This is a genomic window from Haloglomus irregulare (genome assembly GCF_007421925.1).
Lineage (GTDB): Archaea > Halobacteriota > Halobacteria > Halobacteriales > Haloarculaceae > Haloglomus > Haloglomus irregulare.
In genome coordinates, this window is the sequence record NZ_QMDX01000012.1 from 56848 (window position 1) to 106909 (window position 50062).

Here is a 50062-nt window from a genome sequence, read left to right on the forward strand (position 1 = left end):
TCGCCAGTTCGTCGGCCGTGTACGCCCGCGTCTCGTTGAGTTCCAGATACTCCAGGAGTTTCTCCTTGACGTGGCCACCCTCGGCCCCGGTCTCCGTCCGGCCGGCGGCCCACTCCTCGTCGTCGATGGGCATACGCGCCCGTACGGCGGTATGGCTAATATTTCTCGGGGCACGCGGCGCGAGCCGGGGGCAGCTACGCGTAGCGGTCCTCGGCCCACGGGTCCGCAGTGACGGAGTAGCCGCGTCGCTCCCAGTAGCCCCGTTCGGGCTCGGTGAGGAACTCGATGCCGGTCACCCACTTGGCGCCCTTGTAGGCGTAGCGATGGGGCGTGACGACCCGGAGCGGACCGCCGTGGTCGGCGGGCAGCGGCTCGCCGCCGAACGCCCAGGCGCACAGCGTCTCGCGGCGGTCGCAGGCGTCCAGCGGCAGGTCCGTCGTGTAGCCGTCCGCGGCGTGGAACATGACGTGGACCGCGTCCTCACACGCGCCGACGGCCTCGGCCAGCGTCGGGAAGGTGACGCCCGTGAACTCGCAGTCGAACTTCGACCAGCCGGTGACACAGTGGAAGTCCTGTCGCTGTGTCTCGCTCGGCAGCGCCCGGAACTCGTCGAGCGAGAACGTCGTCTGCTCCTCGACGGCCCCCCAGACCTCCACGGTCGGCTCCTCGACGGACGGTGTTCCGGACTTCGACAGCACCGGGAAGTCACTCGTCTCCCGCTGTCCCGGGGGGAGCCGCTCCTCGCCGAACTCCCGGTAGAGGTCGGTAACGTCCACGATTTCGCTCATGCTGGCTACTCGGGACGGACCGACGTAGGCCTGACGCTCGACGCCGAACCTATCGGAAATGGTCAACTTCCTTTGTATAACAGCAAAACGAGTCGGCCGTTCGATAAGGAAGGTTCGCCCTTCACCGCTCGGGATTGTCAGAACCGGTACACGCCCCGCCAGGTTTAAATATCGGTCTGTCGAATCGGTATCTACTCAGATGCCGAAGGTAGAAATCACTGTTCCGGAACACCTCGAGATGCAGATCGCCCAGTTGGTGGAGCAGGGCGAGTTCGTCAATCGCGAGGAGGCCATCGAGGACGTCCTCTCGACGGGCATCCGGGCGTACAAGACCAGTGGCCCGATGGAGGACGAGGAAGCCGGCTTCGAGGACGACGGTATGATGGGCCACGAGGACGAGTACGTCTTCTGAGCCCGCACGCTCGCCGCGGCGCCCGGCGCCGCGTGTGATGTCACACCGCACAACCCTTATCTCGCGCTGACAGTTAGAGCGTCCATGCACAAGGACGAACTCCTGGAGCTACACGAGCAGATGGTCTCCATCATGGAGACCTTCGACGACATGGACGACGTCGACTCGGGCATCTTCGAGAAGTACAAGGGGCTCGACGTGACCCCGAACGACGTCCACAAGTCCAAGTCCGAGCACAAACACGCCGTGTTCGTGCTCGGGAACGGGCTGGCGAAGGTCATGAGCGAGGACGAGTTCTCCGACGCCGGCCGCATCGGCAAGCGGATGGAGGAGCTCGCCGACGACGCCGAACGGAAGCTCTGAGGCGGGTACCGACGCGAGGATGTCTCCGAAATCTGAGCGTATACCCGGCCCTTTCGTCGGCTGTTCCCCGACTTCCCGAGGTAATCTACCAGCAAGGACGGTATCCTGGCTATTTTTCGAACATCCGCCGCGGCGGTATCGGGGGGTGGAGGTCCATCCCCATCACCCGCGCCCACCACGACCGCTCGCCGTCTGGGGATTTAACACCGCTCCGGGCGAGGTGGGGACATGGGTTCGAAGACCACCCACGCCGGCCACGGGACCGACCGGCCGGGTGATGGACCGTGAGCGACCGTTTCAGGGGACTCGGCCGTGCCGGCATCATCCTCGTGGCGGCGCTGGTCGCCGCCGTCGTGGGGTACGTGCTGTTCGTCCGGTTCCCCGCGGACCTGGCGGACCTGCTCGGCGTCCTGTTGCTCCTGGCCATCACGGCCGCCGGGCTCAGGTTCGGCGGGAGGATCGCCGGGTCGGTGTTCCCCTCGTACAACGTCGCCGAGGTGACTGTCGGGGGAGCCATCTCCCGTGACGGCGGCGGGCCGGTTCCCTCGGGGCCGACCTCGCCGGGGGCGGACGACATCGTCGACCAGATCGAACGCGCGGACGGTGACGGCGCGGTCGACGCGCTGCTGTTGAAGCTCAACACGCCCGGCGGCGCGGTCGTCCCCAGCGACGATATCCGGCTCGCAGCCGAGCGGTTCGACGGCCCGACCGTCGCCTACGCCACCGACACCTGTGCCAGCGGCGGCTACTGGATCGCCTCGGGCTGTGACGAGCTGTGGGCCCGCGAGGGGTCCGTGGTCGGCTCCATCGGCGTTCGGAGCCCCCGCTTCACCGCGACCGGCCTGCTGGAGAAGCTCGGCGTCGAGTACCAGCAGTTCGCCGCCGGCGAGTACAAGGAGGCCGGCTCCCCGTTCACCGAGCTGGACGACGACCAGCGGGACTACCTCCAGGGCATCACCGACGAGTTCTACGAGACGTTCGTGGAGACGGTGGCCGAGGGCCGAGACCTGGACCCGGAGTTCGTCCGCGAGACGGAGGCCCGGGTGTATCTGGGCGCGGAGGCCCACGAACTCGGGCTGGTCGACGAGCTGGGCACACGCGAGGCCGTCGAGGAGCGGCTGGAGTCGCTCACCGGCGAGCCGGCGCAGGTACGGGAGTTCGAGCCCCAGCGCGGCTTGGGCACCCGGCTCCGCGGCGGCGCAAGCGGGGTCGCCTACGCCGTCGGCCGGGGGGCCGCCGACGCCGTCACGCCGGACGAGGGGGTCGACCTGCGGGTCGAGCGCTGAGGGCCCCAGGCCCGTTCCCGGCCGTGACCGCGCGGCGGCCGTCCGCCTGAACGCTTTTGTCCGGCGGTGCCAACTGTCGCCCGTGAGCACGCTCGTCCTCTGTGTCGACCGCAGTGGCGGTCCTACCGGCGACCCCATCGTCGGTCGCGACGCCATCGAGGCGCTGGTGATGGAGGTCGGCGTCGCGGACCCGGAGGACTCGCGTGTCAACTGCCTGCTGGAGTCGCTCCGGGTCGCCGACGACGTGGCCGCCGAGGGCGGCGACCCGGTCGTCGCTGTCGTCTCCGGCGGCGGCGACGGGGTGGACGCCGACCGGGCGGTGGCGAGGCAGGCCGACCGCCTGGTCGAGGAGTACGCGCCGGAGTCGGCGGTCGTCGTCACGGACAGCGCCGAGGACGAGCGGCTCGTCCCCATCGTCGAGAGCCGCATCCGCGTGGACGCGGTCGACCGCGTCGTCGTGCGGCAGAGCCACGACATCGAGTCGACCTACTACGTGCTGAAGCAGTTCCTGGCCGACGAGGAGCTCCGGGCGACGGTGCTCGTCCCCATCGGAGCGGCGCTGCTGGCGTTCCCGGTGCTCCTCCTGCTGGCGAACTCGTTGACCGTCGCCGTCTCGGCCATCGCCGCCGTCATCGGCGTCTTCCTCCTCTACAAGGGCCTGGGCATCGACGACTGGCTGGCGGGCCTGCCCGGCGCGGTCCGGGACGCGTTCTACTCCGGGCAGGTGTCGCTCGTCACCTACGTCGTCGGCGCGGGGCTGGCGCTGGTTGGGCTGTTCGCCGGCGCCATCGCCGTCTCCGGCTCCGGGGGGTCGGGCAGGTCGGTCATCCGGGTGATGCGGTTCGTCTTCGTCGCGGTCCCGTGGCTGGCACTGGCGGCACTCACGGCCTCCACCGGCCGCCTGCTCGACGAGTTCCTCTCCGACGAGCGGGTCCGGAACGCCTTCCTCAATCTCCCGTTCGGCGTCCTGGCGGTCGGCCTGGTCGTCCGAGGGTTCTCCGCCTACTTCCTCGAGCGTGCCGGTGAGATCCCCCCGCTGTCCGCCCCGGCGACCGCGTTCGGGCCGGTCTCCGTCGAGGGGTTCGTCGTCAGCGTCTGGACCCGGCTGGCCGTCTACGTGCTGCTCGGCATCACGGTGAGTCTCGGCGGCGTGCGGTTCGCCGCCTACGTGGCCGGCGGCGAGGAGGTCGAGGAGGTCCCGGAGTCCTGAGAGCGACGGCGCTAAGCCGCCCGGCCCGCTACGCGCGGTATGACCGACACGGACGCCGACGCGACCCCGCACGCGACAGCGCCGTGGGTCGCCCTCTTCTCCGGCGGCAAGGACTCCTCGTGGGCGCTCTACCGGGCGCTAGAGCGCGGGCTGCCCGTCGAGCGGCTCGTGACCGTCCACGCGGAGGGGGACTCGTACATGTACCACACGCCAGCGACGGACCTGACCGCGCTGGCCGCCGAGAGCATCGGTATCGACCTCGTCGACGTGTACCCGGACGACCTCGCGGCCGACGAGGCGACCGACTCCGGCACGCAGGGCGACCGCGAGCTGGAGCCGCTGGAGGCCGCCCTCGGCGACCTCGGCGACGACCTGGGCGGTCTCGGGGGCGTCACCGCCGGCGCCGTCGAGAGCGAGTATCAGACCTCGCGCATCCGCGGCATGGCCGACCGTCTCGGCTGCGAGCTGTTCGCGCCGCTCTGGCAGGAGGACCCCCGCGACCTCGCGGACGCGATGCTGGCGGCCGGCTTCGAGATCCGCATCGTCCAGGTCGCCGCCGCGGGGCTGGACGAGTCCTGGCTCGGCCGCCGCCTTGACCACGACGCACTCGCCGACCTCGAACGGCTCAACGAGGCGTACGGCGTCCACCTCCTCGGCGAGGGCGGCGAGTTCGAGACGTTCGTCGTCGACGGGCCGCACATGGACCGGCGGCTCTCGCTCTCGCTCGAACCGGTCTGGAAGGGGAACCGCGGCCACGTCCGGGTGGTGGACGCGAGCCTGGCGTAGTCGGGTCAGTCCTCGCCGTTCGAGATGCGGGTGTGGGCGCCGACCAGCGCGCCCGCGAGGTCGATGTTCTCGAGATGTGTCTCCTCGTCGATGATGGAGTCGTGGAGTTCACAGTCCGTGACGCGGGCCCCCGGGAAGACCAGGGAGCGCTCGACGGTCGAGTCGGTGACGTGTGCCCCGGACATGATGTGGACGTTCTCGCCGACATCGGAGTCGACCACGGTCGCGTCGTCGGCGACGTAACTCCCCCCGTCGAGGTACCAGGCCACCGTCTCCAGGTATGACTCGGGGGTGCCGATGTCGAACCAGGCGCCGTCGAAGACGAAGGCGTGGACAGCCGTGCGGGCCTGGAGCCACTGGAGGTACCAGCCCGGCTCGTCCGGGTTGTTCCCGCCCTCGAGGTACTCGCCGAACCGGAGCTGGTCGCGGGGGAACGCGTAGCAGGCGATGGAGACGAGCGTGCTCTTCGGGTCGTCGGGCTTCTCCTGGAAGTCGACGACCCGGTCGCCGTCGAGCTCGACCAGGCCGTACGATCCGGCCTTCCGTCGGGAGCCGACGTCGTACGCCGCCAGCGCCGGGCTCGCCTTCCGCTGGGAGAAGTCGACGAACTCGCTCAGGTCGAAATCGACGAGGTTGTCGCCGGCCACGACCAGCAGGTCGTCGTCGATGCCCTCGCGGTCGACCAGCTGGGCGAGCGCGCCGACGACGCCGAACTTCTCGTCCTCCGCGGTCGTCTCCTCGACCGAGACGACAGGTTTCTCGAACGCGCTCTCGGCGAGGTGGTCGCGGAACTCGTCGGCGAACCGCTCGTTGGTCGAGACGTAGACATCCTCGATGCGGTCGTCCGTCTCCAGCTCGCGGAAGATGCGGTCGACGACGGTCGTCTCGCCGACCGGAAGGAACATCTTCGGCCGGTGGCGCGTGATGGGCCACAGGCGCGTGGCGTACCCCCCGGCAAGGACGACAGCGTGCATACCGCAGGTCGTCGGAACGGCCGGGCAAGTCAGTTTCCATTCGCTGCATGGGGAAGCGATTTGCCGTGGGGCGCCCAAACGTGACGTATGCAGGGCGTCGACGAGGGGACCACGCGGCAGCGAATCGCCGACCGCCTCCGCGAACGGGCGCTGCAGGCCGGCACCATCGCCAACGAGTTCGATGTCACGACGAGCGACGCGCTCGCTCACGTCGAGCATATCGCCCGGTCGCTGGAGACCGCCGACGAGCGGCTGCTCGTCGCCCCCCCGGAGTGCCGTGACTGCGGGTTCTCGGCCTTCGACGACCCGGTGAACCGGCCCTCGCGCTGCCCGGAGTGCAAGTCCGAGTCGGTCGAGGAGCCGGCGTTCCGTATCGACTAGCGGCCGGGCGAGGGTTCGGTTGTCGACCCCGTCCCGAGCGCCCGCTCGAACTCCTTGCGCAGTGTCGACACCCGCTGGTCGGTCACCTCGACGGTCGCGAACCGCTCGAAGCCACCCGTCCGGCCGTGGACGGCGTCCGGGTCGACATCGGCCGACGCGTAGCACGTCAGGCCCCCCGGTGCCGGCGCCGCGACGAGCGTCAGCCGCCGGATGCGGCCGACGTAGGGGCCGCCCCGGGGGTGGCAGTCGAACCGCTGGACGATGGGAAGCTCGCGGTCGGCGGCCGGGGCGGTGGCTTCGCGGGCGGCGGTCGTCGCGTCCACGGGTTGGGCGCGGTTCACGGCGATGCCGAGGTCGACCAGCGCCGCCAGCGCGCGGTCCAGCCGCGGGCCCACGTCCACCTCGACCGCGGTCCGGCCGGTCGGCGCGCGCGCCCAGTCCATCGCCAGCGTCGCGGCCAACACGACCTCCGTCCCCTCGCGGGTGGCCGGCGCCCAGACCGGGACCGCCAGCTCGCCGTCGAACGCCCGCCGTGCCCCGGCCTCGACGGTCAGGTCCGTGGCGAGCGTCGCCGTCGCCAGCGTCACCTCTCGCATCCCGTCGTCCGTCCCGGCCACCGTCGCCAGCCGGACGGTCAGCGCGTCGGCACACTGACCGTCCGACCCTCCTTCGACTGTCACCCGGACCGGGACGGTCTCCCCGGCGGTCACCCGCGGCGCGCGCAGCACCGGCTCCACGCTGGCGGCACCGATGCCGAGCCGCGAGAGCAGCCCCATGCGTGAGTCTTGATATCGCGGCACAAAGAGCGTTGGGCCGGGGCTGGGGCCCCCGAGCCGGTCAGCTGCCGGTGAAGTCGATGCGGCCGCCCGGCGACCCCGTCGAGAGGTCCCGGTCCCCGTCCGGCCCGAGCCCGTCGAACTCGTAGCGGTCATCGGTGAGGTAGACCCCCTCGTCGTGGACCGTCACCTCGACCTCGTCGAGGACGGCGCCCTCGCAGGGGCCGTACGTGCAGACGCCGTCGTCGGGCCGGAAGGTCGCGGCGTGCTTGTTGCACCACAGCTCGCCGTCGCGGACCCGCGCGCCGTCGCCCTTGTCGAGGCGGACGTCGGTCCAGTGCTGGCAGTAGTTCTTCCAGCAGGCGATTCCCGCCTCGTCATCGCCACCGCCGAGCCTGACCAGAAGCGCCTCCTCGACGTCGAAGCCGTCCCGGTAGGTGAACAGGAACGTCCCGGCCTCGGGGACGTCCTCGGCGTCGCAGATACGCTGGTCGTCGCTGACCTCCATCCTTGCCTCCGGTTGGCCCCCCGCGGGTTCAATGCTTGCGGTGCGGAGCGGGCAGCGCGGATGGCGGGCCCGGCGAGGACGTTCGACGTCGCGGCCCGGCTACCGATAGCACTGCTTCTCGACGCGTTCGTCGTAGAGCCGCCGGAGGAGCGAGGTGATCGGCCCGCTCCCCACGTCGATGCCGTCGACGGTTGCGACCGGACGCAGTTCCCAGGTCCGGTTCGTGAGGAACGCCTCGTCGGCCTCGCGGACGTCGTCCAGGTCGTACCGGTCACGCTCGACCGGGAACGACTCGGCCGCGGCCAGCTCCAGCACCACCTCGCGGGTGATGCCCGGCAGCAGGTCCCCCACCTCGGGAGTTTTCAGGGCGCCGTCGTCGACGAAGAAGAGGTTGCTCGTGGCGCCCTCGGCGACGTTACCGTCGAGGTCGCGCATGAGCGCCTCGTCGGGGTCGTACGCCTCGTTCGCGGCCTGCCGGAGCTCCAGCCGCGCGAGCACCCCGTTCAGGTAGTTGTGGGTCTTGGCGTCGGCCGGCAGCGCGGCGTCGGGCATCCGGCGCGTCCCCACCGTCTGCACGACCGCCGGGTCGTCCCAGACCGGCTCCCCGCCCGCGTCGGGGAGTCCCCCGCGGGGGAGCGGCTTCGTCACGACCACGACGGTCGGGTCGAGGTCGGCCGCCGGCGCGGGCGTGAGCTTCCCCGACTGCGGGCCGCGCGAGACCGTGACCCGGACGTAGGCGTCCGCGAGGTCGTTCTCGTCGAGGGTGTCGGCGACCCGGAGCGCGAGGTCGTCGGGGACGGCGGCGGCCATCCCGAGCGTCTCGCAGGTCCGCCGCAGGCGCGCGAGGTGGCGCTCCCAGTCGAGGACCTGGCCGCCGTAGGCCCGCATCGTCTCGAACGCGGCGTCGCCGTAGCGGAAGCCGCGGTCCTCCACGGAGACCCGGGCGGAGCCGCGCGGCACGAGCCGGCCGTTGACGTGGTAGACGCGGTCGCCGGCGCCGGCGTCGCTCTGGCCGTCGGTCGGCGGCTGGTTCGACATCGGACGCCAGTAGTTCCGGCGCCGGTTTGCCTCTTTCCGTCCGCCCCGGTGGCGTCGGCACGAACGGGCGGCTCCCGTGCCGACCACGCCAACACTCATGCCGTCCGCCCTCCTGGGACCTGGCATGGAAATCGAGCTTCGGTTCTTCGCCACGTTCCGGGCCGCCGTGGGGTCGAAGACCATCAGTCGGAGCTTCGACGACGGTGCGGACGTCGGGACCGTGCTCCGGGCCCTCGAGACGGAGTTCGACGGCCTCGAGGGCGAGATACTGGACGACGCCGGCGAGCTCCGGCCACAGCTCTCCGTGCTGAAGAACGGCCGCGAGGTCGTCCACATGGACGGGCTGACGACGACCCTGGCCGACGGTGACGCCGTCTCCGTCTTCCCGCCGGTGGCGGGCGGGAACGGCGACGCGGGCACGAGCGGTAGGGGTGAGGCAGGCGCCGGGGCCGACGGGACTGTCCGCCGTGAGAAGGCGTTCCGCGGCATCTCCGAACGCCTCGCCCGGGAGTATCTCGTCAACCTCGGCGGCGAGAAGGTCGGCGACCACGTCGTCGAGGGGCCGGACTGGCGGACCGAGACGAGCGCGGAGAAGGTCGACGTCGCGGGGTCGATGCAGTTGACCGAGGTGACGCTCGTCTTCGAGGGGCCGCCGGAGACGCTGGAACCGCTGATGGAGAAGTTCGGCCGGAAGGCGATGCGCGCCGGGGGCTGATGGGCGGGGACCACATCGACGGCCAGGTCCTGCTGCTGGCGGCGGCGAAGGCCAGCGTGGGCCCCCAGCGGCTGCCGGACCTCGTCGAGGTCGTCCAGTCGTCCCTGGGCGACCGCCTCCCGGAGTACCGCCGCGAGTACGAGGTCGCGTTCGAGGACCCGGACCGGCTGGGCTTCTTCGTCGAGGCCGACCACTGGGCCGAGCTCGGGCGCCAGCTCGGGCTCGGGGAGCGCGAGCGCGACGCCGTCGAGCGGGTCCACACGGAGCAGCTCCGGCGCGTGGGCCGGAACACCGACCGCGAGGACGAGTTCGAGACGGCGCTCGACATCCGCGAGGCCGTCGTCATCGGCCGGGACTGAGTCGGGGGGAGCCGGCGGCTGAGGAACACGCGTTTCAGCCCGCCTGCGTGGAAACGCCACGCCGGCCGGCAGCCGACCCGCGGGGTTTTTGCACCTATGGAGCGCACGTGATTGGTATGCATCTCTCGGTCGTCATCCCGACACTGAACGGTCGGGAACGACTGGCGACCTGTCTGGACGCTCTCACCGAACGGGCGCCGGACGTCGAGGTCGTCGTCGCTAACGGGCCCTCCGCCGACGGCACCAGCGGGATGGTCCGCGACCGGGACGACGTCGATGTCCTCGTCGAACTCGACGCGCGGAACGTGAACGTGGCGCGCAACGCCGGCGCCGCGCGCGCCAGTGGCGATATCATCGCCTTCCTCGGCGACGAGCTGGTCGTGGAGGAGAGCTGGCTCGACACCCTGCGTGGGGCCGACCCCGACGACCTCGGCGCGGCGGGGACGGACCCGAAGGCCACCGAGGGGGGGACGGACGACGACCGGCCGCTGGGGGCCATCACCGGGCCGACGAACCGGGAGCTCCGGGCCGGCCTGGCCACCGAGGAGGTCGAGACCCGCCGCGTCGGCGGCCGGTCGATAACCTACGTGAACCCGCTGAACGTGGCGTTCACCCAGCGAGCGCTCAACGAACTCGACGGGTTCGACGAGTACCTGGAGGTCGGGGGCGCCCGGGACGCAGCCCACCGCCTCGCGGGAACCGGCTTCGGCGTCGACTGGCGGCCCGCGATGTCCGTCCGGTACGACCCGGACCGAGCCGCGACGCCCCGGCCCGACGGCGGCCGGGAGACCGACTGGGCCTGGCGCTACCGGTCGCTGGCCTACCGGCTGGTGAAGAACTACGGTCCCCGGCCGACGGTCGGCTACCGGGTCGCTCGGCACGCCGTCAGTGACGCCTGGACCACCTTCCGCGAGGTCGTCAGCGGGGAGGGCCGCCCGTCGGCCTGGCTCGGGAACGGCCGGGACGTCTCCCTGGGCACCGGTCGTGGGCTCGTCGACGGGCTGCGGACGCGATACCGGGACCGGAGTTCGCGCCGGAACCCCAACGGCCTCTCGGCGCGAACGGACCGTGCGGTCACGGTGTTCGACCGCCGCTGACCGGGCGGATCCCGGCCGTCACCGGGGAGCGCTGTTATACCCCCAGCCGATTACAGTCCCTGATACGCTGCCCGGTCCCTTGTGCACGTTGTGCCAACCCGTTCCCATGTTGTCCGCGTTCAGGGACCGATACGCGGTGAAACTGCTCTTCGGGTACGTGATGACCGGCGCGTTCATCACGGTCGTCGGAGTGACTACGGATAGCGCGCTGGCGACCGTCCTCGCCGGAGTGACGGGGCTGCTGGCGCTCGGCTCGGTGGTCGGAACCGGGACGCTGGCCGCCGCGAAGGGACTGGAGCGGCAGACCAGGCGGGTCGCGAACGGCGAACTCGACCGGCGGGTCACCTCCCCCCGCGACGACGAGATCGGTCAGGCGTACGAGGCGGTCGAGGCGATGCGCCGGTCGATGTCGGAGAAGATCGCGGAGCTGGAGCGGGCTCAGGAGCGCGCCGAGGGGGCGACCCGGACGGCGACCGAGCAGGCGGACGCCTATCGGGCCATCGCCGAACGGTACGCGGAGACGATGCAGGCGGCGGCGGACGGCGACCTCACGAGCCGAGTGGACGTGGCGACGGAGTACGAGGCGATGGCGACGATCGGCCGGGAGTTCAACGCCACCATGGCCGACCTGGCGGCGGCACTCGAGGAGGTGGACAGCTTCGCCTCGACGGTTCGGACGGAGATCGACGAGGTCCGAACGGACGGGGCATCGATCGCCGAGACCGTCGAGGCGGCCACCGGCCTCACCGACGAGATCACCGACCGGACGCAGTCACAGCGGACCCGCCTGGAGACCGTCGAGAGCGATATCAACGAGCTGTCGGCCACCGCCGAGGAGGTCGCCGCGACGGTCGACGGGCTGGCCGACCGGAGCGCGGGGGCGACCGCCGCCAGCGACGGGGCGCGCGAGGCCGCCACCGAGGCGATCGACGAGATGGAAGGGATACAGGAGGAGATACAGGACGCGGTCACCCAGGTGGAGTCGCTGTCGGAGAGCGCCGACGAGATCACTGAGATCGTCGACATCATCGGCGACATCGCGGACCAGACGAACATCCTGGCGCTGAACGCCTCCATCGAGGCGGCTCGTGCGGGGGAGGGGTCGGCCGACGCCACCGCCGGCGACGGGTTCGCGGTCGTGGCCGACGAGGTGAAACAGCTCGCAGAGGAGACCAGAGAGCGCGCCGAGGAGGTCGCCGCGATGGTGGCGGAGGTGCAGTCGGAGACGGCGGAGGCGGCGGACTCCATCCGCAGCACGCGAGAGCGAGCCGTCGCCGGCACGGAGACGGTGGAGTCGGGGTTGAGCGAGATCGAGCGGATCGCCGACGCCGTCGACGGGATCGACGACGGAATCGCGGAGATCCAGAACGCGACCGCCACGCAGGCCGAAACCGTCCAGGCGACGGCGACGGCGGTCGAGGAGACGGTGACGCTCAGCCGGGAGGCCGAGGCCTCCGCGGAGGACGTCGCCGACAACGTCAGCCGGCAGCAGGCACACGTAGACGGCATCGGCGACGCGGTCGACGGCTTCGAGGCCAGCGCCCGGGAGTTGACCGCGCGGCTGGAGCGGTTCGACACCGGGGCGGAGGAGCCGGTCGCCGAACCGGGCGGCTCTGCCGCCATCGCCGACGGGGGTGAGGACCCATGACCGCGGCCGCGATGACCTTCGTGTTCGGCGCCGTCTCGCTGGTCGTCGGGGTCGCGATAGCACTCCGACTCGTCACCGGGGATTCGGAGATCGCCGACGCCGGCCGCGTCCGGCCGCTCGTCCTCATTCCGGGTGTCGCCGCCGTCGCCTACGTCGTCATGGCACTCGGCATCGGCACGGTGACGATCGGGTCGGAAACCATCGTCGTGCCGCGGTACGTCGACTGGTTGCTCACGACCCCGATCATGATCGGCTACGTCGGCTACGTGGCGGGCGCGCCCCGGCGCTGGATCGCCGCGGCTGCCGGCGGGATCGCCGCCGTCATCGTCGTCGGCGCCGCGGCGACGGTCACCACCGGGCTCGCGAAATGGGGGCTGTTCGGGCTCTCCTCGCTCGTCCAGCTCGGCGTCTTCGGGGTGCTCTATCTGGTGTACCCCAGACACGCGGCCGAACGGCCAGGGCGCCGGGAGCTGTTCTGGCTGCTCCAGACCCACGTCGGACTGCTGTGGCTGGCCTACCCCGTGATCTAGCTGTTCAGCCCGGCGGGTATCGGCGCGGTCACCGCGGACGCGGCGAACATGGTCATCGTGTACATGGACGTGGTGGCCAAGACGCCGTACGTCTACTTCGTCTGGACCCACCGCGACGCGTTCGCCGAGGGGACGAGCGCGCCGGAAGCGCCGGCCGAGTCCGGCGCCGCCGCCGGGGACTGACCCGCGACCACCGGCCGTCGCGTTCGCCGCGGGTCGGGCGGGGGTCAGGGAGTCAGGCGGCCAGCGCCGACACCACGCGCGAGGGGTTGTCGTCGAGCGCGCGCTTCATCGCGTCCTGGGGGACCGAGCAGGTCAGCAGCGTCATCAGCGCCACGTTCGGGTGGGCCTCGCCGGCGCGGCTGGCGAACAGCACTCGGTCGGGATGCTCGCGGAGGGCGCGTTCGAGCAGCGCGCGCGAGCGCACCGTCCCGGTGTCGAGGTAGAGGTCGTCGTAGTCATCCAGCAGGTCGACCGCCGTGGCGAACAGCTCGCGCGTCCCCGGGTCCCCGCCCACACCGCCGAGGACGACGGGGAAGCCGCGGTCACAGAGGTCAGCGACCCGGGAGGGTGGGAACGACCGGCCGCCGGTCACCAGCGTCGGCAGGCCGACCTCAGCGAGGGCGCCGAGCGTCGCCTCCGTCGGGAGCCCGTCGCGGGTGGGGTCGAGCGCGAACCCGTGGAACCGGTCGTCGTAGCCGTACTGTGCCACCGAATCCGGACCGGGGTGGTCGCCCGTCCGCGGCCGGTCCGGGGCCGAGGGGTCGGGCGGCCGGGGGCCGGAGAGCCGCGCGAACGGGACGAACGGGCGGTCGACCGACCGCCGCGCGACGGCGTTGTTGGCCGTCAGGTAGCCCCCGTCGTCGGCACGGGCGGGCGGCGTGACGACGGCCCGGACGACGCCGGCCTGCCGGAGCTCCCGCTCCAGCCGGTCCGGCGCGACGGCGCGGCCCCGGGAGGCCTTTCGTTCGTCGACCAGCATCGCCCCGACGTCGACGACCCGGAACCCGTGCTCCAGTTCGAGCATACCGGACGGAGGGCACCGTAGCGCAAAACCGTTCCCCCGACCGCGTCCCCACGGACGGAGCCCGCGGTGGCACGCCGAACGTGTCAGGGGCGAACTACGTGCCGCCGATCCGATCTGCATGACCGCCGCTGCTGTGCGAGCGGGCCCCGGCTGTGGGCCGGAGCGGGGTCCTATCGGTTCCGGCAACTTCTGTCACCCGCGTTTGTATAACGACCCTTAATCACATAGCAGTGTACCAATTGTTTTGTCACACATATAGCGAGGTTTTACGGATGGTTCCCGGCGACTGTGGGTCATGAGCACGACCCCGGAGGAGGCCGCAGCCGAGTCACCCCTGACGAACCCCGAGTTCCGCGAACAGCTGCGCGAACTCCCACCGAGCGCGAAGCTCGTCGCCAAGGTGCTCGAGGGGGCCTCCCCGCTCTCGCAGGGCCAGCTCGCCGAGGAGTCGCTCCTCCCCGACCGGACCGTCCGGTACGCCCTGAACCGGCTGGAGGAGGAGGAGCTCGTCGGGTCGCGCTACTCCTTCCACGACGCCCGCAAGCAGGTCTACTACCTCACGGAGTAACCCGTCGCCGCAACCGCCCACGCTTTTGCCCTCCACGCCGCACCTCCGGGTATGAACCCCACCCGCGTCCCGCTGGAGGTGACCACCCGCGCCCCGACCGGCCGGACGGCCGCCTACCTGCTCGGGGACGACGACGCCCTCCTCGTCGACCCCGCCGCCGAACGCGAGGACCTGGACGCCGCGCTCGCCGACCGCTCCGTCGCCCACGTCGCCGTTACCCACCACCACCCGGACCACGTCGCCGCCGTCGCCTCGTACGCGCGTGCCCATGATGCGACCGTCTGGGCCCGGTACGGTCGTGGGGACGCCTTCGAGGCCGCGACCGGTATCACGCCAGACCGGACGTTCGTCGACGGCACGACCATCCCCACCGGCGACGGGCCGGTTCACGTCGTGGACCTGCCGGGGCACGCGCCCGAACACGTCGGCTTCCGGTTCCCGGAGGACGACGCGACGGCGTACCTCGTCGGCGACCTCGCGGTGGCGGCCGGGAGCGTCGTCGTCGGCTCACCGGAGGGGGACATGCGCGCCTACGTCGCCTCGCTCCGTCGGCTCTGGGCCAGGGACCCCGAAACGCTCTACCCCTCGCACGGCCCCGTCATCGACGACACGCGGGAGACGTGCGCCCGTCTCATCGCCCACCGCCGGGACCGCGAGGAGCGCGTCCTCGCTGCGGTCCGGGACGGCGCCCGCACCCCGAGCGAGGTCACCGACGCCGCCTACGAGAAGGACCTCTCCGGGGTCCGCGACCTCGCCGAGGCGACCGTCGTCGCCCACCTGGAGAAACTCTCCGTCGAGGGGCAGCTCGTCTGGGACGGCACCGAGGTAACTCCGTAATCGCGTCGGTAACTCCGCGGAGGCGCCGCTACGGAGCCAATCGAACGGATAGGCCCGGTATCGCCCCGGTACGCACTGTGTAACGGGTTCTCACCACACAACCGTTATCCTGTTGCCGCCGATAGCCGGCGGCGTGTCGACGTTCGTCTCGCTGGTCGCCGGCATCGCCTTCGGCCTGGCGCTGGCGGCGCCGCCCGGGCCGATGAACGCGGTCATCGCCGAGGAGTCGGTGCTCCGGGGGTGGGGTGCGGGCTTCCGGGCCGGCCTGGGGGCCGCGACCGCCGACGCCTGCTTCCTCGTCCTCGCGGTCGTCGGCGCCGTGGCGTTCGTCCGGCGCTCGGCGCTCGTGACCGGCCTGATGGTCGGGGTCGGCGGGATACTGATGCTCTACTTCGCCTACGGGGCCGTCGACGGCGCCCGCGAGCAGTTCACCGACGTCGAGGCCGCCCTCGACGAGTCGAGCCGCGGGTTCCGCAAGGCGTTCGTCCTCGCGCTCACCAACCCCTACCAGATCGTCTTCTGGCTCACGGTCGGCGTGGGCCTCCTCGAACCGGGGACCCTCGACGCGCTCGAACCGCTCTCGGCGGGGCTGGCCGGACTGCTGGTCGTCGAGACCGGGTCGCCGGCGCTGCTCGTGGGGCTCTTCGCGGGCATCGGCGTCTGGATCACCGGGTTCCCGGCCGCACTGGTGGGCGCTCGGCGGCGGATGGACCGCCTCGCTCCGGCGGTCGCCGGCATCAGCGCGGTCGTGCTGGCCGGCTTCGGCGTCTTCTATCTCGTCCGCGCGTTCCGGACGCTCTCGGGGCTGTGAGCGGTTCTGCCCGACCTCACGGCGAGGGTCACCCGTGACGTCGCCGGACTACCAGCCAGCCGACCAGCACCGCACCCGCGACCAGCGCCCCCGTCACGCCGAACCCGGGACCGTCCTCGAACGCGGCGCCCTCCGTCCCGTTACCCCCGCCGTCGAGGCGGCCGGACTCGGGCGTCGCCGTCGAACTGTCGGCGTCGTACGGGTCACTCCCCTGGGCCGACTCGTCGGCGTTGGTCACCCCGTCGCCGTCCACGTCGTCGCTCGTCGGGACCATCACCGTGGTCCCGTTGCGGCCGTAGAACGTCTCGACGCGGAGTGTGGCCTCCCCGGCTGGCAGGCGGACCGTCGCCGGGTCGCCGCCGGGGCCGCTCACGGCCGTCGTCGCCCCTGCGGGCCGGACCACCACCCCGACCTCGGGGTGGCGGACCGCCACCGGAATCCCGGCCGGGAGCGGCGTCGTCGCGAGCGGCACCCACTCGTCGCCACGGCGCCATTCGGCCGCCGCCGGGCCGGCGGTCGTGCCCGGCGCGGGGTAGGCGTCGGGGACCGGCCCCTGTGCGAGTTCGACCCCGGCGACGTGCCGGTCCAGCCAGGCGTCGTGGGACTCCCCCGCCGTCGCCGCGACCATCGACCGGAAGACCGCGTACGTGACGTTCCCCTCGGCCTCGTTCATCCGCCGGAAGACGTCCTGGAGCGTCCGCGACCCGTTCGTCGAGGCCCGGATGCGGCGGTCGAGCGCCGCCAGCGTCCGCGGCCCCTTCGTCGCCCGGACCCGGTACTGCGCGTCCGTCGTCCCCGTCAGCGTCGCGTCGCGGAACGACTCCGCCACCCGGAACCGCTCCCCGAACCGCTCGCGGGGGATAGTGCCCCGCTGGTACGGCGCCAGCGACATGTAGTAGAACGCGCTGGCCTCCGTGAACCAGGTCGTGTCCGCGGCCAGCGTGTAGTTCTGTCGGGTGTGGACGTACTCGTGGACGAAGATGGGTTCGTTCACCCGGACCCCGTCGGCGTCGCTCCGGGTCGCCTCGTCGGCTGCGACCCAGAGGTCGGCGCCCGTCGCCAGCCCGCCAACGCCGCCCTCGCCGCCGTTCGCGCCCACGGGCGGCGGCGCGATGAACGCCGTCACGGCAGGGTCCCGCGCGCCCACGGAGAGCCCCTCGGCAACCCCGGCGAGCGTCCCCGCGTAGGTGGCCGGCTCGACCGGTGTCCCGACGACGGTCGGGTGGACGACGGTGAACCGCTGGCCCGCGGCCGACGCGTTCGCGACCCGGTAGTCGCCGAGGTACGCCATCGCCGCCCCGGCGTAGCCGTTCGGGACGGCGAACCGCCGCTCGTAGCTCGTCCCCCCGCGGCTCCGCCACGAGAACGCCGTATCGACGTCGGTCATGTCGACCAGCGCCCAGTCGTCGGTCGCCGCGAAGCGGACGCTGTTCCCGACCGTCCGGTTGACCGGGGCGCGATACGTCAGCCCCGGCGCCGCCGTTCGCCCGTCCCACTCGTACGTCGTCCCCTCGGCCCGGTCGAACCCGTCCGTCCCGGTCACCTCGACCGCCGCCGGCAGCGTGACGCGGAACGCCGTCGTCGCCGTCGTCACGCCGACCTCGAGCGCGACCCGGACCCGCCCGGGGTCGGCGCGGGTGAGTTCGTGATGGACGACACCGTCGGGCGCGGGCGCCGTCGAACCCTCACGCGTGGTGTGGTCGGTCGCATCGCTGGGCGAGGTCACGGCGACCCCGTCGTCCGCGGGTACTGCGGCCGCCGTCGCCGGGCCGACGGCGGTTGCCGCGAGGAGCAGCAGGACGAGCGTCACGGCCGGCGCGCGTCGCATACCCACCCCTGACGAGCACGGAGTATGGCGCTTCTGGCCGCCGGCTGCGGCGCTGCCGGTCGACTGGAGCTGATGCGGGGGCAGACCGCTCCGAGACGGTCTTCCGCACGTTGGACGTGCGGGGGACGGGATTCGAACCCGTGGACCACCGGAAGACGTTCCTGCTCGGTCGCTCCGCTCCCTGTGCGGGCTGCGACTTCCGAGGTCTCGTTCGGTCGCCTCCGGCGACACTCACGAGACCTCTACAGGAGCTGATCTCGAGTCCGCCGCCGTTTCCGGAACTAATCGGGTGGCCTCGTCAGGATGATGCGGGGGAAGACCGCTCCGAGACGGTCTTCCGCACGTTGGACGTGCGGGGGACGGGATTCGAACCCGTGGACCTCTACAGGAGCGGATCTTGAGTCCGCCGCCGTTTCCAGGCTTGGCTACCCCCGCGCGCACCTTTGAGTCCGGCGCTGTCGGTCAAAACGGTTGTGGACCGGACGGGGCGGACCCGACCGCACCGCTGAAGCGGGCCCCGCCCGTACTGGTGGTATGACGAAGCCGCCACACCTCTACCGGGACCCGGAGCCCGAGAACCGCGACGACCTCCGGCTGGACATCGCGGTCGGGAGCGGTCGCCGGCGGCTGGAGCTCTCGGACCGGGTCGTGTCGCTGCTCGTCGACGACCTCGAGTACGAGCCGCCGGAGGTCGTTCCCTTCCTGCTGGCGCGGGCGTTCGTGCTGGCGGGCGGCGCGACGCTCGGCGAGCGCGACGGCAACGGCGAGCGGGACCTCTCATGGCGCCTGGGCGGTGCCGACGGCGGCCGGGAGCCCACGACCACCGACCTCGAGCGGTTGGCCTCGTATCTCGAGGCCGTGGAGGTGCCGAGCCGGTCCCTGAAGCCGCTTCGCGAGCTGGTCCGGTCGACGCGGCTGTCCGAGGCCTGTGACCCCGAGGACCTGCAGGACCGCTCCGAGCGCGTCAACCGGCTCCGCGACATCGCGACGGACCTCTGAGTCGCGGGCGGACGGTCTCAGGCGACGAGGCGGACCTCGCAGCCCGGGCACTCCGGCTCGTCGAGCAGTTGCTGGCTCGCCAGGTCGTCGACGCAGATGCGGCAGTAGTAGGCTCCACAGTCGGGGCACCGCTCGCCCCCTGGGACCCCGACCTCGACCGCGTCCCCACACCGCTCGCACTCGACCGTATCGGTCGCCGCATCGACGTCCATGCGCCGTGGTTGCACGGCCCACGGCAAGAAGCTTCGGCCACCCGAGTCGGGACCGATCGGCCGGAGGACATAGACGGGCACGGCGGGGTCGCGACGACACCCGGAGGCGATATCGGCCGGCGTCCGGAGTGCAGTCGCAAGCCGAACCGGAGCGTGAGCGGGCGGCGATGCCCCACTGCTGACGCGGGGGACTCAAGCGGTCGTCGGCCGCGGCCACCGACGGCGTTACGTCGGTCGCGCCGGAAACCGGGGTATGGACGACCACACCCGCGATACGAGCGTCGGGCCGCCGCCACGGGGCGACCCTGCGGGTTGGTCGGCGACCCGCGGTGCCTCGAACGGCTGGGAGCACGGCACCCTCCGCCGCGCGACCGTCCACGGCGTCCGCCTCTACAACGCCGGCGAGTTCCACGAGTCGCACGACTGCTTCGAGGACGAGTGGTATAACTACGGCCGTGGGTCAGTCGAGAGCAAGTTCCTGCACGGGATGGTCCAGGTCGCCGCCGGCGCGTACAAGCACTTCGACTTCGACGATGACGACGGGATGCGCTCGCTGTTCCGCACCGCCCTCCAGTACTTCCAGGGCGTCCCGCGTGACTACTACGGCGTCGACGTGCTGGACGTCCGGACGGTCCTGACGAACGCGCTGGAGGACCCGGCGGCGCTACACGGCTGGCGGATCACGTTGGACGACGGAACGCCAGAGGCGACGGACGCTGACCACAGGTACGCCGAGTCACTGGAGTGAGCGGGACGGGGCCTCCGCGGCGGGGACGCAGGCTCCCCGAACCGTTATTCGGCTTCCGCACGGTAATTTCGTATGCGCATACACGTCGCGATCGTCGGCGCGTACGGGAGTGCCGGCGTTGCGGTAGCCGACCGGTTGGCCGGTGACTCCGACGTACGGGTGACGCTCGTGGATGACGGGCAGCCGGGCGGCGGGCTCTGCATCCTCCGCGGTTGTATGCCCTCGAAGGAGGTCCTGTCGGCCGCGGAGCATCGGTTCGCCGCTCGTCACGACGACCGGCTCTCGGGACCGCTTCCGGACGTCGACCTCGAGGCCACCGTCGAGCGAAAGAACGAGCACACCGAGAGCTTCGCCTCCCACCGTCGGGCGGCCGTCGAGCGGCTCGCGAAGCGGGAGAACGTCGAGTTCATTCAGGAGACGGCCCGGTTCCTCGACGACCGTCGACTGGCCGTCGGCGACCGGACGCTCGACCCGGATTACGTCGTCGTTGCCACCGGGTCGTCGGTCAACGTCCCCGACCTGCCGGGCATCGACGAGGTACCGGTGGAGACGAGTGCCGACGTGCTGGACGCGACCGCGTTCGGCGGTTCGGGTGTCGTGATGGGCTTTGGCTACGTCGGGATGGAACTCGCACCGTATCTCAGCGAGGCCGCCGGGATGGACCTCACGGTCATCGAACACGACGCCCGCCCGCTGGACGAGGCGGACGCTCCCTTCGGGGACGCCGTGATGGAGTACTACCGGGACGCGTTCGGCATCGATATACGAACACACACACACGAGAAGCGGGTCGAACCGACCGAGGACGGCGGCGTCCGGCTGTACGTCGATGCGGACGGGACCCGGGAGGTCATCGAGGCCGACCAGCTGTTCGCGTTCACCGGCCGCCGCCCGACCCTCGGCCGGTTGGGGCTCGAGGAGACGGCACTCGACCCCGGGCCCGGCTGGGTCGAGGATACGATGCAGGCGCGGGACGACCCCCGGGTGTTCGTCGCCGGCGACGCCAACGGCAAGGAGCCGATCCTCCACGTCGCGAAGGAGCAAGGCTTCCACACCGCCGAGAACATCAGGCGCCACCGCGACGGCGAGTCGCTTCGCGAGTACGAGAACGTCCACCATCACGTCGCCTTCTCCGGGCTCGGCGTCCTCCCCTTCGCCCGCGTCGGCCACTCCGCGACGACGGCCGATGACGCGGGGCTGGACCACGTCGTCGCCACGCGCGAGGCCGCCAGCGACGGCGTGTTCAGGACGAAGAACGTCCCCGAGGGACTGGCCCGCCTCGTCGTCGGGACCGACGGAACCGTCCTCGGCTATCAGGGCCTGCATTACCACGCCGACGCGATGGCCAAGACGATGCAGTTGGCCGTCGAGATGGAACTGGACGTCCGGGAGATCCCGGACCGGGCCTACCATCCGACGACACCCGAACTCCTCGACGGACTCGTTCGGGAAGGGGCCGCGGCGCTCGAGTGACCGGTACCGGCGTGCCGCGAGCGAGGGCTTGATAACGATTGACAGACAAGCCGGCGCATGGACGATAGTACGGGACGCGACGACAACGTCTGCGAAGCCTGTGAGCGGACCTTCGAATCGGCGGCGGAACTGGAACGGCACGTCCACGAGGTCGGACTCGTCGACTAGAGCGGGTCGCACGGTCGAACCGTGAGTCCGGTCCGGGAACGTCCACGGTCGGCCCCGCCGTACCGGAAGGTGGGCCGTGTCGGGCACCCGAGGGAACGCGCTGCCCTCGGCGGCGACCCTGCCGGAACCGGCGGAGCAGGTTCGCTCGCGCGCGGATTTTATCCGGCTGTCGCCCGTCGATACGAGCGATGCCCGAGTCCAATCACGCGCTGCAGGCGACGCTGCAAGCGAAGCCCGAGAAGGTCGACGAGGTCGCCGAGTTCCTCGAGTCCGCACTCCCGCTCGCCGAGGAGGAGGCGTACACGACGACGTGGTTCGCACTCCGCCTCGACGAGACCACGTTCGGCATCTTCGACACCTTCGCCGACGAGGACGGCCCGGAGAAGCACCTCAACGACGAGATCGCGACACAACTGATGGAGCGCGCCGACGACCTGCTCGTCGAGGACCCGGAGATCGAGGAGATCGAGGTCCTCGCCGCGAAGCATTCGTAGACGCCGGGCGTTCCGATAACTCACCCGAGCCGCCCACTGTTCACTACCCGTTCGTATTACCCGGGAATCCGCATAGTATCCCGACAATCCGAACGCTGCGAGGGGGGTCGCACAGTACACGTCTACGCTCCGCGCGAGCGGAGCGAGCTTTTGAGGCGTTTCCGCGCCGAGTGGACTGCCGGCTCCGCCGGCGGCCGACTGGCTGACGGCGAGGCCGCCGACCGGTTCCGACGGCGGCGCCCAGGGCGCCGCGGGGAGGTCCGGGGCCGAAAGAAGCTTCTTCAGAACGAGTTACACACCGGGATCCCGACCGTGTCGTAGTCGCCCATGGAGGCGATGGTGCCGGGCACCTCCTCCAGCGAGATGGTCTCGGAGACGATGGCGCCGGGGTCGATCTTGCCGTGGTCCATCATCCGGAAGATCTCGTCGTACTCGTGGGCGGGCATCCCGTAGGAGCCGATGAACTCGCGTTCGTCGGTGACGATGTTGTCGACGGGGATGGAGACCTCGCCCTCCTCCTCGGAGGTGGTGAGGCCGATCTGGAGGTGCTGGCCGCCCTTCCCGAGCGAGTTGACGGAGTTGCGGCAGGTCTGGGCGATACCCAGCGCGTCGACGGAGACCTCGGCGCCGCGGCTCTTGGGTGTCTTCTTCTTGACCGCCTGCGGGACGTCCTGCACGTCGTCGACCTTGATCGTCTCGTCGGCACCGAGTTCCTCGGCCTTGTCGAGGGCTTCCTGGTTGAGGTCGACGCCGATGACGTTCGCGCCGAGCGCGTCGGCGGTGTGGACCGCCGAAAGGCCGACGCCGCCGCAGCCGTGGACGGCGACCCAGTCGCCGGGGTCGACGTCGACGCGGTGGGCGACGCCGTGGAAGGCGGTCGCGAAGCGGCAGCCCAGCCCGGCGACGTCGACGGAGTCGACGCCCTCGGGCAGTTTGATGAGGTTGGTGTCGGCCGCCCGGACGGGGTACTCCTCGGCGAAGGCGCCGGTGGAGAAGTTGACGAACCCCATCGGGATGGAGCGCTCACAGCGGTTCTGGTGGCCCTCCTTGCAGTGGACGCAGGAGCCGTCGGCGAGATTGAACGGGTTGGTGACGCGGTCCCCCTCGCGGAAGTTCTCGACCTCGTCACCGGTCTCGGCCACGACGCCGACGGGTTCGTGGCCGAACACGAGTCCCTCGGTCATCATCATCCCGATCCACGACCAGTCCCCCTGCCAGGCGTGCCAGTCCGAGCGGCAGACCCCACAGGCCTCCGTCTCGATGACGACGCCGTCCGGGGGGCAGTCCGGCCGGTCGACCTCCTCGACCTCCATCGGCTCCTCCGGTCCCTGGAATACTACGGCTCTCATTGCGTGCACGGCAGACGACATACGTCATAATAAATGATTGGCACCTGTTGGCAGGCGGGGTTTTACCTGGGTCGGCGGCGTGGCAGGGCTGGGGGTCGTGGCGCGTCCCCGCGCTCCGCGGCGGGAGGGGTCGCGATTATGCAGGAAAGTTAAACGCCGGGGCGCCGAACCGGAGGGTATGAGCGATGACGACGGCGGCCGGAAGAACCTCCGCATGCCGGACGAGGACGAGGTGTTCGCGGTCGTCACGGAGATGCTCGGCGCGAATCGGGTCACGGTCAGGTGTATGGACGGCACGGAGCGGACAGCCCGCATCCCGGGCCGGATGCAGAAGCGCATCTGGATCCGCGAGGACGACGTGGTCCTCGTCGAGCCGTGGGACTGGCAGGACGAGAAGGGTGACATCACCTGGCGGTACGAGAAGCAGGACGCCGACCAGCTCCGGGAAGAGGGGCATATCTCGGCCTGATGTCGGACCGAGACGTCACCGGTGAGCTGCTCGAACCGGCCGAGTCCGACGGGTTCGGCGACGAGTGGGAGGAACTGGATGTCTCGGACACCGAGGCCGACCGCATCGCCCGGCGGCGCGACCGCGAGTTCCTCGAGTTCCGCAAGCGCATCAAGGACGCCGACCAGTTCAAGGTTGAGGCGTCGGTGTTCGACGATGCCACCCTGGGCGCGCTGTACAAACTCGTCCAAGACGGCTACATCGACGCGTTCGGCGGCCCGCTCTCGACCGGGAAGGAGGCCAACGTCTACCTCGCGGCCGCCCCGGACACCGAGGTCGCGGTGAAGATCTACCGCATCAACGCCTCCGACTTCCGCTCGATGCGTGACTATCTCGAGGGCGACCCCCGCTTCGAGGGCATCGGCTCGGACAAGAAGAAGGTCGTCACCGCGTGGACGAAGAAGGAGTACGCCAACCTCAAGCGCGCCATCGCGGCCGGGGTCCGGGTCCCCGAGCCGGTCGCCGTGCAGCGGAACGTCCTCGTGATGGAGTTCCTCGGCACCGACGGCCGGCGGGCCCACCGCCTCAACGAGGTGGACGTGGAGAACCCGGAGACCGCCTACGAGGTGGTCCGGGAGTACACCCGTCGGCTCTACGACGCCGGCCTCGTCCACGGGGACCTCTCGGAGTACAACATCGTCGTCCACGAGGGGGAACTGGCGCTGCTGGACCTCGGCCAGGCGGTCACGGTGCATCACCCCCACGCCACCGAGTTCTTAGAGCGGGACTGCCGGAACGTGGCGAACTTCTTCGCCCGGACCGGCGCCGACACCGACGCCGATGCGCTCTTCGACGACGTCACCCGTGCCCGCGACGGCGACGAGGCACCGGAGGACGCCCCCGCCGTCCCCGGCTCCGAGGCGGACGTCGCGGACGAGAGGGCCGACCCGTCGTGAGGCTCCGCGAGGCCACGCCCGACGACGCGGATGCCGTCGCCGCGGTCGCTGCGGACGCGTGGTGGGCGGCCTGCTCGGCCGCGCTGTCGGCCGAGGCCGTCCGGACCGCGCTGGCGGACCTCTACGACGAGGCGTTCCTCGGCGAGGTCGCCGCCGAGGCGGCCGACCAGCCGGACTTCCGGTTCCTCGTTGCCGTGGAGACGGAGGCCGGCGGTGAGAGCCCGGGGGACGGCGAGACGGTCGTCGGCTTCGCCAGCGCGGCGCGCGAGTGGGCCGACGAGGTCGAGCTGTTCACGCTGTACGTCGACCCCGACCGGTGGGGCGAGGGGGTCGGGAGCGAGCTGCTGGCGGCGCTCGAGGCGTGGGCGGCCGACCGCGGTGCCGAGCGGATGGTCTGCTCGGCGCTCGCGGACAACGCTGTCGCCGTCGGCTTCCTCGAATCGCGGGGGTTCGAGCGGACCCGCGAGGTCGAGGCGGCGGTCGGCGGCGAGACGACGGCCGAGTACGAGTTCGAGAAGTCCCTCGACGGCTGAGGCCGGCGCTACTCGCGGGGGTTGTTCTCGTCCAGGCTCGCGAGGATCTCCGGGTCCGTTCGGAACTTCAGCACGTTGTGGATGACGGAGTTGCGGATGTTCTCGACGACGGGCCCGTGCGTCTTGTAGAACTCGTGGATCCACTTGGACTCGGCCTGCCGGGAGGCGAACATCATCACCGACTTCCACTGGTACTCCCCGTCGGAGAGGAAGTAGAACAGCGTGTTCGGCGAGTCGCGGATGTACTCCATGGCGTCGCGCCAGCCGTCGTCGAAGTTCTCCGGGTTGAGCTTGAACTCGAACAGCCCGAAAATGAAGTACTCCTCGTTGGGGATGACGGCCTCGCGGAAGACGCCGTGCTCGCGCATCCCCCGGATGGACTCGCTGACCGTGACGTGCGAGACGTCGATGTCGTACTTCTCCTCCAGGATGCGGGCCAGGTCCCGCGAGGAGAGCTGTGGGTCGCGCGACAGCTCGCGGAGGACGTACACGTCCCGGGGCTTGAACTCCCAGTCGGGGGCGTCACCTGTCATGTATAGGGCCTCACATTGCGGGTACCTGCCTCTTTCGGACACACAGCCGGGGGGCGGGTCGTCACGGGCTCAGACACCGAGGAACGCGGCCAGTTCCCGTCGGTACTCGGCGGCGGCGTCCTCGGGCACCCAGTGGTAGGCGTCCGAGAGCCGAACGACCTCGCCGCCGACGTCGTCGGCCAGCCGCTCGCCGTACTCGACGGGCTGCATGACGTCGTCCTCGGCCCAGAGGCAGAGGAGCTGGGCCTCGATGTCCCCGTAGGGGATCTCCATCGTGTGGTTGGTGTTGGTCGAGACGGCCGCCCGGGCGAGGGCGCGCTGGCCGTCCTCGCGGAGCCACGGCGCCTTCATCCCCTCGACGAACCCGGGGTCGGCCTCGCCGTAGGCGCCCTCGGCGAAGGCGAAGTCGAGCTTGCCGACGAACTCCTCGCGGTCCATCCCCTCGGTGCGGGGGAGGCCGAAGCTCGAGATGAACTCGACGGGGAAGGAGTCGTAGCAGACGAGGTTCGAGGCGACGAACCGCTCGACGCGGCCGGGCTGGTGGGCGGCGAGTCGCAGCGCGGCCCCGCCGCCGATGTCGTGCGCGACGACGCTGAACGACTCCACGCCCAGGTCCGCGAGCAGTCCGTCGAGGGCCTGCTCCTGGGCGCGGATGGAGCGGTCGAACCCCTCACGGGCCGAGGAGTTGCCGTAGCCGACCAGATCCGGGACGACCACGCGGAACTCGTCCTCGAAGGCGGGCGCCACGCGCCGCCAGAGGTAGCCCCACGTCGGGATGCCGTGGACGAACACGAGCGTATCCCGGGGCTCCTCGCGGTCGGTCGGGCCGGCGTCGCGGTACGCCATCCTGACGCTGTGGCCGTCCACGGTCACGGTCGTCGCCGCCTGCTCGTCACTCCACGTCTCGTGGTCGATGGGGTCCGCGGCTCGCATATCGGGGCCGCGGCCGCCGGGGGTATGTATCCACCGGCATTGGCCGGGCGGCGGCTGCGAGCGGCCCGGGCGAGGCGTTTCCGTGACTTTTTCACACACGGGCGAAACCCGACGGACATGGAAATCGAGGAAGCGCAGGAGTCACTCGGCGAGGTCGGACGGAAGGGCGCGCTGGCGCTCGTGCTGGGACTGCTCGTGGTCGCCCGGGAGAACAAGGTCGCCGCCGTCGGCGTCGCGCTGGTGGCCGTCGGGATGGGGATGGTCGCCCGCGGCCTCGTCGAATCCGCGATGGAGGAGATGGGCATGGGCGGGATGCTCTGAGTCCGGCACCGAACCCTCGTCGGGACCGACACTGCCACGACGCGACCCGTGACCGGCGCGGCCGTCAGTCGCTCTCCGAGGGCCGGTCGGCCCGGTGCTCGCTGATGATCTGGTCGACCATCTCCGCGTTCTGGTCCCTCCGCCGGTCGTCCGCACGGCGCTCCCAGTCCTCGATGACCGCCTCGATCTCGCGCTCGCGCGCCACCGCGAGCTCGTCCACCTCCTGTATCGTCACCCCGTCGGCCGGGCCCTCGGGGATCTCGTGCTCGAACAGCACCCGGTCGGCCTGCTCGGAGAGGTTGCCGTGGCGGAGCACGACCCTGGGCTCGACCTCGGCGAGCAGCTCGGCGGTGCGCCGGCCGGCACCGGAGGCGTCGCGCAGGAGGATGACGTCGTCCTCCGCGAGGCCGAACCGTTCCTGGGCGTCCTCGATTGCGGTCGTGGTGAACTGTTCGACGGGCTTGACGGGGACCAGCCCGGACTGCTCGTCGGCCACGTCGGCGAAATCGGAGTGGTCGAGCCGCCAGAGCGCCTTCAGCCGCTCCAGCTTGTCCTCCAGCTCGTCGACGGCCTCGCGCTCCTCCGTGAGTTCGCGTTCGAGACGGTCGTTCTCGCGCTGGAGGCGGGCGACCTCGCGGCGCTCGCGCGCCTCCTGGCGCTCCTCGCGGCGGGCCTCGCTCAGCTCCTCCTCGTACTCCGCGATGCGCTCGTCCTTGCGCTGGACGGTGTCGCGGAGCTCCTCGACGTGGTCCTCCAGCCGGTCGACGCGTGCCTCCAGCCGCTTGATCTCCTTCTCCTCGGCGGTCAGCTCCCGGGGGTCGTGGCTGGTGGACTCGTCGTCCCCCTCCGGGTCGTCCGTCAGGTCCGTGATGACGGCCTCGACGGACTCCTCGTCGGCGACGACGCGCTTGGTGACCTCGCCGCGGTCGAAGCCCGCGGGAATCTTCCGGGCGATGCGCTCGAACTGGTCCTCGTGGCCGTCGAACGCGTGAAGCGCGGCCGCCATCGCGTCGCGCTCGTGGTCGTTGTCGTAGGCCTCCTCGCGGGTCCGGTGCTGCTTGCTGTCGACCGGCAGGTCCGTCTCGGGAACCCAGCCGGCGGCGTCGAACGACCGGCGGATCTTCTCGACGGTCTCTGGCATCGGCGTCACGTCCGCCGCCACGAGGACCGGCCGGCCGCGGTCGATGATCCACTCGATGACGTCGGCCGTGTCGGCCGTGCGGGTCGACAGCGTCTCCAGTACCTCGCCGTCCAGGCCGACCACGGCGACGGCGGTCGTCGTCCCGGGGTCGATACCGACGAGGACGTGGTCGCGGCGCTGGACCAGCGGCGCGTACTCGATGCCGTCCTTGCGCTCGCGGTCGATCTCGATGCGGGTGTCGCCGGCCCGTTCCCGGGAGACCGGGAGCTCCGCGGGCGTCGCCTCGACGTGGAACAGCGCCCGTGAGTAGCCGCCGTACTTCTCGGTCACCTCCTGGTCGTAGTCGAGGCCGGCCTCGTCAAGCTGGCGCTCCACGTCCCTGGTCTTCGTCTTCACGCTGCCGTGGATGCGGCGGGTGAAGCGGTCCTCGGACCAGCCCCCGCCACCGCCGGTCGAGCGCCCTCGGGCGATCTTCACGGTCGTGCGGTCGGCGAACGCGGTAACCGCCTGGCCGACGTTGCGCGCCGCCAGCCGGGCGGCGGCCTCGGCCTCCTTCATCGGCTTCTTCCCGTACGGCACCCCGTGCCGGCGCGCGACCCGCGAGAGCGGCTCGGGCTGCTCGGCGCCCGTCACCTGCACCAGCGTCGTCTCCGAGGGGAGCTCCCGGAGGAACCGCACCAGATCGTCCTTGTCCGTCGCGAGCTCGTAGGTGTTGTCCGTCGCGACGATGGCGGGCTCCTCCCGGTCGATGAGGCGCATCAGTTTCCGGTAGGAGACCACGTCCCGGTCGACGTTCTCCCCGTCGAACGCGACGACGGCGTAGGAGGGCGACTCGCCGCGCACGTCGCCGCTCTGGATGTCGACCCCGAACACGACTGCGTCAAGGGCACTCGTTCGGGTGCTCACACATGATGTGGGCAGCGGACCCGAATAAATCCCGCGCCGGCCCACTCCCAGCCGCATCCGGGCGGCGCGACGCCGGGGGAGAAAGGTTGAAATGGGTGTAAAGTATACGTTACACTGTAAAGGAAGTTTTACACCATGACCGATACCGCTCTCCGCCCCCCGCTCGAATCGACCCGCTCGCTGTACGTGGCCTGCTGGGCCGTCGGCAGCGTGCTGTACGGCGCCCTCATCGCGGCCGGCTACCCGCTCGTCGGGGTCGCCGCGTTCGGCATCGGCGCGGTCACGGCCGTCGCCATCGGCCGCCGGAGCGGTCGCCCCACCTTCGACGAGCGGGACCGCGCCGTCCTCGACGAGGCGGGCCGACACACCGTCGCCGCCGTGGGGATGACGTCGGCAGTCGTCTTCCCCGCGATGGTCGCGGCCCGCGCGCTGGGGCACGTGACCTGGCCCGACTGGTTCTACTACGCGGCCCTCTTCATCGCCGGCCTGTTCGTCGTCTGGGGGGTCTTCGTGGCCCTCGCACGGGTCCGTCGTCGGTGATGGAGTCGGACCTCCGCGAACACCGGGAGCGCGAGGGGCTCAGCCAGGGCGACCTCGCGGCGGCCGTCGACGTCACCCGGCAGACCATCAACGCCGTCGAGCGGGGCCGGTACGATCCGTCGCTCGAACTGGCGCTGAAACTCGCGGCCCACTTCGACTGCGCCGTCGAGGACCTGTTCCGGCTCGAGACACCCCCATGACCGCCCCGGGGCGCCGGCCCCGCGACCGTGATGGATGGCCGGGTGGATAGATACCCGCCTCGCGGGCCCGAACAAAAACCTCAGGCCATACACGGCAGAGCGCTGAGCATCCGTTCGGTGGACTCCGGTGACGTATGGTACGTGACCCCCCGATCTCTCGACGTGCAACACTCGGACTACTCGGCGGTGCCGGTGCGGCGGCGACCACTGACCTCGCGAGCGCAGCGGACGGCGACGGCCGGCGGCGCTACAACGTGGGCTACGACCGGCCCGGCGGCGCCCGGGCGGCCCGGAACCGTGCCAGCTCGGTGGTCCACGAGTTCGCGTTCGACACGCTCACCATCGAAGCCGACCCGAACGCGGCGCGGGGGCTCCGGCGCCGCGGCGACGTCCGCTACGTCGAGCGTGACGGGGAGATGGAGGCACTCGGCGAGAGCGTCCCCTGGGGCATCGACCGGACGGACGCGGAGGTGGCCCACGCGAACGGCGACACCGGTGACGGCGTCGACGTGGCCATCGTCGACACCGGCGTCGACCACGACCACCCTGACCTGGCCGACAACCTCGGCGACGGCAAGGCCTTCGTCACGACCTCGGAGCTGTCCGGGCCGGCCTGGGAGGACGACAACGGTCACGGCACCCACTGTGCCGGCACCGCGAACGCGGTGGACGACGGGGAGGGGGTCATCGGCGTCTCCACGACGGCTGTCCTGCACGCGGTGAAGGTACTCGGGGCGCTGGGGAGCGGCTCCACCTCCGACGTGGCGAAGGGGATCGAGTACACCGCCGACCGGGGCTGGGCGGTCGCCAGCCTGTCGGTCGGTGGCGGGGCCTCGAGCACGCTGCAGGAGGCCTGCGAGTACGCCGCCGACCGGGGCGTCACGCTGGTCGCCGCGGCCGGCAACGACGGCCCCTGCACGGACTGCGTCGGCTACTCGGCGGCGTATCCCGAGTGCATCGCCGTCAGTGCGACGAACGACGACGACCGGCTCGCGGACTTCTCCTCGACCGGACCGGAGGTCGGGATCGCCGCGCCGGGCGCCGACGTCTACTCGACGTACGACGGGGATTCCTACGAGACCCTCTCGGGGACCAGCACGGCCTGCCCACACGTCTCCGGGGCCGCCGCACAGGCTGTCGCGGACGGTGCGAGCAGCCGGAGCGAGGTCCGGGACGCGCTGAAGACGAACACGGAGGACCTCGGCCTCGGCGAGAACGAGAGCGGCGCGGGCTTTCTCGACGTGGCCGCGATGCTGGGTCACGACTCGGGCGACGACGGCACCGGCGAGCGCAACGACGGCGGCGGCAGCGGGCTCCTGGGCTGACGACGTACGGACGACGGGCAGGGGGCCCCGCCGTCAGGCGTCCGGGTAGGGAACGTCCAGTTCGTCGCCGTCGTCGGGGAGGCACACCTCGTCGAAGCGCTCGCGGGCCTCCTCGGCGAGGACGTCCGATCTGCCGGCATAGCGCGAGGAGACGTGGACCAGCGCGAGCCGCGCCACGCCGGCGCTGGCGGCGAGTTCGGCCGCCTCGCGGGCGGTCGAGTGGCCCGTCTGCGGGGCGCGCTCGGCGTCGGCCTCGGCGAACGTGGCGTCGTGGACGAGGAGGTCGGCACCGGCGGCGACCTGCTCGGTCGCCTCGGTCGGCCGCGTGTCGCCGGTGTAGACCACCGTCCGTCCCGGTCGGGGCTCCCCGACGACCTGCTCGGGCCGGACGACGGTGCCGTCGTCCAGTTCGACGGCCTCGCCGTCGTGGAGCGTGGAGAACTTCGGCCCGACGGGGACGCCGAGCTCCTGCGCCCGGTCGCGGTCGAAGCGGCCCTTCCGGGCGGCCTCGACGAGTGCGTACCCGACCGACCGCGTCCGGTGTTCCGTCTCGAAGGCCCGCACCTCGTACTCCTCGTGCTCCAGGGCCACGTCGCCCGCGCCCACCTCGTTGATGCGGACCGGGAACCCGGTGTCCGTCCCGGTGCCGTCGAGCAGACGCCGCATCGCCCGGCGCTCCCCGCTCGGAACGTGGACCGCCAGCGACGCCTCGCGGTCGTTGAAATCCCAGGTCTGGAGCAGGCCGGGGATGCCGAGCGTGTGGTCCCCGTGCATGTGGGTGACGAAGAGGTGGGAGACGTCGAAGCCAGTGCCGTAGCGCATCATCTGGCGCTGTGTCCCCTCGCCGCAGTCGAACAGGAGACGGTCGCCCTCGCGGCGCAGCATGAGCGCCGACGTGTTCCGCCGGACCGACGGGACCGCCCCGCCGGTGCCGAGGAACGTCACGTGAAGGGACATACCGTTCCCGTCGGGGGCGCCACGTGAAACCCGTGTCGGATGGGCGGCGCGACGCGAGGGTGTCGGGTCCGCGCCGTTCAGTCCGTTCAGTCGCCGGACGACGGGCGAACGGGAACGGTTCGGGTGGCGTGCCCGCGGGCACCGACGCGACCGAGGTAGCGTTCGGGTACGAGGGAACGACGGTGCACCTCGCGCGGGGTCCCCCCGAGTCCTGACGCGGCTCCGGACCCCCGACAGATATCACCAGCAGCGGGCCGCTACGGGCGCTCCTGCCGAAATCGGCCATAAGCCTTCTACGTTCACGTCGACTGCCCTCCGGTGGACATGAAACGGCAGTTCGCAGCCGCTCTGGTGGCGCTCATGCTCGTGACCGCCGGCTGTTCGTTCGGCGGCACGGGCCCCGGCGATAGCGGCGAACCGAGCGACGGGACATCGGGCGATGCGGTCGGGACGATCAACTTCTACATCAGCGACCAGCCGGGTGCCATCGAGGACTTCGAGCACCTGAACGTCACCGTCTCCCAGGTCGAGTTCCGGAGGGCCGGGAGCGAGGACGACGACGAGGACGGATCCACACCCACGGACAACACCGCCACCACCAGCGCCGGCGCCACCGACGAGGAGATGGACGACAGTGGCGTACAGCGCTTCGACATCGACGACCGCACGGTCGACCTCACCCGTCTCAAGGGCGACAACGCGACCCTGCTGGAGGAGTTCGAGGTGGAGAACGGCACGTACACGCAGGTTCGGATCAGTGTGAGCGAGATCAACGGGACGCTGACCGACGGCAGCAGCGCCGATGTGAAACTCCCCTCGGAGAAGCTCCGCATCAACCAGCAGTTCGTCGTCGGTACCAACGAGTCGGTCGACTTCGTCTACGACATCACCGTCATCAAGCGGGGCCAGTCCGGGTCGTACAACATCCAGCCGGTCGCGAGCGAATCCGGTACCGAGGTCCCCATCGACCGCGTCGACGACGATGACGAGGAGATGGACGACGAGGAGATGACCGCGACGCCCACGGACGACGGGTCGGCGGGCGACCAGGCGAAGATGAACTTCTACGTCAGCGACCAGCAGAACGCCATCGACGACTTCCGCCACCTGAACGTCACCATCGAGGCAGTTGGCTTCCAGCGCGGCGGCGAGTCCGGCAACTGGACGGAGTACGACGTGGACGACCGGACGGTGGACCTCACCCGACTGCAGGGTGACAACGCCACCCTCCTGAACTCGTTCGGCATCCCCGCGGGGAACTACACGAAGGTCTTCATCCACGTGAACGAGGTGAACGGGACGCTCACGGACGGCAGCAGTACGGACGTGAAGCTCCCCTCCGAGGAGATCCAGCTCAACGAGAACTTCGAGGCCGCCCCGGACAGCGAGATCGACTTCGTCTACGACATCACGATCATCAAGCGGGGCCGGTCCGGCTCGTACAACATCAAGCCGGTCGCGAGCGAATCCGGCACGGACGTGCCCATCGACCGCGTCGATGACGATGAGGACGCGGACGAGGAGCGCGGCCAGGACGAGCGCGACGACCCGGACCGCGGCGACGAGATGGCCGACGACGAGACGGCCGAGTTCGACGCCGAGTTCGTCGGCAACGTCACCGCCGGCGAGAACGCGACCGTCTACGTCTCCCAGAACGGGACCGCCGTTGAGAACGCGACGGTCACCTATGAGGGTGATGAGTACCTGACGAACGCCGGCGGCAACGTTACCCTCGCGGTTCCGAGTGACGCCGAGGAGGTCGAGGTCGAGGTCGAGTACGAGGACGGGACGGTGACGCTGAAGGAGGAGGTCGAGTCGAGCGACGAGGAGACCGTCACGGCCACGGAAGAGGAGAACACCGAGACGGAGACCACGACGGCGACCCCGACGCCCACGTTGACGGGGACATCGACCGACACCGCGAACGGCTGACGATCGAAACCGTTTCCATCATATCTCTCTTCTGGCCACGTTATCCCCGTATCTATCCACGTAATCATCGGATACGGCACATATCCGATATTCTCCGGATATCGATACGAAACAGGGAGAACGTCGACCCGCGTACAGTGCGTCGAGTGCGGGGCGGACCGTCACCCGCCGCAGACGGCCGGCCGACGGGACAGTCCGCAGCGCGAGGACGCTCGTGTCAGTCGTCGGCGCTGCTCGTCTCGCCGGTCTCGACCGGGGGCGCGGCGGCGTCGGCGTTGTGCTCGCGGGCTCGCTCGCGCATCCGCCCGCTGATGCCGGGCACCTGATCGGTCGTCACCTCGCCCTCGCTCTCGATCTCGTCGAGCGGGCGCGGGTACTCCCGGAGGCGGTAGTGGATACCGATCCCGGCCTTTGCGCCCTGGCCCATCGCGACGGGGATCTGGTTGTGGCCGGGGACGACGTCGCCGACGGCGGAGACGCCCTCGACGCTGGTGTGGCCGTGGTCGTCGACCGCGACGGTGCCGTCGTCGTTGAGCTCGACGCCGAGCTGCTCGGCGAGGTCCGTGTTGTAGTCGCTGCCGTACATCGGGAAGCCGCCGCGGTAGGCCCGGCGACGGCCGTCCTCGAAGACGAGCGCCTCGAGCCAACCGTCCTCACCCTTCTCGATCTCGGCGACGTCCTCGTGGATGATGTCGACGGGGTGGGCGGCGAGCTGGCGGTCGGTCTCCTCGGACCACTCGGGCTCGTCGCCGCGGGTGAGCAGGTCCACCTCGTCGGTGAAGTTGAGCATGATCATGGCCACCTTCGCGGCGGCCTCGCCGGTTCCCATCACCCAGACTGGCTGGTCGACGAACATGTAGGCGTCGCAGTGGAGACACCAGTGGAGGCCACGCCCCGTCCGCGGGAGCGGCGGGTCCGGCTTCACATCGGAGAACCCTGTCGCCAGGACGACGTGGTCGACGACGACCTCGGCGTCGCTGGCGCCCAGCCGGATGCGGCCGTCCTCGAGCCGCTCGGCGTCGCTCACGAAGTCGCGGTGGTAGTCCGCGCCGTAGGCCTGGACCTGCTGCTGGGCCGTCCGGAGGAACTCGTTGCCCGACACGTCCTCGGTGACGCCGATGACGTTGTGGGTGTCGAGCATCATCGCCGCGCGGCCGCCGCCCCGGTTGATGACGACGGTGTCGTGTCCCAGCCGGGTCGTGTAGAGGGCCGCCGTCAGCCCCGCCGGGCCGCCGCCGACGACTGCCACCTCGTACTCGCTTTCGAGTTCGCTATCGGTCATCGGGTGCAGATACGTGCGGGTTACAGTTAACTGGTCGGTAGCCGGACGGTAACCACCCTTCGAGCAGGTGACCGACGGCCCCCGGAAGGGATATGAGCCATCGCGCACGACCATGTGATATGACGTTCGACCCCGAGAGCAGTCTGCCACAGGAGGAGGTCGAGGAACAGGTCGCGACCACCATCGCCGACAGCGAGGTGGTGCTGTTCATGAAGGGGACACCGCTGATGCCCCAGTGTGGCTACTCCGACCGGGCACTGAACCTGATCAAGCAGCACCGCGAGGAGTTCGAGACCGTCGACGTCCTGGAGTCGTTGGACGAGTACCGCGCAGCGCTGGAGGGCGAGAGCGGCTGGGAGACGATCCCCCAGACGTTCGTCGACGGCGAGTTCGTCGGCGGGAGTGACGTGCTGGCCGAACTGGACGAGCGTGGCGACCTCGGCGAGACGCTTCGGGTCTGAGACGGCCGCACGCGGGTGATCTCCGGCACGGACGGCCACTCCTCCCCCGAGAGACAGGAATATAAGTGAGAAATCCCTAAATCCTGGTGACCACCCAGATGCGGGGGTCGGCCGTTCCCCAGGGACAGGGATATCATGAAAAGCAGTGTATTCAGACTCCACTCGACACTCGAACTGCCACTCGAAGACGTCCACGACTTCTTCGAGGACCCCGAACTCCCGGTTGAGATCGACGATATCGAGATCAAGCGTCGTAACAATACGCTCATCATCTCCTCGATCGCCGCCGAGGAGAACCTCTCGAAGTACACCCCGACCGCGCAGTTGAAGGCCAGCGTCACGGAGAACCGCGTCTACGAGAACGAGGACGGCGAGTGGCAGGAGACCCCGCCGGACGACGAACCCGGCGGCGCGGTCGCCTCCAGCGGCAGTGGTGGCGGCCCGTCCTGGTCCAGCCTCGGCGGCGAGCAGGAGGCCGAGGAGGAGGTCCGCTCGAAGCTCATGGAGTACGCCTGTTTCAAGGGCGACCGCGAGACCGTGCTCCAGAACACCGAGCTGCAGTACCCCATGTTCGAGGTGCTCTGCAACCTCGCCCGCACGGCCGATAAGGGTTCGCTCGAGGCGATCGTCGCCGTCAGTGGCGACCTGGAGGCCGTCCGCGTCGTCGACGGCGAGGACCGCCCGGCGCGCGTGAAGATCGTCGAGGACCCCCGCGAGCAGGAGAACGGCGGCGTCGACTGGCGCGACAACGAGTTCATCAACTGAGTCGCCGGCCACTTCTACGGGCTCAGAACCCCTGTCCTGTCTGGGGTTCCGCGAGCGCGCCCGCGAGCGCGCGGATCGGATACTCCCTGTGTGACCATCACTCCCTGTGTGATCATCCCTCCCTGTGTGACCATCACTCCCTGTGTGACCATCACTCCCTGTGTGACCATCCCTCCCTGTGTGACCATCCCTCAGGGGCGTCGAGTGCCGAAAAGCACTTACAACTCGCTAATTACATCTCATTACAGAATGAGCGACGCGTTCCCCGACTACCTTGACGTCGACTACACCGACGGTGAAGGCGAGAACCCCGAGGACCACCCGACCATCGAGGACAAGATCGAGAAGGCCCTCGAGGTCGTGGAGACCGGCCTGCGCGAGTACGAGAACCCGGCCATCATGTGGACCGGGGGGAAGGACTCGACCCTGACGCTGTACTTCGTCAAGGAGGTCATCGAGCAGTTCGACCTCGAGATGCCGCCGACGGTCTTCATCGACCACTACCAGCATTTCGACGAGCTGATGGAGTTCGTCGAGCGCTGGGCCGACGAGTGGGACCTCGAAGTCGAGTACGCCCGGAACACGGACGTCGGCGACTACGTCGACGAGAACGGCCTGGAGCCGGGCGACGACATCCCCATCGACGCCCTCTCCGAGCACAACCAGCACCACGTCCGGGACATCCTGGAGTACGAGGAGGACACGTTCCCGTTCCTGCTCGACACCTACGTCGGCAACCACCTGCTGAAGACGGTCGCGCTGAACGACGCGCTCGAGGAGCACGACATCGACGGCATCATCTCGGGCATCCGCTGGGACGAGCAGGAGGCCCGCGCTGACGAGACGTTCTTCTCGCCGCGCCACGACCCCGACATCTACCCGCCCCACGACCGGGTTCAGCCCATCCTCCAGTTCATGGAGTCCGACGTCTGGGACGCCTTCTGGTACTTCGTCGTCCCGGAGACCGTCGAGGGCTACCCGGACGAGGGCTACGTTCCGCAGGACTTCGACGACCTGCCGAACGGTCTGACCCACGAGGACATCCCGGTCTCGCCGAAGTACTTCGAGGGCTTCCGCTCGCTCGGCTCCGAGGTCTCGACGGGCAAGTCCTCCAGCGAACCGGCGTGGCTGCAGGACATGGCGAACACCTCCGAGCGCGGCGAGCGCGCCCAGGACAAGGAGGACCTGATGAAGCGGCTACGCGACCTCGGCTACATGTGAGCTTTTTTCGGCGGCGGGTTCGCTTGTCGGCCGGCCTCGCCGGCCGCCTTCGCGAACCGCTTGCTGAAAAAACGTTCAGAAAAAGGCCGCTGCTCCGCTCGCTCACGCCGGCTCCGCCGGCGTGAGACTCGCTTCGGGCCGGTGAAACGCGCGCCTTCGGCGCGCGTATGCAGTTCTCAGTTCCTGTGTCACGGGCGCGGTGCTTGTTAACAGTTTCACAGATGCGGGCCTGTTGCTGGTGTCGGGAGCACACTCCTACTGCCTGATTCCAGGGCGCGGTGCCTGTTGCTAGTGTCACGAGCGCGGCCCCGAATCGTGCGAGATCCACGCCGGCTCGGCCCCTCCGAACGTACGCTACTCGACGGCACTACTATCGGGAACGGCCCTCACACTCCGGCATGGAGGTCATCGAGAACACGCTGGACGCGGACGTAGAGACGTTCCTCCAGCGCCCGCTGTTCTGCTTCCTGGCGACCACGGACGAGGGGGCGCCCCGCGTCTCGCCGCTGTGGTTCCGCTGGGAGGACGGCGCCGTCTGAATCATCGGGGATACGCGGAAGACGTACCCACGGCGCATCGAACGGCAGCCCGAGACGGCACTCGCCATCGTCGACTTCGACCGGTCGACCGGGCGGGTACAGCACGTCGGGATGCGGGGCCGGGCATCCGTGGAGCCACACGACCCCGAGCGGGCCGAACGGCTCCTCACGGGGTATCTCGGGTCCGACAGGGAGAAGTGGGACGAGGCACGCTTCGGCGACCCGCACGAGTGGGGCGAGGAGATGGTGCTGCTCCGGTTCGTTCCCGGAACGGTCGTCGCCCGGGACCAGTCGTACGCTCCCGCGCCGGGCATCGGGGACCGCTGACGGGTGATATCCTTCGGAAAAGGCAGGTTCCATCCAAAAGCGGAGTATTGGAGGGGAACACGGCGTTCGGGATGCGAACCTTTCGAACTACTCGGTTACAGCCTTCCGGACGACCCGGCTCGGTGCTCCCCGTGTTTCACGCCGATGCCGAGGCAGATGAGGCCGAAGGCGAGCATCGAGGGGAGGACCATCATCAGGATCGTGTTCGTCGGCATCACGTTCGAGCCGATGAGCCCTCCAACGGCGACAGCGATGATGAGCACGAAGATACCACCGGTGACGGTCGTGTCGAACTCCATACCGGCCCCAGGCACGACCGACTAATCAGCGTTGGTGCCGCGGGGGCGTCTGCCGCGTTCAGTCGTCGGTCGCCTCGGCGCCGCCCGTGTTCGGACCCCCGCCCTCTTCGTCCTCGTCGGTCGGTCGAGTGAGGTTCGCCAGCGAGACCAGCAGGCCGAGCAGCCAGCCGACCGGGACCGCGATGGCGAACCACATGATGACGAAGGCGATGCCCTGGAGCTGGAAGGTGCTGGTGAGGAGGTCCCGCAGACCGATGGGCTGGAACAGCCGGTTCAGCAGGACGATGGCGATCTGCCGGCTCTGCGTGAACACGATGGCGCCGACGGTCTCGGAGTAGAAGGCGGCCACGACCGGCGGGAGGACGAGCGCCGTCACGCCGAACGGGTAGGCGGCGAGGATAGTAGCGGCCCGGCCGCCCTTGGCCCAGAACAGGAAGGCCAACCCCGACGAGACCACCGCGGTGACGCTCGCCACGAGCACGGCCACGAACCCGGGAGTGCCGTAGCCACCGTACACCCTGACGAGGGCGGTCAATGCGCCCCAGATGACCGTCATCACGAGGACGGTGCCACCGAGCCCGATGCGGGTGGCGAGGCTGTCGAAGCGCTGCGAGTAGAAGCGGACGAGCAGACCGACCAGCATCAGGGGATAGAGCACCAGGACCAGCGGCGTCCCGATGGCGGCCCAGAGGTTGTACTTGACCTTGTCCCCGGTGGTGGAGGGCTTCCACTTCCCGAGCACCGAGTGCTGGGCGCCACGCTGACGGGGGAACAGCAGCTCCATCCACGTCTCGTGTAGCCGTCTGACGTCGAGACGGATGCCGTCGATGACGCCGTCGGGTTCCTCGGTCGCCATGTCGCCCCGGTTGCGGCCGGCCCACGTCAACCTTCCGCCCGAGACGGGGAGAGGATGGGCCGGGGCCGTCGGAGTGCGGGACCGTTACTCGTCCCAGGCGTCGGGTCCAAAGCCCGGGTGGACGCGCCGGTCCGTCCGGTCGATACCATCGATGGTCGCGATCTCCTCGTCGCGCAGCTCGAGGTCGAGCGAGGCCCAGTTGTCGGTGATGTGGTCCTCGCCGGTCGCCTTCGGGATGGTGGTGACGCCCTTCTCCCGGAGCCAGGCCAGCGACACCTGCGCCTCGCTGACACCGTGTTCCGCGGCGATATCGTTCAGTTCGGGGGCGTTGAACACCTCGCCGCGGGCCAGCGGGGAGTACGCGACCAGTTCGATGCCGTCGGCCTCGCAGTAGCGCCGGAGGTCGTCCTGCTGGAGCAGCGGGTGCAGTTCGACCTGATTGGCGAAGGGCTGCGCCCCCAGTGCCTCCGTCGCGCGGTCGAGGTGTTCGGGTTCGAAGTTGGAGACGCCGATGCGCTCGACTACCCCCTCGTCGCGGAGCTCCTGGAACGCTGCCAGCGTCCGCTCGGGGTCGTACGCCTGGGCCGGCCAGTGGACGTACAGCAGGTCGACGTAGTCGACGCCGAGCCGGTCGAGGCTCTCCCGGGTCGACGCGAGCACGTCGTCGTACCCCAGCTTGTCGATCCACACCTTCGTCGCCAGGAACACGTCCTCCCGGGGCACGTCGGCGCGGGCGATGCCGTCGCCGACCGCGTCCTCGTTGCCGTAGATCTGGGCGGTGTCGATATGTCGGTAGCCAGTCTCCAGGGCCGTGGCGACGCTCTCGGCACACTGCTCGGGGTCCTCGTTCTCCCAGGTCCCCAGGCCGAGCATCGGCATCTCGCCAGCCATCGGGCCACCGACCTGTTGCTGCCGCTGATTGCTCATAACGGCTCGGTGTTCAGCCGCCCGCCGAATAGCCGTTGTGGAATCGGTCGCTTGTACCACGGCCGCCGGCCGGCTGCAGCTGGTCACTCGTCCGGTCGGCGGTCCGTGATATAAACCTCGGTAGATAACAGGCGGAACGGCTACCCCCGCCGGTCGGCGTCACACGCCGGTCGAGTACCGCAGGATGCCGGCGACGCCGCCGAAGGCGGTCATCAGCTGCTCGCCCTTCTCGAAGTCGGTGGAGATGAACTTCGTCTCGGTGCCGCGCTGTTCGGCGATCCCGATGAGGTGGTCGATGGCGTCCTCGCGCTCCTGGACCTCGGCCCCGGCGCCGTTCTCGCACTCGTGGTCGGGGGTCTCGGCGCGGCGGCTGACGGTCTCGAACTCCTCCGTCCCGTTGCAGTCGTAGACGACCACGTCCTGCCGGAGGTCCTCGGAGATGAGCAGCCGATCGACGGAGCCCATCATGAGGTTCCGTCGGGTCTGCTGGAACCCGTAGGTCGCCCGCTCGCCGTCGTGGAGCTCCTCGAAGAACTCCTCCATCTCCCGCTTGTCCTTCATCACCTCGTGGTCTGCCAGCACGTCGCCGGCCGCGTCGACGAGGTCGTTCAGCCCGGACTCGTCCGTGTAGGAGACGTCGAACTTCCCGAGGACGAGATCGCCGAGTTCGTGGTGGAGATAGTCGCCGTCGAGGAACTCGTCCTTCGTCGGCGAGGGGCCGCCCACGAGGATACCGTCCATCTCGTGGCGCTTCTTCACCATCAGGTCGTTGGCCATCCCCGCGACCTCCTGATAGAAGTTGTCGATGGCCTCCAGCCGCAGTCGGGCGAACCGCTGGGCGGACTGGCCACCCTTCCGCTGCTTGCCGGGGACCAGCGAGGACGCCGACTTGACTGCCTCGACGCGCTTGCCCCGCAGCCAGCCGACGTTCGCCTCGCGCCGGTCGAGGACGATGAGGCCGAAGAGGCCCTGATCCTCGAGCATGTGCTCCAGCGGTTCCGTGAGGAAGTCCGAATCGCAGTGGTAGCGGAACGACTCGATGGGCTGGGGCGGCGACTCCAGGGTGCGGGTGATCATCTCCGTGCGGCCGCCGCCGCTGTCGATGGCGCCCGAGAAGAGGACCATCCCGTTCTCCGGCGGGTAGGTGTCGTAGTACTTCAGCCGGTCCTTGATGCTGGTCAGGGCGTCCTGCACCGCGGTCCGGGTCTGCTTCGACTTGATGTTCGAGGCCTCGGAGTGCTCCTGGGTGACGTGCTGGGCGACGCTGCTGATCTGGCGGTCCTCCGGGACGTAGATACTCACCAGCTGCGTGCCCGACCCCTCGAACTCCTTCAGCTCCTCGATGACCTTCTTGAACTCGTACTTCTGTTTGTCCGACTGTTCGGCTCCCTGATTACTCATTGCCGGGAGTAGGCCGAAGCGCCCTAAGTAACTGTTGACAGGGGCGGGCCGAGGCGGGCGGTTCCGGGGCCCGGGGACCGTTCCGCGGCCGGGCCGGCCGGACCTCCCGCGAGCCCTCGTTCCCACTGGAACCGGAAGTGCGGGGACAGTTTATTAACCGGGTGGCAGCCTACATGCGGTATGGACATCTACGCGGTCGCCGGGGGGGACGGCTCCGGCAAGACGACGACGGCGCTGAACGCCGCCGTCGCCTTCCGCGCCGACGGGCAGTACGCGGCCGTTCTCGACGCCGACACCAGCGGGAACGTGACCGAACTGCTCGGCCTCGACCACGAGGCGATGCTGGCGGACGTCATCGACGGCGACGCGGACGTCCGGGCGGCGACGACCGAACACGAGCTCTCGCCCGCCAGCGTGCCGGAGTCGGACCTGCTGGCGTACCGCGAGTCGCTCACGGAGGACCGCACCACCTTCCGGTCCGGCGACGCCGAGACGGCCGGCGTCGAGGGGACCGACTTCCCCGACGTGGACGCCGTGCCGGTCATCGCTGGCTGGCCGTCCGAGCGCGGACTCGCGTCCGTGGGCACGGAGGTCCTGGCCGACGTGCTGCAGGGACTGGCGATGGCGTACGACGCCATCGTCGTCGACACGGGCGGCGAGTCGGTCGCCGCGACGGCGCCGGTTGGCGTCGCCGACGGCGTGGTCATCACCACGACGCCGGACGAGACCCACGTCCGGACGGCCAACGGGACGGCCATCGAGTGCCAGCGGAACGGGGCCCCGCTCATCGGGACGGTCCTCAACCGGGCGACCGACCGGACGGATATCGGCGGTATCGCGGAGGAGGTCGGCATGGAGGCCGCCGGGGTGGTGCCGGTGGACGACCGCATGGCGTCGCTGGAGCCGGTCCGCTACAGCGTCCCCGACGCCCCGGCGGCGAAGGCCTACGACCGGCTCGTCGACGGGTTCGGCGACTGGAGTCGCGCGGTGGCGGCCGAGGCGAGGGGCGCGGCCGACGGCGGCGGGCCGAGCGCTTCGGCGAGCGGCGACGGGGGCCCGGCGGACGACGGCGTCGCCGGGACGGCGGCAGCCGACGAGGGCGACGACGGGGGCGACGATGCCGATGACGACGACGAGGGCGGACTGCTCGGTCGCTTCATCGGCGACTGACCACCGACCGGAAGGGAGTGTATTTTAAGTTAGCGTCGGGTAACTAGCGGACATGCCAGCCGAGACGTACGACGTCCTCGTAGTCGGTGGCGGGACCGCCGGCGCGTTCGCCGCGGCCACGGCCGCCCGAGAGGGTGTGGACGTCGCCATCCTCGAGCGCAAGTCCGAGGAGGAGGCGGGTCATATCGCCTGCGGTGACGCCGTCAAGGGGGCCTCCACGTTCCCCGACGTGATCGACCGGGAGCGGCTCCGCCGGGAGTCGTTCACCAACGACGAGATCCAGCGGGCGGTGTTCGAGAACCCGCAGGGCGGGATGCTCGACATCGAGATGAAGGGGGACGGCGGGGCCGTTCTCGATCGCAAGCGGTACGGCGAAATCCTCCTCGAGGAGGCAGAGTCCGCGGGCGCCGACATCCACTACGACACCGTCGTTCAGGACGTCATCCAGAACGGCCAGGTCGAGGGCGTCAAGACCGCCTCGAACGGCTCGGTGACGACCTACGAGGCCGACGTGACCATCGACGCCGCGGGCGCACTCTCCATCCTCCAGGACAGGACCGATCTCGGGAGTCCGACGTTCGACACCAACGTCAGCTACTCGCAGTTCTGCTCGGCCTACCGAGAGGTCATCGAGGTCGACGAGCCGGTCGACTACCACGACTCGCTCGTCTTCAAGCCGACCGATGAACTGGGGTACCTCTGGTACTTCCCGCGCACCGAGACGGAGATCAACGTCGGGCTGGGCTTCCAGATGAACAAGGACCCCATGAAGCTCGTGAGCGTCCTCCGGGACGACGTCCGGAACCGACCGGAGTTCCGGAACGCCACCGTCAAGGACAAGCTCGGGGCCGCGCTCCCGACCCGGCGGCCGTACGACTCGGCCACCGCGCCGGGCTTCATCGCCGTGGGCGACGCCGCGGCCCACGTCAACCCCACCACCGGCGGCGGCATCCCCGGCGCCGCCAAGGCCGGCCACTGGGCTGCTCTCGACGCAGTCGAGGCCGTCTCCGAGGGGACCGCCGACGACGAGGCCGCCTTCTGGGACTACAACCGCAAGGTGATGACCGACTTCGGCAAGCGGTTCGCCGCGATGGACCTCTACAACATCTGGGGCGGCACCTACGAGATGGACGAACTCGTCTCCGTCATCTCGGCGCTACCCGGCCAGCAGATCGCCGACGTGATGGCCCGCGACGGCACCGCCTCGATGGGCCTGGGTCTCAAGCTGAAGACCCTCGTCAGGACGTTCGGCCACTGGAGTACCCTCCTCGAACTCCGGAAGGTGAACGGCATCGCCGCCGACCTCCGGGACATCTATGACGATTACCCCACCTCACCCGACGGCTTCGACGCCTGGCGCGACCGCCGGGACGGCCTGATGGAGGACCTCTACGAGATCACCGGCGCCGAGCCGAAGTACTGAGTGCCGGGCGGGATCCGGACGGTAGCTGTCCGCTCTGCAGCCACCCGACTCCCTCGGAGATGTCAGCGCCCGGTGTTTCTGGATAACCGACCCCGAAACCTCCAAGTATGTCGTATGATTCCCGAGACAGCATTCGAGAGTTCTTATCTTCGGTTCCACCCAGAAATGGAGGAATCGTATCGTTTCATCCGCGCGAGCGCAGTTCCCCGGCACGAGGGCGCCGCAGGCGCCCCGAGGAGGTCCGGGGCGTCAAAGCCCGTTCAGTACTCCTCGTACGCCAGCGTCATGATGTACTGGGAGAACTGGTCGCTGTTGGTGTTGATCTCCTCGTCGCCGATGAACGGGCTGAGCATGTCACCGGCCATCAGCAGGGAGAAGTCCAGATCGCGGGGGTCGTAGATGGGCTCGATGAGGTAGGTGTTGTGGCCGTCGTAGACGGTCTCCTCGCGTTCGATATACCCCTTCTCCTCGAGCGATTCGAGGATGCGGCTCCCCTTCCGGGAGTCGACCTCGAGCTCCTTCCAGAAGTCGCTCTGGTGGATGTCCCCGACCGCCTGGATGAGCTCCAGGCCGGCCTGCTCGTCCTCGGAGAGGTCCGTTTCGTCGACGGTGCTCATACCGGAAACCGACGAGACGGCACGGTATAAGACTGTTCCACCGGGCGCGAGCGCGGGGGCAGTAGCGGGGGTCCGACGGGGGCGTGCCGTGGGTCAGAGCGCCTCGTCGAGGCCGTACACGCCGCGGTCGAGCAACTCACGCGTGGCCCGGCGGACGGCGTCGTCGCTGGAGCCGCCGGCCGCCCAGCCGAGGCCGGCGAGCTTCTCGACGGAGAGGCGCATCCGGGGGACGTCGCCGGTCCAGCCGCGGTCGCCGCCGGTGAACTCGTACGCGGGGTCAAGCCCCATCTCGTCGGCCACGATGTCGGCGACGGTCCGGACGGCGGTGGTGGTCCGGGTGCCCAGGTTGTAGGTGTTGACCGGACGGTCGGCGCGTCCGACGACGTGGCACATCGCGTCGACGCAGTCGGTGACGTGGAGGTAGGACTTCTCCTGACGGCCGTCACCGAGGATCTCCAGCCGGGTGGGGTCCTCGCGGAGCTTGCCGATGAAGTCCGGGATCACGGCGCCCAGCTGGAGCCGCGGGCCGACGATGTTGGCGAAGCGGAACGACCAGACCCGGAAGTCGTGGCTGTGGGCGTAGACCGAGAGCAGCGACTCCTCGGCCAGCTTGGCGGCGCCGTAGACGCTGATGGGTTCGAGCGGGGCGTAGTCCTCGGGGGTGGGCCGGGGGGCCTCGCCGTACACCGTCGAGGAGGAGGTGAAGGCGACGTTCCGGACGTCGACGGCGTCCATGCGCTCGACGACGCGGCGGGTCAGCTCCGTGTTGGCCCGGAACTGCGCGGTGTCGTCCGCGGCGGCGTCCTTGTCGGCCGCGAGATGGAAGACGATGTCACGGTCCGGAGTGATGCCCTCGGCGAGCGTGTCGGGGTCGGTCAGGTCACCCTCGACCACGGCCGCGTCGTCAGGTATCCAGTCGGGCGAGGCGTTGGAGAACCGGTCGACGACCCGCACGTCCGCGTCGAACTCGCCGAGGAGGTGCTCGGCCAGGTGCGAGCCGACGAAGCCCGCACCGCCCGTGATGCAGACGCGTGCGTTCCGGAGGTCCATTATCGGCCCGTGGCCGCTGCGGGGCAAGTGGTTTCCGGTCGTGGCGTCGTCCGCGGGAGCCTCGCGGGCGGGTCAGCCATCGGGGAAGAACGGGGCGGGGTCCTCGTGGGTGAACGTGACGACGGGGCCGTCGCCCAGCCCGCGAACCTGGGTGTGGAGCCGGTCGTACTCGCGGAGGTCGGTGAACTCGGCGAGGTCGTAGTACGTGGGTACGAGCACCACGGCGTCGTCGACGCCGGCCCTCGTCGGAAGCGAGTCGCTGGGCGGCGTCTCGACCGGACGAACGTCTGTGCTCCCCGTTCACGGCACCGTAGCTTTTGTTCCGGGCTACATACGTGAATATATGCCATCGATGAGTGAGACGGACCGGCGGGTGTCGCGGCGACGGACGCTGGCGGCGCTGGGGGGTGGGGCGCTGGTCGGCCTGGCGGGCTGTTCGGGGGTGACCGAGCAGTCCTTCGAGGCCACGCCGGTCGTCCTACCCGAGGGTCCCCGCGAGGAGCTGGTGCTGGCCGAGACCGCCAGCGAGTCCGAGACCATCGAACGGGAGGGCCCGAGCGGCAACGTGGAGGTGTCGATCACCAGCCACGCCGCGGTCTACCAGCGCGGGCCGGCCCGCGAGACGCCCACGCTGGTGGAACGGTTCGCCAGCAGTGTCAACGAGACCCCCGGGTCGGGGTCGGCCATCAACGCGCTGGCGAGCGAGGTCGGCATCGACGAGGCGGAGCTGTCGTTCATCAAAGGGGGAGTGCAGGTCGCCGGCGACCGGTTCAGCCTGCTCATCCCGGAGGGGGTCCGCGGCGGTGACGGGATCACCCCCCAACAGCTGCTGGGGCTGGTGCCCGGCGCGGCCGTCGGGGGCGATACGGTGACCTACGACGGCGACGGTCCCGGGGCGGTCGTCTCCGGCGAGACGTTCTTCCCGAGTTGTTGTTACTCCCCGAGTGATGACTACTTCCCGACCCGTACCTACTTCCGGGGTGACGCTTACTCCCCGGACTCCCCCGACGGCTTCCGGGTGTTCGTGCCGAACAGCCGGACGTCGCCCGACCGACGTGGACCGCTCAGGATGCCGGACGAGGCCCAGCCTGTCGAATCCGGCGAGACCGTCGAGACGGCGAACACGGTGTTCGTCTTCGCGGGGGACGTGATCGTCACCGCGGGGGACGTCATCGATGTCCCCGCCGAGCGAGCGTTCGACGCGGGCGTCCCGGTTCCGCTCGCGGGCCAGCCGTTCGGGGTGGGGGTGCTGGCGACGCCGAACGCGGAGGTCGCCGGGCAGTCGGCCAACCCGCTGGTTGAGATGGAGACGACGGAGCTCCTCCAGCAGGACGCCACCAGGCGGGTGCTGGCCGAGACCGGTCTCACCGACGGGGACACGGTGGAGTGGCTCGGGGGGCCACAGGCGGTCGTCCTCGGCGAGGGCGGTCCCCCGGAGACGACCCTGCTGGGCAGCGACACCGAGGTCGGGTCGTTCGGCGGCGTCGTCAGCGGCGTTGACGGCCCGTGGGCGGTGGTGCTCGGCGTGGCCCGGGTCACCGACGACGACCACGTGATCGCGGTGAGCGGCGTCACCCGGCCGATCTCGACGCCGGACCGGGCGATGGAGACGTTCTCCGAGGCCGCGGCGTCCGACGGGTCCCCGCTGTTCGCGCTCACGCCCGGCGTCGGTCCGGTGTTCCCGTTCGGCCCGTTCCGGATGTTCGTCCCCGAGGTGATGGGGAGTCTGGAGCGCCAGTGAGGGCGGGCCGGTCCGTCGTGTGGATGTGACGGTTCGTCACGGACCGCCCCCGGGTCACACGACCGGGGCGTGGTCCGGGGCCCGGCCCCGACCAGGCGCGATGCGACGATGGAGGCGGTCGCGTACGGATTCGGCCGGAGGTCGTAGCCGACTGCGGCCGTGTCGAGCCGTTCGGGACCCCGTTCCGGAGGCGTGTGGATCGTGACGGCGACGGCGTTCCGATGCGGGTCCCCCCCGCGTCAGTCCTCCTCGGTCGTGATATCCGCGGAGAGTCCCTGTGCCATCTCGATATCGGTGGCGTTGTTGACCGTGAAGGCGGTCCGTTCGGTGACGGCCTCGATGACCTCCCGGGCGGAGGGGTAGCCGTTGCCGGACTTCTTGACGCCGCCGAAGGGGAGCTGGACCTCCGCGCCGATACACGGGAGGTTGGCGTAGGCCAGCCCGACCTCCGCGTGGTCGCGGTAGTGGTTGATCTCGCGGTAGTCCTCGCTGATGATGGCGCCCGCGAGCCCGTAGTCCGAGTCGTTCTGGATGGCGACCGCCTCCTCGATGGGCCCGTCGTACTCGACGAGCGCGACGTGCGGGCCGAACACCTCCTCCCGGAGGACCCGCTTGGGCTCCTCGGGGTCGTGGTCGATCTCGTAGACGAACGGGCCGACCCAGTGGCCGGCCTCGGCACCGTCGGGGATCTCGTCGGCGCCCAGCGCCTCGCGGTCGACGAGCACGGTGGCGCCCTCCTCGCGGGCGAGGTCGTTGTAGCGGCCGAACTTCTCGACCTGGCTCTCGTCGACCAGCGGGCCCATGAACGTCCCCTCGTCCAGCGGGTCGCCGACGGCGACCGATTCGGCCAGGTCGACGAAGCGGCGTCTGAACTCGTCGTAGACGTCAGTATGGACGATGAGCCGCTCGGCGGAGACACAGCGCTGGCCGGTCGTCTTGAACGAACTCATCACCGCCGAGTGGACCGCGATGTCCATGTCCGCTTCGTCCGTGATGACGATGGCGTTCTTCCCGCCCATCTCGCAGGCCGCCAGCTTGCCGGGCTCGCCGCCGACACGGGAGGCGATCTCGTGGCCGACGGCGGCAGAGCCGGTGAACAGGACCGTGTCGACGCGGGGGTCGTCGACGATGGCGCCGCCGGCGTCGCCGAACCCCTGGACCATGTTGAACACGCCATCCGGGACGCCGGCGTCCGCAAGCAGCTCCGCGACGACCTCGCCACACCAGGGCGTCTGCTCGGCGGGCTTCCAGACGACGGTGTTGCCCTCGACGAGCGCGACCGCCATGTGCCAGAACGGGATGGCGACCGGGAAGTTCCACGGCGTGATGCAGCCGACGACGCCGCGGGGCTTGCGCCGCATGAACGAGTCCTTGCTCGCGATCTCGCTCGGGACGACCTCCCCGTGCGGGTGGCGGGCGTTGCCGGCGGCCCACTCCACCATGTGCGCGGCCTCGACCACGTCAGCCCGGCCCTCGGAGATCTCCTTGCCGCACTCCCGGGTGACGATCTCCCCGAGTTCGTCCGTGCGGTCCCGGAGTTCGTGGTAGACGTCCCAGAGTACCTCCGCGCGGTCGATGTGGGATCGCTCGCGCCACGAGTCGAACGCCCCGTCGGCGGCCGCGAGCGCGCGGTCCACGCCGGCGTCGGTACCGCTGGGGTACTCCCCGAGCGACTCGCCCGTGGCCGGGTCGATGCTCTCGAAGGTCTCGTCGCTCGCGCCGGCGACCCACTCGCCGTCGATGTAGTGACCGGAACTGTCCCCGTGCATATCCGGCAATATCTGCCCCCGGTTGATAAAGCTGCGCCCGGGATGAGTCGGCGGTGTTAACTTAGAGAATGAGGCGTTCGAGTTCGAAGTGCTTATGAACGAAT

57 protein-coding genes, 1 tRNA gene and 1 pseudogene (1 of these 59 cut by a window edge) are annotated in these 50062 nt (G+C 69.9%); 35 read left to right on the forward strand and 24 right to left on the reverse strand.

The features are described 5' to 3' along the window. Together DP107_RS15395 and DP107_RS15400 are read right to left on the reverse strand one after the other, a co-directional pair. Positions 1–133, reverse strand: partial view of a hypothetical protein gene (locus tag DP107_RS15395; RefSeq protein ID WP_144263026.1) — the 5' end (the start) only. Its footprint begins 248 nt before the window's first position; the window shows 133 of its 381 coding nt (coding positions 1–133); its start codon is at positions 131–133; the stop codon falls past the left edge of the window. A gap of 61 nt (positions 134–194) precedes the next feature. Beyond that, entirely contained in the window at positions 195–788 is a 594-nt protein-coding gene (locus tag DP107_RS15400) for a molybdopterin-dependent oxidoreductase (protein WP_144263027.1), read from the reverse strand. A 199-nt stretch (positions 789–987) separates the two neighbouring features. Between DP107_RS15400 and DP107_RS15405 the strand changes: the two genes are divergently transcribed. The 5 genes from DP107_RS15405 (at position 988) to DP107_RS15425 (ending at position 4845) form a co-directional block, all read left to right on the forward strand. Beyond that, positions 988–1200 (forward strand): ribbon-helix-helix domain-containing protein, encoded by a 213-nt coding sequence (locus DP107_RS15405; protein ID WP_144263028.1) that lies wholly within the window; start codon positions 988–990, stop codon positions 1198–1200. Between the two features lie 84 nt (positions 1201–1284). Further along, positions 1285–1563: a UPF0058 family protein gene (locus DP107_RS15410; protein WP_144263029.1), complete on the forward strand. Its 279-nt coding sequence runs from the start codon at positions 1285–1287 to the stop codon at positions 1561–1563. Positions 1564–1847: 284 nt separating this feature from the next. Then, positions 1848–2849, forward strand: coding sequence for a signal peptide peptidase SppA (sppA, locus tag DP107_RS15415; RefSeq protein WP_185977346.1), 1002 nt, complete (start codon positions 1848–1850; stop codon positions 2847–2849). A gap of 82 nt (positions 2850–2931) precedes the next feature. Further along, on the forward strand, positions 2932–4059 hold the full coding sequence (locus DP107_RS15420; RefSeq protein WP_144263030.1) for a DUF373 family protein: 1128 nt from the start codon (positions 2932–2934) through the stop codon (positions 4057–4059). A 39-nt stretch (positions 4060–4098) separates the two neighbouring features. Beyond that, on the forward strand, positions 4099–4845 hold the full coding sequence (locus tag DP107_RS15425; RefSeq protein WP_144263031.1) for a diphthine--ammonia ligase: 747 nt from the start codon (positions 4099–4101) through the stop codon (positions 4843–4845). 5 nt (positions 4846–4850) lie between these two features. Here DP107_RS15425 and DP107_RS15430 read toward each other — a convergent pair whose 3' ends face one another. Next, the gene (locus DP107_RS15430) at positions 4851–5819 is read right to left on the reverse strand and encodes a sugar phosphate nucleotidyltransferase (protein ID WP_144263032.1); all 969 of its coding nucleotides are present in this window, start codon (positions 5817–5819) and stop codon (positions 4851–4853) included. An 87-nt stretch (positions 5820–5906) separates the two neighbouring features. Here DP107_RS15430 and DP107_RS15435 point away from each other — a divergent pair, with 87 nt between their 5' ends. Next, the gene (locus DP107_RS15435) at positions 5907–6200 is read left to right on the forward strand and encodes a transcriptional regulator (protein ID WP_144263033.1); all 294 of its coding nucleotides are present in this window, start codon (positions 5907–5909) and stop codon (positions 6198–6200) included. On the opposite strand, the gene DP107_RS15440 is transcribed toward DP107_RS15435, so the two are convergent. The 3 genes from DP107_RS15440 to DP107_RS15450 all read right to left on the reverse strand — a co-directional run bounded on the left by DP107_RS15440 (position 6197) and on the right by DP107_RS15450 (position 8522). After that, the gene (locus DP107_RS15440) at positions 6197–6976 is read right to left on the reverse strand and encodes a sporulation protein (RefSeq protein ID WP_185977347.1); all 780 of its coding nucleotides are present in this window, start codon (positions 6974–6976) and stop codon (positions 6197–6199) included. The two genes, DP107_RS15435 and DP107_RS15440, sit on opposite strands and share 4 nt — an antisense overlap. Positions 6977–7037: 61 nt before the next feature. After that, on the reverse strand, positions 7038–7484 hold the full coding sequence (locus DP107_RS15445) for a Rieske (2Fe-2S) protein (RefSeq protein WP_144263035.1): 447 nt from the start codon (positions 7482–7484) through the stop codon (positions 7038–7040). A 99-nt stretch (positions 7485–7583) separates the two neighbouring features. After that, positions 7584–8522, reverse strand: coding sequence for an aminotransferase class IV (locus DP107_RS15450; protein WP_144263036.1), 939 nt, complete (start codon positions 8520–8522; stop codon positions 7584–7586). A 124-nt stretch (positions 8523–8646) separates the two neighbouring features. Between DP107_RS15450 and DP107_RS21490 the strand changes: the two are divergent. From DP107_RS21490 to DP107_RS21165, 6 genes and pseudogenes are all read left to right on the forward strand, one after another. After that, positions 8647–8925 (forward strand): annotated as a pseudogene (locus tag DP107_RS21490) (ubiquitin-like small modifier protein 1); the annotation flags it as partial. Between the two features lie 311 nt (positions 8926–9236). Beyond that, positions 9237–9596 carry a hypothetical protein gene (locus tag DP107_RS15460; protein WP_144263038.1) on the forward strand — a complete coding sequence of 120 codons (360 nt, stop codon included), beginning with the start codon at positions 9237–9239 and terminating at the stop codon, positions 9594–9596. 116 nt (positions 9597–9712) lie between these two features. Next, positions 9713–10693, forward strand: a complete 981-nt coding sequence (locus DP107_RS15465; protein ID WP_144263039.1) for a glycosyltransferase family 2 protein — start codon at positions 9713–9715, stop codon at positions 10691–10693. A 136-nt stretch (positions 10694–10829) separates the two neighbouring features. Next, positions 10830–12341, forward strand: a complete 1512-nt coding sequence (locus DP107_RS15470) for a methyl-accepting chemotaxis protein (protein ID WP_185977348.1) — start codon at positions 10830–10832, stop codon at positions 12339–12341. Continuing rightward, entirely contained in the window at positions 12338–12871 is a 534-nt protein-coding gene (locus tag DP107_RS15475) for a bacteriorhodopsin (protein ID WP_144263041.1), read from the forward strand. The genes DP107_RS15470 and DP107_RS15475 overlap by 4 nt, the downstream gene beginning before the upstream one ends. Positions 12872–12919: 48 nt before the next feature. Continuing rightward, a complete protein-coding gene (locus DP107_RS21165) occupies positions 12920–13054 on the forward strand; it encodes a hypothetical protein (RefSeq protein WP_272949853.1) in 135 nt (44 codons plus the stop codon). 52 nt (positions 13055–13106) lie between these two features. On the opposite strand, the gene DP107_RS15480 is transcribed toward DP107_RS21165, so the two are convergent. Continuing rightward, on the reverse strand, positions 13107–13898 hold the full coding sequence (locus DP107_RS15480; protein ID WP_144263042.1) for an amidohydrolase: 792 nt from the start codon (positions 13896–13898) through the stop codon (positions 13107–13109). Positions 13899–14193: 295 nt separating this feature from the next. On the opposite strand from DP107_RS15480, the gene DP107_RS15485 reads away from it, so the two are divergent. The 3 genes from DP107_RS15485 to DP107_RS15495 all read left to right on the forward strand — a co-directional run bounded on the left by DP107_RS15485 (position 14194) and on the right by DP107_RS15495 (position 16114). Beyond that, positions 14194–14466 (forward strand): MarR family transcriptional regulator, encoded by a 273-nt coding sequence (locus tag DP107_RS15485; RefSeq protein ID WP_144263043.1) that lies wholly within the window; start codon positions 14194–14196, stop codon positions 14464–14466. 51 nt (positions 14467–14517) lie between these two features. Then, the gene (locus DP107_RS15490) at positions 14518–15303 is read left to right on the forward strand and encodes an MBL fold metallo-hydrolase (protein WP_144263044.1); all 786 of its coding nucleotides are present in this window, start codon (positions 14518–14520) and stop codon (positions 15301–15303) included. Between the two features lie 133 nt (positions 15304–15436). Continuing rightward, a complete protein-coding gene (locus DP107_RS15495; RefSeq protein WP_144263045.1) occupies positions 15437–16114 on the forward strand; it encodes a LysE family translocator in 678 nt (225 codons plus the stop codon). 28 nt (positions 16115–16142) lie between these two features. Here the strand turns inward: DP107_RS15495 and DP107_RS15500 are convergent, their stop codons facing one another. Continuing rightward, entirely contained in the window at positions 16143–17942 is a 1800-nt protein-coding gene (locus DP107_RS15500; protein ID WP_144263046.1) for a hypothetical protein, read from the reverse strand. A 351-nt stretch (positions 17943–18293) separates the two neighbouring features. After that, positions 18294–18377, reverse strand: a tRNA-Leu gene (locus tag DP107_RS15505). 99 nt (positions 18378–18476) lie between these two features. Between DP107_RS15505 and DP107_RS15510 the strand changes: the two genes are divergently transcribed. Next, positions 18477–18941, forward strand: a complete 465-nt coding sequence (locus tag DP107_RS15510) for a hypothetical protein (protein WP_144263047.1) — start codon at positions 18477–18479, stop codon at positions 18939–18941. Between the two features lie 17 nt (positions 18942–18958). Here DP107_RS15510 and DP107_RS15515 read toward each other — a convergent pair whose 3' ends face one another. Then, positions 18959–19153: a hypothetical protein gene (locus tag DP107_RS15515; protein WP_144263048.1), complete on the reverse strand. Its 195-nt coding sequence runs from the start codon at positions 19151–19153 to the stop codon at positions 18959–18961. A 253-nt stretch (positions 19154–19406) separates the two neighbouring features. Between DP107_RS15515 and DP107_RS15520 the strand changes: the two genes are divergently transcribed. The 3 genes from DP107_RS15520 to DP107_RS15530 all read left to right on the forward strand — a co-directional run bounded on the left by DP107_RS15520 (position 19407) and on the right by DP107_RS15530 (position 22036). Then, on the forward strand, positions 19407–19901 hold the full coding sequence (locus DP107_RS15520) for a DUF309 domain-containing protein (protein ID WP_144263049.1): 495 nt from the start codon (positions 19407–19409) through the stop codon (positions 19899–19901). Between the two features lie 72 nt (positions 19902–19973). Continuing rightward, complete coding sequence (locus DP107_RS15525) at positions 19974–21374, forward strand: dihydrolipoyl dehydrogenase family protein (RefSeq protein ID WP_144263050.1); 1401 nt, start codon at positions 19974–19976, stop codon at positions 21372–21374. 356 nt (positions 21375–21730) lie between these two features. After that, positions 21731–22036 carry a putative quinol monooxygenase gene (locus DP107_RS15530; protein WP_144263051.1) on the forward strand — a complete coding sequence of 102 codons (306 nt, stop codon included), beginning with the start codon at positions 21731–21733 and terminating at the stop codon, positions 22034–22036. A 281-nt stretch (positions 22037–22317) separates the two neighbouring features. Here DP107_RS15530 and DP107_RS15535 read toward each other — a convergent pair whose 3' ends face one another. Beyond that, positions 22318–23385 (reverse strand): zinc-dependent alcohol dehydrogenase family protein, encoded by a 1068-nt coding sequence (locus tag DP107_RS15535; protein WP_144263052.1) that lies wholly within the window; start codon positions 23383–23385, stop codon positions 22318–22320. Positions 23386–23563: 178 nt separating this feature from the next. Here DP107_RS15535 and eif1A point away from each other — a divergent pair, with 178 nt between their 5' ends. The 3 genes from eif1A to DP107_RS20220 are packed head-to-tail and all read left to right on the forward strand — an operon-like array spanning position 23564 to position 25322. Then, on the forward strand, positions 23564–23854 hold the full coding sequence (gene eif1A, locus DP107_RS15540; RefSeq protein ID WP_144263053.1) for a translation initiation factor eIF-1A: 291 nt from the start codon (positions 23564–23566) through the stop codon (positions 23852–23854). Then, positions 23854–24789: a serine/threonine-protein kinase Rio1 gene (gene rio1, locus DP107_RS20215; RefSeq protein ID WP_185977349.1), complete on the forward strand. Its 936-nt coding sequence runs from the start codon at positions 23854–23856 to the stop codon at positions 24787–24789. The genes eif1A and rio1 overlap by 1 nt, the downstream gene beginning before the upstream one ends. Further along, positions 24786–25322 carry a GNAT family N-acetyltransferase gene (locus DP107_RS20220; RefSeq protein WP_185977350.1) on the forward strand — a complete coding sequence of 179 codons (537 nt, stop codon included), beginning with the start codon at positions 24786–24788 and terminating at the stop codon, positions 25320–25322. Before rio1 ends, DP107_RS20220 begins: the two co-directional genes overlap by 4 nt. 8 nt (positions 25323–25330) lie before the next feature. On the opposite strand, the gene DP107_RS15550 is transcribed toward DP107_RS20220, so the two are convergent. Next, entirely contained in the window at positions 25331–25855 is a 525-nt protein-coding gene (locus tag DP107_RS15550; protein ID WP_144263054.1) for an Lrp/AsnC family transcriptional regulator, read from the reverse strand. Positions 25856–25924: 69 nt separating this feature from the next. Next, positions 25925–26788 carry an alpha/beta fold hydrolase gene (locus DP107_RS15555; RefSeq protein WP_144263055.1) on the reverse strand — a complete coding sequence of 288 codons (864 nt, stop codon included), beginning with the start codon at positions 26786–26788 and terminating at the stop codon, positions 25925–25927. A 117-nt stretch (positions 26789–26905) separates the two neighbouring features. On the opposite strand from DP107_RS15555, the gene DP107_RS15560 reads away from it, so the two are divergent. Then, complete coding sequence (locus DP107_RS15560; protein ID WP_144263056.1) at positions 26906–27109, forward strand: DUF7470 family protein; 204 nt, start codon at positions 26906–26908, stop codon at positions 27107–27109. A gap of 64 nt (positions 27110–27173) precedes the next feature. Here DP107_RS15560 and DP107_RS15565 read toward each other — a convergent pair whose 3' ends face one another. Beyond that, complete coding sequence (locus tag DP107_RS15565) at positions 27174–29156, reverse strand: DUF460 domain-containing protein (RefSeq protein ID WP_144263057.1); 1983 nt, start codon at positions 29154–29156, stop codon at positions 27174–27176. A 135-nt stretch (positions 29157–29291) separates the two neighbouring features. On the opposite strand from DP107_RS15565, the gene DP107_RS15570 reads away from it, so the two are divergent. The 3 genes from DP107_RS15570 to DP107_RS15580 all read left to right on the forward strand — a co-directional run bounded on the left by DP107_RS15570 (position 29292) and on the right by DP107_RS15580 (position 31221). After that, on the forward strand, positions 29292–29696 hold the full coding sequence (locus DP107_RS15570) for a DUF2178 domain-containing protein (protein WP_144263058.1): 405 nt from the start codon (positions 29292–29294) through the stop codon (positions 29694–29696). After that, on the forward strand, positions 29696–29896 hold the full coding sequence (locus DP107_RS15575; RefSeq protein ID WP_144263059.1) for a helix-turn-helix transcriptional regulator: 201 nt from the start codon (positions 29696–29698) through the stop codon (positions 29894–29896). The genes DP107_RS15570 and DP107_RS15575 overlap by 1 nt, the downstream gene beginning before the upstream one ends. Positions 29897–30030: 134 nt before the next feature. Beyond that, the gene (locus DP107_RS15580) at positions 30031–31221 is read left to right on the forward strand and encodes a S8 family peptidase (RefSeq protein ID WP_144263060.1); all 1191 of its coding nucleotides are present in this window, start codon (positions 30031–30033) and stop codon (positions 31219–31221) included. Positions 31222–31254: 33 nt separating this feature from the next. Here the strand turns inward: DP107_RS15580 and rnz are convergent, their stop codons facing one another. Continuing rightward, the gene (gene rnz, locus DP107_RS15585) at positions 31255–32178 is read right to left on the reverse strand and encodes a ribonuclease Z (protein WP_144263061.1); all 924 of its coding nucleotides are present in this window, start codon (positions 32176–32178) and stop codon (positions 31255–31257) included. A 324-nt stretch (positions 32179–32502) separates the two neighbouring features. Between rnz and DP107_RS15590 the strand changes: the two genes are divergently transcribed. Then, positions 32503–34110 (forward strand): DUF4382 domain-containing protein, encoded by a 1608-nt coding sequence (locus tag DP107_RS15590; protein WP_144263062.1) that lies wholly within the window; start codon positions 32503–32505, stop codon positions 34108–34110. 217 nt (positions 34111–34327) lie between these two features. Here the strand turns inward: DP107_RS15590 and DP107_RS15595 are convergent, their stop codons facing one another. Beyond that, positions 34328–35392: an NAD(P)/FAD-dependent oxidoreductase gene (locus tag DP107_RS15595; protein ID WP_144263063.1), complete on the reverse strand. Its 1065-nt coding sequence runs from the start codon at positions 35390–35392 to the stop codon at positions 34328–34330. A 119-nt stretch (positions 35393–35511) separates the two neighbouring features. Here DP107_RS15595 and DP107_RS15600 point away from each other — a divergent pair, with 119 nt between their 5' ends. The 5 genes from DP107_RS15600 to DP107_RS20875 all read left to right on the forward strand — a co-directional run bounded on the left by DP107_RS15600 (position 35512) and on the right by DP107_RS20875 (position 38705). Further along, the gene (locus tag DP107_RS15600) at positions 35512–35853 is read left to right on the forward strand and encodes a glutaredoxin family protein (protein WP_144263064.1); all 342 of its coding nucleotides are present in this window, start codon (positions 35512–35514) and stop codon (positions 35851–35853) included. A gap of 135 nt (positions 35854–35988) precedes the next feature. Beyond that, positions 35989–36618: a DUF7110 family protein gene (locus DP107_RS15605; RefSeq protein ID WP_144263065.1), complete on the forward strand. Its 630-nt coding sequence runs from the start codon at positions 35989–35991 to the stop codon at positions 36616–36618. 249 nt (positions 36619–36867) lie between these two features. Beyond that, the gene (locus tag DP107_RS15610; RefSeq protein ID WP_144263066.1) at positions 36868–37839 is read left to right on the forward strand and encodes a phosphoadenosine phosphosulfate reductase family protein; all 972 of its coding nucleotides are present in this window, start codon (positions 36868–36870) and stop codon (positions 37837–37839) included. A 398-nt stretch (positions 37840–38237) separates the two neighbouring features. Then, complete coding sequence (locus DP107_RS20870) at positions 38238–38378, forward strand: pyridoxamine 5'-phosphate oxidase family protein (RefSeq protein WP_238330901.1); 141 nt, start codon at positions 38238–38240, stop codon at positions 38376–38378. A gap of 129 nt (positions 38379–38507) precedes the next feature. Beyond that, a complete protein-coding gene (locus DP107_RS20875; RefSeq protein WP_238330902.1) occupies positions 38508–38705 on the forward strand; it encodes a hypothetical protein in 198 nt (65 codons plus the stop codon). A gap of 95 nt (positions 38706–38800) precedes the next feature. Here the strand turns inward: DP107_RS20875 and DP107_RS15620 are convergent, their stop codons facing one another. The 4 genes from DP107_RS15620 to prf1 form a co-directional block, all read right to left on the reverse strand. Further along, positions 38801–39004 carry a DUF7333 family protein gene (locus DP107_RS15620; protein WP_144263067.1) on the reverse strand — a complete coding sequence of 68 codons (204 nt, stop codon included), beginning with the start codon at positions 39002–39004 and terminating at the stop codon, positions 38801–38803. A gap of 58 nt (positions 39005–39062) precedes the next feature. Further along, complete coding sequence (locus DP107_RS15625; protein WP_144263068.1) at positions 39063–39860, reverse strand: hypothetical protein; 798 nt, start codon at positions 39858–39860, stop codon at positions 39063–39065. 84 nt (positions 39861–39944) lie between these two features. Continuing rightward, entirely contained in the window at positions 39945–40739 is a 795-nt protein-coding gene (locus tag DP107_RS15630) for an aldo/keto reductase (RefSeq protein ID WP_144263079.1), read from the reverse strand. Positions 40740–40946: 207 nt separating this feature from the next. Further along, positions 40947–42188, reverse strand: a complete 1242-nt coding sequence (prf1, locus tag DP107_RS15635; protein WP_144263069.1) for a peptide chain release factor aRF-1 — start codon at positions 42186–42188, stop codon at positions 40947–40949. Between the two features lie 180 nt (positions 42189–42368). Between prf1 and DP107_RS15640 the strand changes: the two genes are divergently transcribed. Both DP107_RS15640 and DP107_RS15645 read left to right on the forward strand, forming a co-directional pair. After that, entirely contained in the window at positions 42369–43358 is a 990-nt protein-coding gene (locus tag DP107_RS15640) for a MinD/ParA family ATP-binding protein (RefSeq protein ID WP_144263070.1), read from the forward strand. A gap of 52 nt (positions 43359–43410) precedes the next feature. Further along, positions 43411–44781 (forward strand): geranylgeranyl reductase family protein, encoded by a 1371-nt coding sequence (locus tag DP107_RS15645; RefSeq protein ID WP_144263071.1) that lies wholly within the window; start codon positions 43411–43413, stop codon positions 44779–44781. Positions 44782–45041: 260 nt separating this feature from the next. Here the strand turns inward: DP107_RS15645 and DP107_RS15650 are convergent, their stop codons facing one another. The 3 genes from DP107_RS15650 to DP107_RS20225 all read right to left on the reverse strand — a co-directional run bounded on the left by DP107_RS15650 (position 45042) and on the right by DP107_RS20225 (position 46667). Further along, positions 45042–45398 (reverse strand): helix-turn-helix transcriptional regulator, encoded by a 357-nt coding sequence (locus DP107_RS15650; RefSeq protein ID WP_144263072.1) that lies wholly within the window; start codon positions 45396–45398, stop codon positions 45042–45044. A 93-nt stretch (positions 45399–45491) separates the two neighbouring features. After that, the gene (locus DP107_RS15655; RefSeq protein WP_144263073.1) at positions 45492–46448 is read right to left on the reverse strand and encodes an NAD-dependent epimerase/dehydratase family protein; all 957 of its coding nucleotides are present in this window, start codon (positions 46446–46448) and stop codon (positions 45492–45494) included. A 72-nt stretch (positions 46449–46520) separates the two neighbouring features. Then, on the reverse strand, positions 46521–46667 hold the full coding sequence (locus DP107_RS20225; protein ID WP_185977351.1) for a hypothetical protein: 147 nt from the start codon (positions 46665–46667) through the stop codon (positions 46521–46523). A 133-nt stretch (positions 46668–46800) separates the two neighbouring features. On the opposite strand from DP107_RS20225, the gene DP107_RS15660 reads away from it, so the two are divergent. Beyond that, positions 46801–48189: a DUF6517 family protein gene (locus tag DP107_RS15660; RefSeq protein WP_144263074.1), complete on the forward strand. Its 1389-nt coding sequence runs from the start codon at positions 46801–46803 to the stop codon at positions 48187–48189. A 239-nt stretch (positions 48190–48428) separates the two neighbouring features. Here the strand turns inward: DP107_RS15660 and DP107_RS15665 are convergent, their stop codons facing one another. Next, on the reverse strand, positions 48429–49958 hold the full coding sequence (locus DP107_RS15665) for an aldehyde dehydrogenase family protein (RefSeq protein ID WP_144263075.1): 1530 nt from the start codon (positions 49956–49958) through the stop codon (positions 48429–48431). Positions 49959–50062: the final 104 nt, after the last annotated feature.

What these genes read in the sequence shown, in the direction of transcription:
- DP107_RS15400 (WP_144263027.1), bottom strand. Translation starts at nt 788, where the DNA reads ATGAGCGAAATCGTGGACGTTACCGACCTCTACCGGGAGTTCGGCGAG.
- DP107_RS15405 (WP_144263028.1), top strand. Translation starts at nt 988, where the DNA reads ATGCCGAAGGTAGAAATCACTGTTCCGGAACACCTCGAGATGCAGATC.
- DP107_RS15410 (WP_144263029.1), top strand. Translation starts at nt 1,285, where the DNA reads ATGCACAAGGACGAACTCCTGGAGCTACACGAGCAGATGGTCTCCATC.
- DP107_RS15425 (WP_144263031.1), top strand. Translation starts at nt 4,099, where the DNA reads ATGACCGACACGGACGCCGACGCGACCCCGCACGCGACAGCGCCGTGG.
- DP107_RS15430 (WP_144263032.1), bottom strand. Translation starts at nt 5,819, where the DNA reads ATGCACGCTGTCGTCCTTGCCGGGGGGTACGCCACGCGCCTGTGGCCC.
- DP107_RS15435 (WP_144263033.1), top strand. Translation starts at nt 5,907, where the DNA reads ATGCAGGGCGTCGACGAGGGGACCACGCGGCAGCGAATCGCCGACCGC.
- DP107_RS15440 (WP_185977347.1), bottom strand. Translation starts at nt 6,976, where the DNA reads ATGGGGCTGCTCTCGCGGCTCGGCATCGGTGCCGCCAGCGTGGAGCCG.
- DP107_RS15445 (WP_144263035.1), bottom strand. Translation starts at nt 7,484, where the DNA reads ATGGAGGTCAGCGACGACCAGCGTATCTGCGACGCCGAGGACGTCCCC.
- DP107_RS15450 (WP_144263036.1), bottom strand. Translation starts at nt 8,522, where the DNA reads ATGTCGAACCAGCCGCCGACCGACGGCCAGAGCGACGCCGGCGCCGGC.
- DP107_RS15460 (WP_144263038.1), top strand. Translation starts at nt 9,237, where the DNA reads ATGGGCGGGGACCACATCGACGGCCAGGTCCTGCTGCTGGCGGCGGCG.
- DP107_RS15465 (WP_144263039.1), top strand. Translation starts at nt 9,713, where the DNA reads ATGCATCTCTCGGTCGTCATCCCGACACTGAACGGTCGGGAACGACTG.
- DP107_RS15475 (WP_144263041.1), top strand. Translation starts at nt 12,338, where the DNA reads ATGACCGCGGCCGCGATGACCTTCGTGTTCGGCGCCGTCTCGCTGGTC.
- DP107_RS21165 (WP_272949853.1), top strand. Translation starts at nt 12,920, where the DNA reads ATGGTCATCGTGTACATGGACGTGGTGGCCAAGACGCCGTACGTCTAC.
- DP107_RS15480 (WP_144263042.1), bottom strand. Translation starts at nt 13,898, where the DNA reads ATGCTCGAACTGGAGCACGGGTTCCGGGTCGTCGACGTCGGGGCGATG.
- DP107_RS15485 (WP_144263043.1), top strand. Translation starts at nt 14,194, where the DNA reads ATGAGCACGACCCCGGAGGAGGCCGCAGCCGAGTCACCCCTGACGAAC.
- DP107_RS15490 (WP_144263044.1), top strand. Translation starts at nt 14,518, where the DNA reads ATGAACCCCACCCGCGTCCCGCTGGAGGTGACCACCCGCGCCCCGACC.
- DP107_RS15500 (WP_144263046.1), bottom strand. Translation starts at nt 17,942, where the DNA reads ATGCGACGCGCGCCGGCCGTGACGCTCGTCCTGCTGCTCCTCGCGGCA.
- DP107_RS15510 (WP_144263047.1), top strand. Translation starts at nt 18,477, where the DNA reads ATGACGAAGCCGCCACACCTCTACCGGGACCCGGAGCCCGAGAACCGC.
- DP107_RS15515 (WP_144263048.1), bottom strand. Translation starts at nt 19,153, where the DNA reads ATGGACGTCGATGCGGCGACCGATACGGTCGAGTGCGAGCGGTGTGGG.
- DP107_RS15520 (WP_144263049.1), top strand. Translation starts at nt 19,407, where the DNA reads ATGGACGACCACACCCGCGATACGAGCGTCGGGCCGCCGCCACGGGGC.
- DP107_RS15525 (WP_144263050.1), top strand. Translation starts at nt 19,974, where the DNA reads ATGCGCATACACGTCGCGATCGTCGGCGCGTACGGGAGTGCCGGCGTT.
- DP107_RS15530 (WP_144263051.1), top strand. Translation starts at nt 21,731, where the DNA reads ATGCCCGAGTCCAATCACGCGCTGCAGGCGACGCTGCAAGCGAAGCCC.
- DP107_RS15535 (WP_144263052.1), bottom strand. Translation starts at nt 23,385, where the DNA reads ATGAGAGCCGTAGTATTCCAGGGACCGGAGGAGCCGATGGAGGTCGAG.
- eif1A (WP_144263053.1), top strand. Translation starts at nt 23,564, where the DNA reads ATGAGCGATGACGACGGCGGCCGGAAGAACCTCCGCATGCCGGACGAG.
- rio1 (WP_185977349.1), top strand. Translation starts at nt 23,854, where the DNA reads ATGTCGGACCGAGACGTCACCGGTGAGCTGCTCGAACCGGCCGAGTCC.
- DP107_RS15550 (WP_144263054.1), bottom strand. Translation starts at nt 25,855, where the DNA reads ATGACAGGTGACGCCCCCGACTGGGAGTTCAAGCCCCGGGACGTGTAC.
- DP107_RS15555 (WP_144263055.1), bottom strand. Translation starts at nt 26,788, where the DNA reads ATGCGAGCCGCGGACCCCATCGACCACGAGACGTGGAGTGACGAGCAG.
- DP107_RS15560 (WP_144263056.1), top strand. Translation starts at nt 26,906, where the DNA reads ATGGAAATCGAGGAAGCGCAGGAGTCACTCGGCGAGGTCGGACGGAAG.
- DP107_RS15570 (WP_144263058.1), top strand. Translation starts at nt 29,292, where the DNA reads ATGACCGATACCGCTCTCCGCCCCCCGCTCGAATCGACCCGCTCGCTG.
- DP107_RS15575 (WP_144263059.1), top strand. Translation starts at nt 29,696, where the DNA reads ATGGAGTCGGACCTCCGCGAACACCGGGAGCGCGAGGGGCTCAGCCAG.
- DP107_RS15580 (WP_144263060.1), top strand. Translation starts at nt 30,031, where the DNA reads ATGGTACGTGACCCCCCGATCTCTCGACGTGCAACACTCGGACTACTC.
- rnz (WP_144263061.1), bottom strand. Translation starts at nt 32,178, where the DNA reads ATGTCCCTTCACGTGACGTTCCTCGGCACCGGCGGGGCGGTCCCGTCG.
- DP107_RS15590 (WP_144263062.1), top strand. Translation starts at nt 32,503, where the DNA reads ATGAAACGGCAGTTCGCAGCCGCTCTGGTGGCGCTCATGCTCGTGACC.
- DP107_RS15595 (WP_144263063.1), bottom strand. Translation starts at nt 35,392, where the DNA reads ATGACCGATAGCGAACTCGAAAGCGAGTACGAGGTGGCAGTCGTCGGC.
- DP107_RS15600 (WP_144263064.1), top strand. Translation starts at nt 35,512, where the DNA reads ATGACGTTCGACCCCGAGAGCAGTCTGCCACAGGAGGAGGTCGAGGAA.
- DP107_RS15605 (WP_144263065.1), top strand. Translation starts at nt 35,989, where the DNA reads ATGAAAAGCAGTGTATTCAGACTCCACTCGACACTCGAACTGCCACTC.
- DP107_RS15610 (WP_144263066.1), top strand. Translation starts at nt 36,868, where the DNA reads ATGAGCGACGCGTTCCCCGACTACCTTGACGTCGACTACACCGACGGT.
- DP107_RS20870 (WP_238330901.1), top strand. Translation starts at nt 38,238, where the DNA reads ATGGAGGTCATCGAGAACACGCTGGACGCGGACGTAGAGACGTTCCTC.
- DP107_RS15620 (WP_144263067.1), bottom strand. Translation starts at nt 39,004, where the DNA reads ATGGAGTTCGACACGACCGTCACCGGTGGTATCTTCGTGCTCATCATC.
- DP107_RS15625 (WP_144263068.1), bottom strand. Translation starts at nt 39,860, where the DNA reads ATGGCGACCGAGGAACCCGACGGCGTCATCGACGGCATCCGTCTCGAC.
- DP107_RS15630 (WP_144263079.1), bottom strand. Translation starts at nt 40,739, where the DNA reads ATGCCGATGCTCGGCCTGGGGACCTGGGAGAACGAGGACCCCGAGCAG.
- prf1 (WP_144263069.1), bottom strand. Translation starts at nt 42,188, where the DNA reads ATGAGTAATCAGGGAGCCGAACAGTCGGACAAACAGAAGTACGAGTTC.
- DP107_RS15640 (WP_144263070.1), top strand. Translation starts at nt 42,369, where the DNA reads ATGGACATCTACGCGGTCGCCGGGGGGGACGGCTCCGGCAAGACGACG.
- DP107_RS15645 (WP_144263071.1), top strand. Translation starts at nt 43,411, where the DNA reads ATGCCAGCCGAGACGTACGACGTCCTCGTAGTCGGTGGCGGGACCGCC.
- DP107_RS15650 (WP_144263072.1), bottom strand. Translation starts at nt 45,398, where the DNA reads ATGAGCACCGTCGACGAAACGGACCTCTCCGAGGACGAGCAGGCCGGC.
- DP107_RS15655 (WP_144263073.1), bottom strand. Translation starts at nt 46,448, where the DNA reads ATGGACCTCCGGAACGCACGCGTCTGCATCACGGGCGGTGCGGGCTTC.
- DP107_RS15660 (WP_144263074.1), top strand. Translation starts at nt 46,801, where the DNA reads ATGAGTGAGACGGACCGGCGGGTGTCGCGGCGACGGACGCTGGCGGCG.
- DP107_RS15665 (WP_144263075.1), bottom strand. Translation starts at nt 49,958, where the DNA reads ATGCACGGGGACAGTTCCGGTCACTACATCGACGGCGAGTGGGTCGCC.